Source organism: Methylobacterium hispanicum, assembly GCF_022179285.1.
GTDB lineage: Bacteria > Pseudomonadota > Alphaproteobacteria > Rhizobiales > Beijerinckiaceae > Methylobacterium > Methylobacterium hispanicum.
Map to the genome: position 1 here is coordinate 1 of NZ_BPQO01000043.1, position 42,547 is coordinate 42,547.

At 69.4% G+C, this 42,547-nt stretch carries 40 protein-coding genes; 12 read left to right on the forward strand and 28 right to left on the reverse strand.

Annotation, left to right across the window (positions count from 1 at the left end; translation table 11 throughout):
• Positions 1-592 (forward strand): response regulator (locus MFF56_RS29460; protein ID WP_238231976.1); only part of this gene is annotated, 592 nt, incomplete at its 5' end.
• A 57-nt stretch (positions 593-649) separates the two neighbouring features.
• Here the strand turns inward: MFF56_RS29460 and MFF56_RS29465 are convergent.
• Complete coding sequence (locus tag MFF56_RS29465; protein WP_238231978.1) at positions 650-3,109, reverse strand: PAS domain-containing protein; 2,460 nt, start codon at positions 3,107-3,109, stop codon at positions 650-652.
• A 333-nt stretch (positions 3,110-3,442) separates the two neighbouring features.
• Between MFF56_RS29465 and MFF56_RS29470 the strand changes: the two genes are divergently transcribed.
• The 4 genes from MFF56_RS29470 (at position 3,443) to MFF56_RS29485 (ending at position 8,506) form a co-directional block, all read left to right on the forward strand.
• Complete coding sequence (locus tag MFF56_RS29470; protein WP_066921345.1) at positions 3,443-6,454, forward strand: PAS domain S-box protein; 3,012 nt, start codon at positions 3,443-3,445, stop codon at positions 6,452-6,454.
• 88 nt (positions 6,455-6,542) lie between these two features.
• A complete protein-coding gene (locus tag MFF56_RS29475) occupies positions 6,543-6,806 on the forward strand; it encodes a hypothetical protein (protein WP_066921344.1) in 264 nt (87 codons plus the stop codon).
• A gap of 217 nt (positions 6,807-7,023) precedes the next feature.
• Positions 7,024-8,034 carry an HWE histidine kinase domain-containing protein gene (locus MFF56_RS29480; RefSeq protein WP_066921342.1) on the forward strand — a complete coding sequence of 337 codons (1,011 nt, stop codon included), beginning with the start codon at positions 7,024-7,026 and terminating at the stop codon, positions 8,032-8,034.
• A 235-nt stretch (positions 8,035-8,269) separates the two neighbouring features.
• Positions 8,270-8,506 (forward strand): hypothetical protein, encoded by a 237-nt coding sequence (locus tag MFF56_RS29485; RefSeq protein WP_066921340.1) that lies wholly within the window; start codon positions 8,270-8,272, stop codon positions 8,504-8,506.
• 5 nt (positions 8,507-8,511) lie between these two features.
• Here the strand turns inward: MFF56_RS29485 and MFF56_RS29490 are convergent, their stop codons facing one another.
• The 4 genes from MFF56_RS29490 to MFF56_RS29505 form a co-directional block, all read right to left on the reverse strand.
• On the reverse strand, positions 8,512-8,874 hold the full coding sequence (locus tag MFF56_RS29490) for a response regulator (RefSeq protein WP_197430540.1): 363 nt from the start codon (positions 8,872-8,874) through the stop codon (positions 8,512-8,514).
• 32 nt (positions 8,875-8,906) lie between these two features.
• Complete coding sequence (locus MFF56_RS29495) at positions 8,907-9,098, reverse strand: hypothetical protein (protein WP_066921336.1); 192 nt, start codon at positions 9,096-9,098, stop codon at positions 8,907-8,909.
• A 336-nt stretch (positions 9,099-9,434) separates the two neighbouring features.
• Positions 9,435-11,660 carry a CHASE3 domain-containing protein gene (locus MFF56_RS29500; protein WP_238231979.1) on the reverse strand — a complete coding sequence of 742 codons (2,226 nt, stop codon included), beginning with the start codon at positions 11,658-11,660 and terminating at the stop codon, positions 9,435-9,437.
• A 135-nt stretch (positions 11,661-11,795) separates the two neighbouring features.
• Complete coding sequence (locus MFF56_RS29505; RefSeq protein WP_066921332.1) at positions 11,796-13,319, reverse strand: sensor domain-containing diguanylate cyclase; 1,524 nt, start codon at positions 13,317-13,319, stop codon at positions 11,796-11,798.
• 238 nt (positions 13,320-13,557) lie between these two features.
• Between MFF56_RS29505 and MFF56_RS29510 the strand changes: the two genes are divergently transcribed.
• A complete protein-coding gene (locus MFF56_RS29510; protein ID WP_066921330.1) occupies positions 13,558-13,803 on the forward strand; it encodes a hypothetical protein in 246 nt (81 codons plus the stop codon).
• Between the two features lie 55 nt (positions 13,804-13,858).
• On the opposite strand, the gene MFF56_RS29515 is transcribed toward MFF56_RS29510, so the two are convergent.
• On the reverse strand, positions 13,859-14,830 hold the full coding sequence (locus MFF56_RS29515; RefSeq protein WP_066921328.1) for a LysR family transcriptional regulator: 972 nt from the start codon (positions 14,828-14,830) through the stop codon (positions 13,859-13,861).
• A gap of 107 nt (positions 14,831-14,937) precedes the next feature.
• On the opposite strand from MFF56_RS29515, the gene MFF56_RS29520 reads away from it, so the two are divergent.
• The 4 genes from MFF56_RS29520 (at position 14,938) to MFF56_RS29535 (ending at position 17,451) form a co-directional block, all read left to right on the forward strand.
• Complete coding sequence (locus MFF56_RS29520) at positions 14,938-15,660, forward strand: SDR family oxidoreductase (RefSeq protein ID WP_066921326.1); 723 nt, start codon at positions 14,938-14,940, stop codon at positions 15,658-15,660.
• A gap of 55 nt (positions 15,661-15,715) precedes the next feature.
• On the forward strand, positions 15,716-16,450 hold the full coding sequence (locus MFF56_RS29525) for a 3-oxoacyl-ACP reductase family protein (RefSeq protein ID WP_066921324.1): 735 nt from the start codon (positions 15,716-15,718) through the stop codon (positions 16,448-16,450).
• 63 nt (positions 16,451-16,513) lie between these two features.
• Positions 16,514-16,915 (forward strand): nuclear transport factor 2 family protein, encoded by a 402-nt coding sequence (locus tag MFF56_RS29530; RefSeq protein WP_066921322.1) that lies wholly within the window; start codon positions 16,514-16,516, stop codon positions 16,913-16,915.
• 68 nt (positions 16,916-16,983) lie between these two features.
• Positions 16,984-17,451: a VOC family protein gene (locus MFF56_RS29535; RefSeq protein ID WP_066921320.1), complete on the forward strand. Its 468-nt coding sequence runs from the start codon at positions 16,984-16,986 to the stop codon at positions 17,449-17,451.
• Positions 17,452-18,077: 626 nt separating this feature from the next.
• On the opposite strand, the gene MFF56_RS29540 is transcribed toward MFF56_RS29535, so the two are convergent.
• Positions 18,078-18,728 carry a hypothetical protein gene (locus MFF56_RS29540; RefSeq protein ID WP_156453661.1) on the reverse strand — a complete coding sequence of 217 codons (651 nt, stop codon included), beginning with the start codon at positions 18,726-18,728 and terminating at the stop codon, positions 18,078-18,080.
• Between the two features lie 167 nt (positions 18,729-18,895).
• On the opposite strand from MFF56_RS29540, the gene MFF56_RS29545 reads away from it, so the two are divergent.
• Together MFF56_RS29545 and MFF56_RS29550 are read left to right on the forward strand one after the other, a co-directional pair.
• Positions 18,896-19,285: a hypothetical protein gene (locus MFF56_RS29545; RefSeq protein ID WP_066921317.1), complete on the forward strand. Its 390-nt coding sequence runs from the start codon at positions 18,896-18,898 to the stop codon at positions 19,283-19,285.
• A 297-nt stretch (positions 19,286-19,582) separates the two neighbouring features.
• Entirely contained in the window at positions 19,583-20,569 is a 987-nt protein-coding gene (locus MFF56_RS29550) for a hypothetical protein (protein ID WP_238231980.1), read from the forward strand.
• A 38-nt stretch (positions 20,570-20,607) separates the two neighbouring features.
• Here the strand turns inward: MFF56_RS29550 and MFF56_RS29555 are convergent, their stop codons facing one another.
• From MFF56_RS29555 to MFF56_RS29655, 21 genes are all read right to left on the reverse strand, one after another.
• The gene (locus tag MFF56_RS29555; RefSeq protein WP_066921313.1) at positions 20,608-21,258 is read right to left on the reverse strand and encodes a hypothetical protein; all 651 of its coding nucleotides are present in this window, start codon (positions 21,256-21,258) and stop codon (positions 20,608-20,610) included.
• A gap of 373 nt (positions 21,259-21,631) precedes the next feature.
• Positions 21,632-22,399 carry an anti-sigma factor gene (locus tag MFF56_RS29560; protein WP_066921311.1) on the reverse strand — a complete coding sequence of 256 codons (768 nt, stop codon included), beginning with the start codon at positions 22,397-22,399 and terminating at the stop codon, positions 21,632-21,634.
• A complete protein-coding gene (locus tag MFF56_RS29565; protein WP_066921309.1) occupies positions 22,396-22,935 on the reverse strand; it encodes a sigma-70 family RNA polymerase sigma factor in 540 nt (179 codons plus the stop codon). Before MFF56_RS29565 ends, MFF56_RS29560 begins: the two co-directional genes overlap by 4 nt.
• A 59-nt stretch (positions 22,936-22,994) precedes the next feature.
• Entirely contained in the window at positions 22,995-23,786 is a 792-nt protein-coding gene (locus MFF56_RS29570) for a DUF4394 domain-containing protein (protein ID WP_238231981.1), read from the reverse strand.
• 449 nt (positions 23,787-24,235) lie between these two features.
• A complete protein-coding gene (locus tag MFF56_RS29575; protein ID WP_238231982.1) occupies positions 24,236-27,391 on the reverse strand; it encodes a multidrug efflux RND transporter permease subunit in 3,156 nt (1,051 codons plus the stop codon).
• A gap of 21 nt (positions 27,392-27,412) precedes the next feature.
• Positions 27,413-28,585, reverse strand: a complete 1,173-nt coding sequence (locus tag MFF56_RS29580) for an efflux RND transporter periplasmic adaptor subunit (protein WP_066920365.1) — start codon at positions 28,583-28,585, stop codon at positions 27,413-27,415.
• A 34-nt stretch (positions 28,586-28,619) separates the two neighbouring features.
• Positions 28,620-29,060 (reverse strand): hypothetical protein, encoded by a 441-nt coding sequence (locus MFF56_RS29585; protein WP_156453579.1) that lies wholly within the window; start codon positions 29,058-29,060, stop codon positions 28,620-28,622.
• A 121-nt stretch (positions 29,061-29,181) separates the two neighbouring features.
• Positions 29,182-29,466 carry a hypothetical protein gene (locus MFF56_RS29590; RefSeq protein ID WP_066920361.1) on the reverse strand — a complete coding sequence of 95 codons (285 nt, stop codon included), beginning with the start codon at positions 29,464-29,466 and terminating at the stop codon, positions 29,182-29,184.
• Positions 29,467-29,563: 97 nt separating this feature from the next.
• The gene (locus tag MFF56_RS29595) at positions 29,564-30,889 is read right to left on the reverse strand and encodes a sensor histidine kinase (protein ID WP_082772941.1); all 1,326 of its coding nucleotides are present in this window, start codon (positions 30,887-30,889) and stop codon (positions 29,564-29,566) included.
• Positions 30,889-31,560, reverse strand: a complete 672-nt coding sequence (locus tag MFF56_RS29600) for a response regulator transcription factor (protein ID WP_066920360.1) — start codon at positions 31,558-31,560, stop codon at positions 30,889-30,891. The genes MFF56_RS29595 and MFF56_RS29600 overlap by 1 nt, the downstream gene beginning before the upstream one ends.
• A gap of 57 nt (positions 31,561-31,617) precedes the next feature.
• Positions 31,618-33,426, reverse strand: a complete 1,809-nt coding sequence (locus MFF56_RS29605) for an ABC transporter ATP-binding protein (RefSeq protein WP_066920358.1) — start codon at positions 33,424-33,426, stop codon at positions 31,618-31,620.
• 3 nt (positions 33,427-33,429) lie between these two features.
• Positions 33,430-34,032 carry a TetR/AcrR family transcriptional regulator gene (locus MFF56_RS29610; protein WP_066920356.1) on the reverse strand — a complete coding sequence of 201 codons (603 nt, stop codon included), beginning with the start codon at positions 34,030-34,032 and terminating at the stop codon, positions 33,430-33,432.
• A gap of 294 nt (positions 34,033-34,326) precedes the next feature.
• On the reverse strand, positions 34,327-34,542 hold the full coding sequence (locus tag MFF56_RS29615) for a hypothetical protein (RefSeq protein ID WP_066920354.1): 216 nt from the start codon (positions 34,540-34,542) through the stop codon (positions 34,327-34,329).
• 641 nt (positions 34,543-35,183) lie between these two features.
• On the reverse strand, positions 35,184-35,513 hold the full coding sequence (locus tag MFF56_RS29620; RefSeq protein WP_066920352.1) for a hypothetical protein: 330 nt from the start codon (positions 35,511-35,513) through the stop codon (positions 35,184-35,186).
• Entirely contained in the window at positions 35,510-36,532 is a 1,023-nt protein-coding gene (locus MFF56_RS29625; RefSeq protein WP_238231983.1) for a hypothetical protein, read from the reverse strand. Before MFF56_RS29625 ends, MFF56_RS29620 begins: the two co-directional genes overlap by 4 nt.
• A gap of 129 nt (positions 36,533-36,661) precedes the next feature.
• Positions 36,662-37,561, reverse strand: a complete 900-nt coding sequence (locus tag MFF56_RS29630; protein ID WP_066927201.1) for a hypothetical protein — start codon at positions 37,559-37,561, stop codon at positions 36,662-36,664.
• A 270-nt stretch (positions 37,562-37,831) separates the two neighbouring features.
• Positions 37,832-38,128 (reverse strand): hypothetical protein, encoded by a 297-nt coding sequence (locus tag MFF56_RS29635; protein WP_156454006.1) that lies wholly within the window; start codon positions 38,126-38,128, stop codon positions 37,832-37,834.
• A gap of 86 nt (positions 38,129-38,214) precedes the next feature.
• The gene (locus MFF56_RS29640; protein ID WP_066927199.1) at positions 38,215-38,550 is read right to left on the reverse strand and encodes a DUF3768 domain-containing protein; all 336 of its coding nucleotides are present in this window, start codon (positions 38,548-38,550) and stop codon (positions 38,215-38,217) included.
• A gap of 110 nt (positions 38,551-38,660) precedes the next feature.
• Positions 38,661-39,428 carry an SH3 domain-containing protein gene (locus tag MFF56_RS29645; RefSeq protein WP_238231984.1) on the reverse strand — a complete coding sequence of 256 codons (768 nt, stop codon included), beginning with the start codon at positions 39,426-39,428 and terminating at the stop codon, positions 38,661-38,663.
• 414 nt (positions 39,429-39,842) lie between these two features.
• Positions 39,843-42,092 (reverse strand): anti-phage 6A-MBL system cap2_3 protein, encoded by a 2,250-nt coding sequence (gene cap2-3 / locus MFF56_RS29650; RefSeq protein ID WP_066925975.1) that lies wholly within the window; start codon positions 42,090-42,092, stop codon positions 39,843-39,845.
• A 5-nt stretch (positions 42,093-42,097) separates the two neighbouring features.
• Entirely contained in the window at positions 42,098-42,424 is a 327-nt protein-coding gene (locus MFF56_RS29655; protein WP_238231985.1) for a hypothetical protein, read from the reverse strand.
• Between the last annotated feature and the right edge of the window lie 123 nt (positions 42,425-42,547).

Below are 42,547 nucleotides of genomic sequence, written 5' to 3' on the forward strand. Positions count from 1 at the left end.
CACCAAGGCCGTCGGCAAGGGGACGGGGCTCGGCCTTTCCCAGGTCATTGGCTTCGCCAAGCAGTCGGGCGGGGACATCGACGTGGCCAGCGTCGTCGGGCGCGGGACGACCTTCACGCTCTACCTCCCGCAGGCCGAGCGGCCGGTCGTTGAGACCGAGGATGCGGCGGTCCGGGACGACGAGGATTCCGACCCTGCCGGCCTGTGCGTCCTGGTCGTCGAGGACAACGTCGAGGTCGGTCGCTTCTGCACGCAGGTCTTGCGCGACCTCGGGCACGGCTCGCTCCTCGTCCCCTCGGCGGAGGCCGCCCTGGCCGAGATCGAGGCCGTCCCCTTCCGCTTCGACGCCGTGTTCTCGGATGTGGTGATGCCGGGCATGGGCGGGCTCGAACTCGCCAGGCGCCTACGGGCCCTGCATCCCGAGTTGCCAGTCATCCTCACGTCCGGTTACAGCCACGTGCCGGCGCCGGACGACGCCGAGAGCTTCGACCTGGTGCGGAAGCCCTACTCGGCCCATCAGTTGGACGCCGCCCTGCGGTCGGCGGCGCGTCGCCGGCAACAGCCGCATCGCGCCGAGGCCGCTCCGTCCTGACCGGCAGGCACCGGTTCCCCGGACGCTGCCGGGCTTCGGCGCGACCGGTACCGCCTTTCAGGCCGAGGCGTGGCGATGCCGGGCGACGACGCCGCGCAGGGCGCGGGCGACCTGCTCCGCCGAGTAGGGCTTGCGCACCAGCTCGAAGCCGTGGGCGTCGTCCCGGGCCAGGGCATCGCTGTAGCCCGTGGTCAAGATCACCGGCAGCCCGGGATGGTTGGTCCGCAGGCGCTGCGCCAGCGCGACCCCGCCGATGCCCGGCATGACCACGTCCGAGAAGACCGCGTCGAAGCGGGACGGCGTCCGTTCCACCTCGGCGAGGGCCGCCTCGGCGTTGTGTGCCCAGACGGTGCCGTGGCCGAGATCCTCCAGGAGCTGCGTGCAGAAGCGCCCGACGTCGAGGTTATCCTCCACCACCAGCACGCACAGGCCGCGCTCGTCGTCCTCGGCCTCCGCCCCGGGCGATCCGGCGTCGTTGGCCCCGGCGGGAGGGTCCACGTGCGGCAGGTACATTGTGAACGTCGTGCCGCGCCCGACCTCGCTCGCCACCTCGACGTCGCCGCCGGACTGCTTGGCGAAGCCGATGACCTGGGAGAGGCCGAGCCCGGTGCCCTTGCCGGTCTCCTTCGTCGTAAAGAAGGGCTCGAAGATCCGGTCGAGCACGCCGGGCGGGATACCCGCGCCCTCGTCGCTGACCGAGACCGCGGTGAACGGGCCGGGCGCGCCGGCGTGGCCGCGGATGCTCGGCAGCGGTCCGCCGCAGACGAGACGTAAGGTCAGCCGACCCTCGCCGTCCATCGCGTCGCGGGCGTTGACAGCGAGGTTGATCAGCGCCGTCTCGAACTGGCCGGGGTCCGCCCGCACGTGGCAGGACCCGTCCGGTACCTCGACGGCGAGGCGGATGCGTACGCCGGTCACCGCGTTCAGCATGTCGGCCACGCCGCGCAGGCGCTCGCGAAGGTCGAACACCTCCGGCTTGAGCGGCTGGCGCCGGGCGAAGGCGAGGAGCTGGCTCGTCAGCCGGGCGGCGCGGTCGACGGTGTCCGAGACCGCCTCCAGGTAACGGGTGCGCCGCTCCTCGGCGAGGTTGGGCCGGCGCAGGAACTCGACCGACGAGCGGATGATGGTCAGCAGGTTGTTGAAGTCATGGGCCACGCCGCCCGTGAGCTGGCCGACCGCCTCCATCTTCTGGGCGTGCCGCAGCGCCTCCTCGGCGCGGGCGAGCCGCTCCTGGTCTCGAAGCCTGCCGGTGATGTTCTGGGCGTACTGGAAGGCGCCGACCCGCTCGCCCGAGGGGCCCCTCAAGGCCGTGAACTTCAACTCGTAAGAAGGCCGACGCCGCGTCGGGTCGCCGAACTCGCCGATGGCCGTGAACTCCTCGCCGGCCAACGCCCGGGACCACACGGCCCTCGCGGCATCCCGGTGCTCCGGATTGCTCGCCAAGAGGTCGAGAAGACCATCACCGACCTCCGGACGGACGCCGTAGATGTCCTCGAACTCGTCCGCGTAGGCGCGGTTGACGGCAAGCAGCCGGTAATCGGGGTCGAGGGCGGCGACGAGCGCGTCGGTCGTCTCGAACACGTCGGCCCAGAGCTTGCGCTGGGCCAGCGCCGCCTCGACGCGCCGCTCCAGAGTCTCGTTGACCTCGCGCAGCCGCGCCTCGGCCAGCTTGCGGTCGTGCACGTCCTCGACGACGCCGTACCAGCGGAGGATGGCCCCGGTCCCGTCCCGCCGCGGACGCGCCCGGGCCCGCATCCAACGGTACTCGCCGGTGGCGGCCACGCGGATACGGTAGTCGACGTCGACGGGCTCGCCGGACGAGAGTGAGGCCGCGAAGACCGTCATCGTCCACGGCACGTCTTCGGGGTGCAGGGCCTTGGCCCAACCAGCCCCGTCCGGTTCGCCCGAGGCCTGGCCGGTCAGTTCGAGCCATCGCTTCGAGTAGGAGGTGATGTTGCCGCTCGGGTCGCAGGTCCAGGGCACCTGCGGGTTGAGCTCGACCGTATGCCGGAAGTGGTCCTCGCTCTCGCGCAAACGCGCCTCGCCGAGCACCCGGTCGGTGGTCTCGGCGGTGACGCAGAACAGGCCGGCGACCGAGCCGGCATCGTCGCGGACCGGCGAGTAGGTGAAGGACCACCAGCTCCGCTCGGGCTGGCCCGTGCGGGAGAGGTCGAGCATCACGTCGGTGAGTGTCTGGCTCTCGCCCACGAGCGTGGCGTCGACCAGGGGACCGATGTCGCCCCAGATGCTCGCCCAGACCTCGCGGAACGGGCGCCCGAGGGCCGTGTCGAGACGGTACCCCAGGATCGGCCGGTAGGCGTCGTTGTAGAAGCAGAGCAGGTCCGGCCCCCAGGCCAGGAACATCGCCGTGGGGTAGGCTAGCATCAGGGAGAGCGCGTTGCGCAACGCCTGCGGCCAGTGTTCGGACGGCCCGAGGGAGGTGGCCGACCAGTCGCGCGCGCGGATCTCCGCGCTGGTCTCGCCGCCGGGCGGCAGGAACGGGAACAGGTCAGCCACGACGTCCGCTGCCCCGCTCGCCGGCGTGTGCGCACCTCGGGCGGCCGACCGGCCCGGCCTTGGCCGCAGGCCGGCCGAACGCCTCCGGCAGACGCTTCGGGAAACGGGGCTTCCGTCCGGACATGGCGGCGGCGTCAACTCCATGAGGTACTCGGTAACTGGCGCGGCGCGATCCGGTTGCCGCCTCGTGCAGCGTCGCGGTCCAGGTTCCGGGGCGTGCGCGCCGTCCCGGTGTGCCGTTGGCCCATCTGCAAAGGGGCCGCCAAGCCTTGCCTACGCCGTTGGAATCCACTTCCAGTGGAACCGGACCCCTCTCCCGCGCCTACCTTTGCCATGGATCGCGCCTGCACCAGCGACACCGAGGCCGCCCGGCTTCGTGCCCTCGACGGCTACCGCCTGCTCGATACGCCGCGCGAGCGCGACTTCGACGAGATCGCGGAGGCCGCCGCCGAGCTGTGCGAGACCCCCATCGCGGTGGTCAACCTCGTCGGCGACGGGCGCCAGTTCTTCAAGGCCGAGGTCGGGCTGGGCGTGCGCGAGACCCCGCTCGACACCTCCTTCTGCGGGCACGCCATCCTGCAGGAGGACTTCCTCTACATCCCAGACGCCACGCGCGACCCGCGCTTCGAGGGCAATCCGCTCGTGACCGGCGAGCCTGGCCTGCGCTTCTACGCCGGAGCCCTGCTGAAGACGGCCGAGGGCCGGCCGGTCGGCACCGTCTGTGTGCTCGACACGAAGCCGCGCGAGCTCAGCGACCGGCAGCGTCGGGGCCTCGCGCGGCTCGCCCGCCAGGCAATGGGCCAGATGGAGCTGCGCCGCGCGCTGCGCGAGCAGGCCGAGCAGCGGCTGCTGCACGAGCGCATCCTCGACAGCGCCGCCGACTACGCCATCGTCGCGACCGACCCCCAGGGCCGCGTCACCCGCTGGAACGCCGGCGCCGAGTTCATCCTGGGCTGGTCCGAGGCCGAGATGCTGGGCGAGCCGGTACATGCCTTCTTCACGCCCGAGGACCGCGCGGCGGAACGGCCGGAGGTCGAGATGCGCCTCGCCATTGAACGCGGCCGGGCGGACGACGAGCGCTGGCACTTGCGCAAGGACGGCGGCCGCTTCTGGGCATCGGGCGAGATGATGCCGCTGCGGACGGAGGGCGGCGAACTCGTCGGCTTCCTCAAGATCCTGCGCGACCGCACCGAGCGGCGCGCCCAGGAGGCGGCGCTGGAGGCGAGCGAGCTGCGCTACCGCTCGCTCGTCGAGGTCAGCCCCCAGGTCGTCTGGTTCGGCGACAAGGCGGGCAACGTCACCTACTGCAACGCCTACTGGTACGACTACACCGGCCTGCCGCGCGGCGAGACCGGCGAGGCGAGCTGGATGGGCGTCATCCATCCCGACCACCGCGAGGCGACCCGCGCGGCCTGGCTCGCCGCGGCCGCGAGCGAGCGGCCCTACGAGGTCGAGTTCCCCCTGCGCCGGGCCGACGGCGCGTACCGCTGGTTCCTGTCCCGCGCGCACCCGGTCCGGGACGAGGCGGGGGTTCTGACGAGCTGGATCGGCACGACCATCGACATCCACGAGCGCAAGGTGGCGGAGGCACGCTTCGAGACGCTGACCGAGCTCGCCCCGTCCATCGTCTGGTTCGGCAACCCGGACGGCGGGCTCAGCTACCTGAACGACCGCTGGTACGCCTACACGGGCCAGACGCCCGACCAGGCGCTGCCGCTCGGCTGGGCCGACGTCATCCACCCCGACGACCTGCCCGGCCTCCAGGTCGCGTGGGAGCGGGCCCGCACCGACGAGACCGTCTACGACACGGAGGCGCGCCTGCGCCGCCACGACGGCGCGTACCGCTGGTTCCTGATCCGGGCAGAGCCGATGCGCGACGCCGGCGGCACCGTGGTCGGCTGGCTGGGGAGCGACAGCGACATCCACGACCGCCGCCAGGCCGAGGAAGACCTGAGGAAGGCGCGCGAGCAACTGCGCCTCGCGGTCGAGGCGACCGGGACCGGCGTGTTCGACTACGATCTCGTCTCGGACGAACTGAGGTGGGACGCCCGCGTCCGTTCCCTCTACGGCCTCACCCCGGATGCCCCCGTCGACCTCGCCGTGCACCTGACCCGCGTGCACCCGGACGACCGCGAACGGGCGGACCAGGCCGTGGCCGCCGCCGTCGACCCGGCCGGGACGGGCATCTACGACATCACCTACCGCACGGTGGCGCCGGAGGACGGCGTCGAACGCTGGGTTTACGCCATGGGCCGGACCCTGTTCGAGGGTGGGCGGCCGGTGCGCCTCATCGGCTTCGCGCGCGACGTCACCGAGGGCGTGCTTGCCGAGCAGGCCCTGCGCGAGACCGAGGAGCGCTACCGCCTGGCCTCGCGCGCGACCAACGACGCGATCTGGGACTGGAACCTGGCCACGAACCACGTCCTCTGGAACGAGGCGCTGCAGGTCGCCCACGGTCACGCGCCGGACGCGGTCGAGCCGACCGGCGACTGGTGGATCACCCACATCCACCCGGACGACCGCGCCCGTATCGACCGATCCATCCACGCTGTCATCGACGGGACCGGGACGGCTTGGACGGACGAGTACCGATTCCTGCGGGCGGACGGCTCCTACGCCGACATCCTCGACCGCGGCTACGTCATCCGCGACGCGCGGGGCCAGGCGGTTCGGATGATCGGCGCGATGCTGGACATCAGCGAGCGCAGGCGGGCCGAGGAGCACCAGCGCCTGCTCACGGGCGAGTTACAGCACCGGGTCAAGAACACGCTCGCGCTCGTCCAGGCCATCGCGGGCCAGACGTTCCGCGACCTCGCGGACCCGGCGGCGGCGCGCGAGGCGTTCTCCGCGCGCCTGATCTCGCTCGGGCGGGCGCACGACATCCTGACCCGGTCGAGCTGGACGCAGGCGCCCATCGCGGAGGTGGTCGAGGGCGCGCTCGCCGTCCATCGCGGCACCGCGGCGAGCCGCATCCGTGCCAGCGGGCCGAACGTGCTGCTCTCGGCCAAGGCCGCCCTCTCCCTCGCGCTGGCGCTGCACGAGCTCGCCACCAACGCGGCCAAGTACGGGGCGCTCTCGAACGAGGGCGGGGTCGTCGACCTGCGCTGGCACGTGGTGCACGAGGGTGAGGCGCCGCGCTTCTGCCTGACCTGGTCCGAGCAGGGCGGGCCGCCGATCCTGACCCAGCCCGCGCGCCGCGGCTTTGGCTCGCGGTTGATCGAGCGCAGCTTCACCGCCGAGGTCGGCGGCGAGGTCAGGCTGACCTACGCGCCGACCGGCCTCACCTGCCGCCTGGAGGCGCCGCTCGCCTCGATGCAGGAGGCCGGGGCCGAGGCGGCGGCTTGAGCACCTGGCCGTCTTCGGTCCCGATGCAAGCCTCGGGGTACGGCGCGGGGAGCGGAACCCTGCCGAGCGGCCGGGCGCTTCCTCCGTCATGGACCAACTCGACGAAACGGTGCGCTCGATCCTGGCGCTCGCGGCCACCTACAAGCCCGGCACCATCATCCGGGCGGAGCGCGTCGTGGACGCCTACCTAGCCGACTTCGACGGCTATCGGGCGCGCCGGGCCGCGATGGATGCCTTGCTCCGCGAGCTCGACCTGCCGGAGCGCCGCACCCGCAACCGAGGCGGCCTGTTCGAACTGATCGAACTGCACCTGAAGCGCCGGCACGGCGAGATCGCGCGCCTGTTCCAGTAGGTCCCCCGAACCTCGCCAGGCGACCCGGAAACGTCCGGCTTCCGGGCCGTGGACCATCGGGGTGAACGATGCTGCTCTTGGAGGCGCTGTGGCGCAGCCTGGGCCGCGAGACGCGGCAACCCGCGAGACGGTTGCCGGTTAAGCAGCATGCGCTCGGATGCGGGCGTGCAACGACCTATCGGGCCGGTTGAGTACGGATGGTCCTGGAGGAAGCGGGTTGGCCGAACCAGAGGAGACGTGTGCGGGAAAGGCCGACCTCAGGCTGCTGCGCGCCGCGGTCGAGGCTTCCGGCGAGGGCATCCTGATCACCTCTGCCGAGCTCGACGAGCCCGGGCCGCGCATCGAGTACGCCAATCCGGCCTTCACCATCATGACAGGCTACGCGGCGCACGAGGTCGTCGGCCGGACGCCGCGCCTGCTGCAGGGGCCCGGCACCGAGCGCGCCGTGCTCGACCGCATGCGCGCCGCCTTGGAGGCCGGCGAGCGCTTCCAGGGTGAGGCGGTGAACTATCGCAAGGACGGCTCGACTTACGTCGTTGAGTGGCTGATCACCCCGGTGCACGAGGCCGACGGGCGCATCTCGCATTGGGTGTCGGCCCAGCGCGACATCACCGAGCGCCGCGCCGGCGAGGACCGGCAGGCCATGATGGTGCGCGAGCTGCACCACCGGGTGAAGAATACCTTGGCGACCGTCCAGGCCGTGTTCAACGCCACCGCCCGCTCCGGTCTCCCGCTTGCCGAGCTCACCCGCGCCTTCTCGGGCCGGATCGCGTCGCTCGCCCGCACGCACGCGCTGATCACCGAGGACCTCGCCCAGGTCGCGTCCTTCGAGGGACTCTTGCGGGCCGAGCTCGACCCTTACGACGAGCGCGGGCGCCTGGCGCTGGAGGGCCCGAGGGTCGTGCTGCCCTCCGAACTCGCGGTGCCGGTCGGCATGGCCCTGCACGAACTCACCACCAACGCCCTGCGGCACGGGTCGCTGGCGGACCCGAACGGACGGCTCCATGTGGCATGGTGGGTGGAGGAAGGCGCGGCAGGTCGCGGCCTGCGCTGGGACTGGCATGAGCACGACGGCCCGCCCGCCGCGCACCCGACGCGCGAGGGCTTCGGCCACCGGCTCCTGAACAAGGTCCTGGCCGCCCAGACCGGAGCGGAGGTTGACGTCGCCTTTGCCCCGGACGGGTTGCGGGTCTCCGTTCGGATGCCGTTGCCCGCGTCACGCCCATGAGTACGAGGCGTCGCGCGACATTGAAGGGAGCCGGGCCGGCTTAGCTTTGCGCCGCGGTTGGTTGCGGACGCATTTCCGCCGACCGCGAGGGTCGCGTGCAACCGGCATCGACGCATGTTCCGGGGTGGAGCTGCGACCGCCGGGCGGACCGCGTTCATCGCGGGTTGCGGTGTGCCCCGGCAGTGACGGTCCCGTCGCCGCCCGGTGGGCGGCGCCCCCGAACCGGTGAAGGCTGATGACAGAGAAGCTCGACGACGCGACGGCAGGGCTGGTCCAGGCCCTTGCCGAGGACGCGGACGCTCCCAATGCGGCGGTGGATCGGATGGTAGAGCGCCTGCGCCGCATGGAGGAGGCCGCCAAGCTGGGCGGCAGCGACCGGCAGACGCTCCAGAAGCTCGCCTCCGCGCGCCGGGTGCTCGGCGACCCGGTAGAGGTCGGGCCCGCCCTGCGGGTGCCGCTCGTCCCGGACTAACCCGTTCAGGCGACCGGCCCGCGCGGCTCCCGCATGGCGGCATGGGCCTGGACGAGAACGTCGAGCGGTAGCCAGGGGCTGCGCGTGCAGACGGCCGCGTCCGGCATCCGGGCCCGGCACGTCTCAGGCGTGCCGGTGCTCATCACCACCCGGATGCCCGGCCTGAACTCACCGGCTTGCCGCGCGAGGCGGTGCCCACCGATCTCACCCGCCAGCGTCGCAGTCGTCAACAGCAACACGAAATCCTTGCCGCCCTCTCGCAGTGCATCAACGGCCGCCGCCCCGTTGGCGCAGACGACCACGTCAAAATCGGTTTCCCCAAGGAGCGTCTCGGCCCGGTCTCGAACTGCCGCGTCCCCGTCGACCACGAGGGCCGCCCGCTTCGATACTGCATTATGCATCAATCCTCCGTTTCCCGCTCAGCGGCGTCGACACGCTCGGCGAGTTGAGCGATCAAACCTTTCCAATCCTCGGGCATACTGTCCCGGAGAAAGTCGTCGTAAGCTTCTTCCAGCCCGTGCCCGACACCGAGCAGGCAGGGATCCTGGGTAGCCGAGGACCAGAAGGGATGCCGCATCTGGCACTGGCGCATGGATGTCCGCTCCGGGCGACGCGTCTCCCGCCGACCCTGGCCTCGTTCGCGTGTGACGGTTTGTCTCCACCAATTGCCGTGGGCAAGATTGGTTTCAGCGCGGCTGGCACGGAGGGGCGCCGATCTCGGCGACGCGACGCAAAGCACATCGCGGCGTTACGACCCCTTTGTCAGGACGGCATCATGTAAATGGAGGCAGTCGCGAGGCCTCTGGTGACGGCCGGTTCGACCGCAGAGGCGGAACCGGCCAGCGGGCGCGAAGGCCGACTCGCCTTCGCCCGGGCGGGCTACGGACCTTTGGTTCGAATGCCTCCGTCCGTATCCTCCGTCCGCGGATCAGGCATCGCGCTTGGAACGCAGGGCGACGACGTTTCCGTCGTGGGCGGCAGGTGCCGCCGGGATCCCGAGCGCGTCGGCGACTTTGAGGGCGAGCTGCTCGCGCTTGAACGGCTTGCCGATGAGCCGAACCCCGTCGTCGAGCCGACCGTGATGCACGATTGAGTTCTCGGTGTAGCCCGACATGTAGACGACCTTCACTTCGGGTCGCAGCGCCCGGATGCGCTCGGAGAGTTCGCGACCGCGGACCTTGCCTGGAAGCACCACGTCGGTGAGCAGCAGGTCGACGGCGGCCGCGTTCGCGCCGAAGACCCGTAGCGCCTCCTCGCCATCCGCGGCCTCCAGCACCCGGTAGCCCAGGTCGGCCAGGATCGCGCAGGCGATCTCGCGCACCGCCGCCTCGTCCTCGACCACCAGCACGGTCGCCGAGCCGCGCGGAAGATCGACCGGCGCACCGGTGCGAACCTGCGCCGCCACCGCGCCGACAGCGCGCGGCAGGTAGAGCTTCACCGTCGTGCCCTCGCCGGGCTCCGAGTAGATCTTCACGTGCCCGCCCGACTGCTTGACGAAGCCGAACACCATCGCGAGACCCAGGCCCGTTCCCTTGCCGTCCGGTTTGGTCGTGAAGAACGGCTCGAAGACGCGCGCCAGCACCTCCGGCGTCATGCCGTGCCCGGTATCGGAGACCGCCACCATGGCGTAGTCGCCCGGCGTCACCTCGGCATGGTGGCGCGCGTACTCGTGGTCCAGCACCGTGTTGCCGAGCTCGATGGTCAGGCGCCCGCCGCCCGGCATGGCGTCGCGGGCGTTCAGCGCGAGGTTCAGGACCGCGCTCTCCAGTTGCGCCGGGTCGGCCATCGCCGGCCACAGCCCCGCGGTCTCGACGTAGCGGACCTCGATGTGCTCGCCGAGCGTCCGCCGCAGCAGCGGGATGAGGTCCGGCATGGTGGCGGCGAGGTCGATAGCGGCGGGCGCCAGCGGCTGCTTGCGGGCGAAGGCGAGGAGCTGGCCGGTGAGCGTGGCGCCGCGCTGCGCCGCCCAGGCCGCGCGCTCGATGCGCTGCTGCAGCCGGGCGTCGTCGGTCAGCTTGGCGCGCACGAACTCCAGGTTCCCGAGGATGACCTGGAGCAGGTTGTTGAAGTCGTGCGCGATGCCCCCGGTCAACTGGCCGATGGCCTGCATCTTCTGCGCCTCGCGCAGCACGCCCTCGGCCTGGGCGCGCTTGGTCATATCGGAGACGGTCAGGACGAAGCCGCCGTCCGGCATCGGGGTGCGGCGGATCTCCAGGTGATGCCCGTCCGTACCGCGGCGCTCGTAGGTGATGGCCTCGCGGGGATTCCGGCTGCCGTGCCGGATCTGGTCCTCGGTCTCAAGGGCGGGCCGGCCAGGTTCCGCCGTGTGCTCGACGAAGGCGCCGTAGGTCGTGGCCGGCCGCAGCATGGCCTTGGGCAGGTCGAGCAGCACCTGGAAGCACTCGTTCCAATTCGCGAGCCTGCGGTCGGGTCCGAACACCGCCACGCCCTGGCTGAGGCTGTCGAGCGTGGTGCGCAGGCGGAGCGCCAGGGCGCGCTGCTCGGCCTCGGTCCGGTAGGAGCGCGACCACGCCTGGTTCAGGAGGCGCGCCGCCCAGAGCAAGGTGAGAACCGCCAGCGCCGAGCCGCCGATGACGAGCCAGCGCACCAAATAGGCGCGGGTGTCGTTCTGGGCGAGGCGCTCGTCGAGCAGGCGCTGCTCGTCGGCCAGGACCGACGCGACCACGGCCTCGGCCTCGCGCATGTCGTTGCGGCCTGTATCGGTGTTGACGATGCGCAAGGCCGCCTCAAGCCCGCCGTCGCGGCGCGCCTGGACCGACTGGGCGAGTTCCTCCAGCTTGTGCTGGACGACGGGTGCCAGGGCCCGAATGCGGTCTTGCTGGACGGCGTTGTCGGCGGTGAGCTTCTGCAACTCGCCTTGCAGGACGCCGATGCGGTCGCGGGCGGCATCGTAGGGGCCCAGGTACTCGTCCCGCCCGGTCAGCACGTAGCCCCGCTGGCCGCGCTCGGCGTCGCGCAGGGCGATGGCGAGGTCCTTGGTCGTGCCGAGCACGCGGTAGCTGTGCTGCGACCACTCGCGGGCGACGCGGGAGGCGTTCAGGCGCTCCCAGGTCACCGCCCCGACCAGCGCCAGGATGGCCACGAGCACGCCGAAGACCAGCAGGTTGGCGCGCGAGACGAGGTAGCGGGTCATCGAGGTTTGGTCTGCGGGTCGCGGTGGTCGGTAGCTCGGCCGCCAGGGGGCGAGGCCCCTCGCGCGTTCGCATCCAATTCAGAATGTGCTGGCATGCGATTGCGGGATTGTTGAGGCCGCGCGTCGACGGAGACGTCAGGCGGCGACTTTGCCACGTCCGCCGCTCGCATCGACCGGGACCGCGGCCCTCGTCTGGTTGCGGCCGCCGGCCTTGGCCTCGTAGAGGGCCGCATCAGCCCGGCGGTAGAGATCCTGCGCGGCGCCCGTCCGGTTGCCAGAAGCGGCCGCCACGCCGATGCTCACGGTCACCGCTCCCGCGCCGATGCCGGCGGAGGGCACAGCGAGCCGCGAGACCTGGTCATGCACCTCCCGCGCGACGCTCACGGCGCCGTGCTCGTCGGTGCCGGGCAGCAGCAACGCGAACTCCTCGCCGCCGACGCGGCAGGCGAGGTCGCCGGGCCGGTGCACGCTCGCGGAGAGGCAGCGGGCCAGCCCCCGCAGCACCTCGTCGCCGACGTCGTGGCCGTAGCTGTCGTTGTAGCGCTTGAAATGGTCGGCATCGACGACGAGCAGCGCGAGCGGCTTGCCCGTCCGCCGTGCGTCCTCGCTCGCCCGGGAGAGGGCATGCTCGAAGCGACGGCGGTTCGCCAGGCCGGTCAGCGCGTCGGTTCGCGAAAGCCGCGCCATCTCGGCGTGCATCTCCGCGCGGCGGCGCAGCTCCCGACCGAACAGCAGCGACAGCGCGATGGTCAGGCCGCACAGGACCAGGACCACCGCGGCGATGCCGAGGGCCTTCACGCGCCACGCAGCCTCGATCTCGCGGGTTGCGAGGGCGACGTTGAGGACGAGTGGAAACGTGCCAACCTGGGTGAAGGCGTAGTGCCGCTCGACCCCGTCGCGGACCGAGGTGCCGACGAAGACGCCGTTCCCCTCGCGCACGAACCGGTCGAAGTTGGGCGTGCCGGCGATGTTCACGCCGATGTCGGCGGCGACGTAGGGGTGGCGCACGATGCGGGTACCCTCGCGCAGGTAGAGGTTGATCGCGCCGTCCCGCCCGAGGCCGATCCGGTCGAAGAGCCGGCTGAAATAGCTGAGCTTGAGGCTGCCGAGCACCACGCCGCCGAAGGAGCCGTCCGGCTTGTCGATGCGACGGCTGAGCACGACGATGGGCGCGCCGGTCAGGCGAGAGACCACGGGCTTGCTGATGTGCAGACCCAGGTCCGGATGGGTCTTGTGCGCCTGGAAGTAGTCGCGGTCGGCGTTGTTGACCTTGCGCGCTGGCAGCGCGGAGGCGTCGAGGACGCTGTCGCCGTTCTCGTCGAGGACGAGCATGACGCCCAGGTCCCTCGCGGTCGCGGCACGGTCGAACAGGATCATCTGGCGCGCCCGCGCGCTCGCCGCCAAGGTCTCGGGCGCGCGCAGGTTGTCGGCCACCGCCTGCAGCGACAGGTCGATGATCTCGATGTTGCGGGCGATGTCGCGCTCGACGACCTGCAGGAGGTTGCGTGAGGTCTGCTCGGCCTTGTCCCAGGCGTCGTGGCGCAGGTCGAGCAGCATCAGCCCGCACATGGCCAGCATGCCCAGGGGCGCCAGGACGCTGAGCGCGACCCAGTTGCGGCCGGAGCGGAAGACGCGCGGCAGGCGGCGCGGCAGGACCATCGGCGGGTTCCCCCAAGCGTTGTCGCTGCTTGGTTTCTGGGGCCCGAGGCCTAACCGGTCATTTCGAACACGCCTCCTGACGGGCCCTCGACGTCGTCGTGCCTAACGCCGCGTTGAGGTCATAGGTTGGATCCTCGTCGATGGGAGCGCCCGGGCGGGCGGACCTGCGTAGCCGTCCGCCGGGACCTGGGCCGCGCCGGTGGCGTTATACGTCCCGCTGTCCCGACCGGAGACCCCGATGCTCAACCCGTTCTACGCCGCGTTCCTGCTCGCCGTTGAGGCGCAAAGGGTCATCGAGTTGCGGCTGGTGCGGATCGCGTGGGGCGGGGCGGAGGCGCAGGCCGAGATGGTGTCGATGGTCTCCGAGAAGGTCGTGGCCGCGATGGAGGCGGCCAACACCTTGATGGCCGGGGGCACCCACGGCCAGGTCATCACCCGCTACCGTGAGCTGGTGGCCGACAACACGCGCCGCCTCTCGGCCTGAACGGCCCCCGGGCGCTGCACAGGCAGGTCGTCCCGCACCGTCGGCGCGGCGAAACTCACGCCTTCGCGGGGTCGTCATACGCGGAGAGACCGGCGCCCGCGATCAGTGCGTCCCATGGGGCGGGCGACGGGAACACCTCGCCGAGGAAGGCCAGGAACGCCTTCACGTTCGGATTGCCGCGCCGGCTCTCCGGCCACAGCGCCGTCACGACCGAGCGCTCGACCGCGAACTCGCGCAGGACCGGCACCAGCGCGCCGCGGGCGACGTACGGGGCGGCGATGTAGGTCGGCGAGATGCCGATGCCGCCGCCGGCCACCAGGATGGCCGCCACCGCGTCGCTGAAGTCCGTCACGATCCCGGCGTCCGGTGTGATCTCCACGACCCGACCGCCGATCCGGAATGGCCAGCGCAGGGCCTGGCCCGTGCTCTGGAAGCGGAAGTTCACGCAGTCGTGGCGGACGAGCTCGTCCGGATGCTCCGGCGTGCCCCGACGTGCGAGATAGTCCGGCGCGGCGAAGGCGCAGAGCCGGTGCGGCGCGAGGCGACGCGAGACGAGGCGGGAATCCGCCAGGTCGCCCACGCGGATGGCGATGTCGATGCCCTCCTCGATCAGGTCGGCGAAGCGGTCGCCCAGGCGCAGGTCGACGGACAGGTTCGGGTAGCGCTCGCGGAAGCGCGGCAGGGCCGGAGCGAGCAGGTGCACGCCGACCGGGAACGGCGCCGTCACCTTCAGGGTGCCGGCCGGCTCGGAGCGGGCGGCCACGGCGGCCTGCTCGATCTCCTCGGCCTCGCGCAGGAGGCGGAGCGCCCGCTCGTGCAGGTCGCGGCCCTCCGGCGTCAGGGTCAACGAGCGCGTGGTGCGGGTGAACAGGCTGATGCCCAGCCGCGCTTCCAGCCGCTGGACGCTCTTGCTGACCGCCGAGGGCGAGATGCCGAGCGAGCGGGCCGCGGCGGTGTAGCTGCCGAGTGAGGCGGAGCGCGCGAAGGCGATGATGCCGGTGAGGCGGTCGAGGCCGATCTGTTCCATAGCGGCATTATTGAAGCGAAAGCCGGCCTGATTATCAAGGCGACGACAACGAGCCATTCTCCTTTTCACAGGCGCCGCAGCGACGCCGGATGAGAAGGCACAGCGTCATGATCAGCACCCTCCAGGACCGCACCGTCGTCGTCTTTGGCGGCACCTCCGGCATCGGCCTCGCCGCGGCCCGGCAGGCCAAGGCGGCGGGAGCCTCGGTCATCGTGGTCGGCTTCAACGCTGAGGGCGCCGAGCGTGTCGCGGCGGAGAACGGCTTCGCTGGCTGGCGCGCCGCCGACGTGACCCGGCCCGAGACCATAGCGGCGGCGCTTGCCGACATCCCCCACGTCGACCACCTCGTCCTGCTCGCCGGCACCTTTGTGGCCGGCAAGGTGCTGGAGGCCGAGGTCGACTACCTGAAGCGGGCGTTCGACGAGCGCATCTGGGCCGCCGTCCACACCCTGCGCGCCCTCGGCGACCGGTTGGCCCGGGATGGCTCCGTCACCTTCATCTCCGGCGCCCTGGCGGATCGCCCCTCGGCACAAGGTACCGCCGTGCTGGCCGCCGCCTCGGCCGCGATGGAGGCGCTCGCCCGCGGCCTCGCGCTCGAACTGGCACCGGTGCGGGTCAACACCCTGTCACCCGGCACCACCGATACGCCGCTCCTCGCCCGCACGCTCGGTGCCCATCGCGACGCCTACGTCGCCGCGCTGACCGAGAAGCTGCCGCAGCGGCGCCTCGGCACGGCCGAGGAGGCGGGTGCGGCGGTCGTCTTCCTGATGAGCAACGGCTTCATGAACGGCGAGACCCTGCACGTCGACGGCGGCGCACGCCTCGTCTGATCGCCCGGACCTGAACCCACCTCCCCCGCACACCGCGTCCCGAAGGACTACGTCCATGACACAACCTCTCACCGGCAAGGTCGCCCTGGTCACGGGCGGCTCCCGCGGCATCGGCGCGGCCATCGTGCGCCGCCTGAGCCAGGATGGCGCCGCCGTCGCCTTCACCTATGCAGCCTCGGCGAAGCGCGCCGAGGCACTGGTGGCGGATCTCGCTGCGTCCGGTGCCTCGGTTACCGCCCTAACCGCCGACAGCGCCGACCCGGACGCGGTTCGCGGGGCCGTCCAGGCCACCGTCGAGCAGTTCGGCCGCCTCGACATCCTCGTCAACAACGCCGGCATCCTCGTTCCCGGCGCCGTCGAGGACGTCTCGCTGGCCGATTTCGACCGGCAACTCGCGGTCAACGTCCGGGCCGTGTTCGTCGCCGCGCAGGAGGCCGCCCGCCACATGCGGGAGGGCGGGCGGATCATCTCCGTCGGCAGCGTCGGGGCCGACCGCAGCGGCTTCCCTGGCACAACGGTCTACAGCATGACCAAGGCCGCTGTGGCCTCCCTAACCCGCGGGCTCGCGCGAGACCTCGGACCGCGAGGCATCACCGTCAACACGATCCAGCCAGGTCCGGTGGCGAGCGAAATGTCGGCCGGCATGGAGGCGATGCTCACCCCTCTCATCGCGCTCGGGCGCATGGGGCGGGACACCGAGATCGCGGCGCTCGCGGCCTTCCTGAGCGGCCCGGAGGCCGGCTTCATCACGGGCGCCGCCCTGACCGCTGACGGCGGCTACCTGGCCTGAACGACGAGGCCGGGCAGGCTCGTCGCTAACCTCATCCAATCCAGCCTCGAAGGAGACGACCCGATGTCCGAGACCACGAACGCCGGTGGACCGGCGACCGAACCCAACTACGACCGCCTGCTGCGCGCCAATTTGGAGCGCGTCTTCAACGAACGCGACGCGGGCAAGCGCACGGCGGCCCTGGCCGAGCTCTTCGTGGACGAGCCGGTCATGTACGAACCGACCGGCATCGTGCAGGGGCGAGCCGCCATCTCGGCGGTCGCCGGCAACCTGCTGGAGCAGTTCGGGCCGACATTCCGGTTCACGCCCATCGGGACGGCGGTCGGGCATCACGGCCTGGGCGCGCTGCGGTGGCAGGCCGGCCCGGACGGCGGGCCGGTCGCGGTGACCGGAACGGATGTGGTCGAGGTCGTGGACGGCAGAATCGCGCGTCTCTGGGTGCTGCTCGACCAGCCGACTGCCTGAGACCGGTTGTTACGGGTGGAAGCCGCAGGTTCCGCGTTGTCGGCAGGGACAGCAGTGGAGGTATACCCATGATTCCTTCCAAGCCTCGCCTCGTCGGCCTGAACCACATCGCCCTTGAGGTCGGCGACATCGAGGAGGCCCTGAGCTTCTACGGCGCGGTGTTCTCCTTCGAGTTGCGTGGGCGGCACGATGGGAACGCGGACCACCCGGCGATGGCCTTCCTCGACATGGGCGACCAGTTCATCGCCCTGATCGCCGGGCGCGAGCAGCCGAAGGACACGTACCGGCATTTCGGGCTCGTCGTGGACGACCGCAGCCGGGTCATGGCCCTCGCCGGGGCGGCCGGGGCCGAGCTCTTGGAGCGTCCGTTCAACTTCATCGACCCCTGGGGCAACCACCTGGAGATCGTGGCCTACGCCGACGTCCAGTTCTCCAAGACGGGCGAGGTCCTCCGCGCCATGGGCCTCGCACTCGACAAGAGCGACGAGGCCCGGGAGGAGCTCCGGCGGAAGCTCGCCCGGGGCCCGACCGGTTGAACTCCCATCAAGCGGTGCCGTTACCGCCCATGGCGCCGTAGACCTCGCCGGTGACGTAGCTCGCCTCCTGACTCGCGAGGAACGATCAGGACGTTGTGGCCGCCCGAACCTGTCGTTCCACGTCGATGGTAGCTTTTGAAGGCAAAGCGGCCATTCTCGTGGCTCTGTTCGAAAGGCCGCTTATGGCGCGAAGCCGAACAAAATGGGGCGAACTCCTGACGCATAGCGGCCCCTTCACACCGCGACCTTCGTCGGCGGCTTCGACACGGGAGGCGGACGTCGTAGAAGTTCTCATGAGCTCGCTGATTGGGCGCATGCAGCGCATGCCGTGAACCCTGCGATCAAGATCACCAACAACCCGGCTTGCCGCTGCTGACAGTGCCGACGCGTAGCTATTTGATAGCCGCCCCAACTATCCGCATTCGGACCCCAAAGTTCTGCATCGGATAAACCTTGCTGGTGAAGGGGCGCCACCGAAATGGCGGCCCATCAAGCTAACATCTGTGGCTGGAGGACAGCCATTCTGGCGGAACGCAACCTCTGCGCTGCAGTTTTAGGCTAAGGTTCACAGCCCTCCAGGCCATCACCGACCCTGAACCAAACTCGCGGCTACTGAGCTCTCTCGGCTAACCTTGGACGCTGCTGAAGGCGTCCCCATGGCGCCCGACGACCTTCCGGACGTTCTCCGAAGTCCAAGCACCGCCTTTGAGGCTGCGAACGCCCTCAATGTTCAGGCGCTCGGCAACCGCCTGCCAGCGTCCGGCTCCCTCCGGTATGGCGGACAACGCGCGTGCGATGCCCGCATAGGCCTCCCGGCGCAACTCGCCCATCCGTTCGCGCTCCGCCACCCGTGACGCTTTGAAGTGGGCAACCGGGTCGAAACGCCGTCCATCGACGGTGATCGGGTCAGGCGACAGCGCGATCAATTCAAGGCCAAGCTCTTCGGCGTGATGGCGGAGATGTGGGTTGCTTCGCCACAGGTTACGTTCCTCGAAGGCGACGTAGGCGAGCACCGCGTGTTGGCGTGCGCACAGGCGGCGGGCTTCCACTAAAGCTTCCCGCACCTCTTCGGTTGCCCGGTCGGTGCGTACGTCCATGAAGGCGATCTCGCCGACGAGGCTGAGTGCCTCCGCCCGGACCCACTGCTTCACGCGCTCGCGCTGGTAGCGGATCGTCCGGCTGGCCCGGGCAGCGCCATTGATGTCGCTGGGCAGGCGTCGGAAGTCGGCCCAGGTGACCGGCAGAGTCCAGTAGAATCCGACACACGCTGACTTCAAGCGCTGCGCTCCCGTCCGCCGGTCCGACCCGGACAAATCCGGCGGCACCATCCCTCGCAGGCTACGGCGAGTTACGGTCGTTCATCAACAGCGGGACACGAGACCTGGAACCAACAACACCGCTGAAGTCGTGGGGCCGTAACAATAACAATGTGAGGACAAAACGAATGTCGAATATCAAGCATGATAGCGCGGATTCCGAGCAGGTGCATCAGGATTACATTGCTGTCACCGTCGAGGCTTCTCGCGCCGAGGACGATTCGGAGCACGGGGCGGAGGAGCCACAGTCGTTCGGAAGCGCGAAGGGGCACAACCTGTACGCCGGGCTCAGCCTCCGCGATCAGATCGCTCTCGGCGTGGTGCCGGTGATCGAGCGCGGCTGTGATCCGGCGGGACGTCCGACCATTGAGCTCGAGGTGACGCTGGATCGCCAGACGCGCTTCTTCGACATGGCGGCCGGGGAGGAGGCGGTCCTCCACGTGACCTGCCTCGGCACCGAGGGGGTGTGGCAGCGGCTGCGGGTTCGCAAGGTGATCTGGAATTCCCGCCGCGCCTGAAGCGACGGGCCGGGGTGGGCATCTGCCCCGGCCCTCATGGACCCGGATGACCGGTAGCATCCAACGGAACCAAACGCCCGTCTGTCTCGCGCGGCGCTTCGGCCGACCACGCTGCTCCAGCCGACGCCCGGACAATTCCGACCCGCTGATCTCCCGCGGGCTGCGGCACGGTAGCGTCTCTCATCAGCAACGAGAGGCCAAGCCAAACACCCCCAAAAAGACGACAGTCACAACCGGCGCTCGAAACTCTCGTAACGAGATTTCCAAGCCGCAACCGAAATCGAAGGATAGGCGACGATGGGCAAGAATCAGACAGCAGAACAGGCCGAAACGGATAAGTGGGAGACGATCAGCAACCTCGAAAACCCCTACAGTTGGACGGGGGCGTTCCCGCCCGATGAGTCGAAGCTGCAGCGTCGCATCGCGAAGAACCCAATCGGGGCTGCACTTGAGTGTGCCGCGCAGGTCCAGCAGACTCATGATAGCTTTCGAGAGGAACTCTACGGCGGCCTGCAGTTCGCCTACGCTATCGCCCGACACCTCAGCACGGACTTCAATGCGTTCAAGGAGTTTTATAGTCTGAGTTTCTTCCAAAACGGCAAGCGGAAATTCAAGGTATCCAAGCAGCACAAGAACGCCTTGCGGCACGTCATGAATTTTGTCTTCAATGCGACGAGCGAAGTGGCGCGCAAGCGGACCGGGAAGTACGCGGCGGCGCTCGGTGGGTACATGCGCCAGGGGATGCCGGCCCACATCGTGGCGGAGCAGATCAAGGCGGATGGCGGCATCGAAAAGTTGTACGAGATCAGCGTCGAGTTGGAGCTCGCTCGGGCGAAGCGCGTCCGCGGTTCTTCGAAGGGGCCGAACCCGGACTTCCTGATCGACGACGAACCGGTGCACCTGGGAGGCAAGGCGCGGAAGACGCCGGACCAGGACTGGAGCCTGGATGGCCTTGAGGATGACCCGGGCGAGTGCACAAACGACCCGTCGGAGGGCGACCTTAAGGACGATTTGGTCGACTACCTACACCTCGGCAGCGAGTCCGAAACCGAGCCGCTGCTGAAGCAGGGCCAGGATCCGAGCGGGCGAGAGACGATTATGCTCGAGGTGACGCCGGAGATGAAGAAGCGGCTGCTATCGGTGAAGGCGGGACAGCTTGTGATGATTCGCCTCGTTGGCATGGGGATGGAGGAGAGTGCCGATCCGGATGAGGGTTGGGTGCGATTGCGGGCGCGGCGAGCGTTCCGCTGGCCGGCCGGTCGCGTCAAGCCGTCAGTGCACTGATCGACAGGAGCTGGGGCGGCGAGGCTGTCCCGGCTCTCTCAGTCTCGAACCAGAACCGGATGACGCCACGGTTCCGTAGCCGGCCTGGGCTTGCTGTCGAGCTCAGCCGAGGACGGCGGAAGCGTCAAGATGTCGTCGAAGTCGGTCCGCCCACGCGCCAGCGCCTTGAAGTTGTAGGCGTGTACGTAGTCAAGATCGCTCACTATGGGGGTGGCGGTGAGCGAGACGAGGGGTCCGCCGCGCGGGCAGTAACGTGCGCCCGATGGTCCGAGGTGCGAGTCGAGCGGTTCGCGAAGGCGGCCCCCCGGGGGCATCACGGCAACGCCTTGGTAGTGCAACCCATCGTTGGGCAGCAGATCGCGCCAAGCGGAGCGGGCACTGACCTTGGCCCGCTTCGCGACCGGGAAGTCCGGGGCGAGGATCCACACCGGGCACCAATCCCGGCGGCTCGGGGCGCGCCAGTTGCGCCACACCCGCTCGCAGAGCCAGCGATGCGCCCGCTCGGCCTCACGCTTCATCTGGGCAAGGACGGCGTCGCGACGGCCCCCAAGATGCCGATACTTGAGGACGAGGAGGTAGGGGGACCAGCCCTCGGCCACCAGCTCGATAGCGATCTGGCCGTAGCCGCCGGTCAGTTGATTGATCTGATTACTGCGAGAGAGACCATCCGGGAAAGGGGGCTGGGGCATACCTGGATCTCCTGTGGGTGAGGCTGCCTATTGGGATGGGGATGGGGATGCGGGGGCTCTGCCATGAGCCATGCTCGAGGAGGCAGTGCTCTACCGAGCCGGTGTGCTCAATCAGCTCTCTTTCGACACACCTAAACATTTGCACGCCCGAAGACGTACACTCTAGCGCCGAGTACCGCGCGCCGTCTTGTGGCAGCTTCCAAAGCAAGCCGGCAGTGTGCAAGCACGAAATTAGTTTTACTGGTTTGCCGGATCGCTCACAGCGCACATAGCCGCCCGGCCGGAGGCGAGCTACGACCGCGAATCTTAAGAGTATCGATTGATTCCGTGGCGGAGGTTGGTTCCGCAACGCCGTCGATGCTGGGGATGGTTGTTACAGAGCCTGCGACGCAGCCCCTTTCGCACGGCCGATGAATAGGATCCGGCCCGTCGGGCGACCGATGGGCGAACCAGCCTCGGGTTCCAGCGTGATCTCGAACAGTTGCCCGTCACCGATGGCTTCCAGTCGCTCCGGCGGCAGGCGGATCGCTCCACCCGGAGGCAGCACGCCGAGGGAGACCGGACCGCGAGCCTGATCCCACAAGGTCCAGAGTTGCAACGCGCGCCCGCTTCCGGGCTGCACATCAGCCAGCGGTAGCGACCGAACCGCGCCATTCTGTGCAACTTGTATAAGCCATCCCGGGCCGCTCTCCTGCCCAAGGGCGTCGCGGCTCTGTAGGATCGCGAAGTACCGCGTCGGGCTCTCGACAGGCGCTGACATGCGGCTCAGCAGGATCGCTAGAATGAGCGCGGCGGCCGTGGCGAGGCCCGTGGTGGCCCGCCACAGAGAGGGGCTGTGCCACGCCGCCCGCATTATTCCGTGCTTCGACCGCGTGAGCGCGGAAGGCGTGGTCCGACCGAGTGCATGTCGGCGCGTCACGAGATCCTGCTCGATCCGCGCCCATTGTGCAGGATCGACTTCGGCCATTCCAAGAGCGGAGGAGGCCGGCAGCAGGCATTCTTCCCAGAACGCGACGCGGCGGGCCATATCTGCATCCGAAAGCAGAGCCCGCTCGATCTCCGCCGTCGCTGCCCCGTCGAGCAGGCCTAGGACGTATTCACCCGCCAGAACATCGCGGCCTTCCGGATCGCTCGGGATCATGACAGGCAATCCTTCAGGGCGATAAGGCTACGGCGGACCCACGCCTTCACGGTCCCGAGCGGCGTTGCCAGCCGCTCGGCGATCTCAGACTGCGACAGTCCTTCGACATAGGCGAGCAGGATCACCCGCCGCCTGTCGGCGTCGAGCTTCGCAAGGCATGCGTGCAGGCGCGCTCCGTCCTGCGCCGCCGCCAGCGCGGCGAAAGGATCGGGCGCAGTGTCGACGATCTCCGCCGTCTTTGCCTCGTCGATATCCGTCTCTCGACCGGCGGCACGGATGTACTTCAGCGCGCGGTGTCGCACGATGCTGGCGATCCAGGCGCGACCTGCACCGCGGCTACTGTCGAAGCTGCCGGCGCGCTCCCAGATATCGAGAAACGAGTCGTGGACGACTTCGACGGCAACGTCCCGCCGCCGGACGATCCTAAGCGCGACGGCGAGCAGGAACCCGGCCTCGCGGTCATAAAGTCGACGCAGCGACGCAGGGTCCTGGCGGGCGCAGCCCTCTAGGGCGGACGCATGATCGAACGGCTCCATGATCCTCCCGGCACTCGGCAGGACCGGCTAGGTGGCCGGTCCTGCATCTGCGGAGCGAACTACGACTTGGGCAGGATGGCGATGTCGCGGACCTTGCCAGACACGCCGTCGATCTTGGCGACCATCTCGCCCTTCCCCGTGGCGAGATTCACCTTGTAGAGCGTATCGCCCACGATGGCCCAGGCTTGGTTGCCGCCCTGTCCGTCTGAGAGGATGTCGAAAGCCACCGCCTCGCCGGACATGCCGAGCATGCCGACGGTGTTGAGGATGCCGTCGTTCGGCGGAGCCTGCTTCAGCAAAGCGCCGGAAGCGTCAATGTCGAACAAGGCCGTCTCCTTCGTGCCCTTAAAGGCATTGGTGTAGGCACCAGCCATCACCTTCGGCGTCTTGTCCTTCATGGTGTCGGTTTCGGCGAACTTGAGCTGTCCGTCCTTCGTGACCTTGCCGTCGTCGACGTTGGCGCGGAGATTGGTCCCGTCCGAACCGATGATGCGCAGGCGGTCGGCGACAGGATTGAAATCGACCATGGCCGCGGTGCCGGCAGCCAGCGTCGTATCGAGCTTCGATTTCGCCGTGGCCTTACCCGACATCGGATCGACCGTGACGACGCTGCCGTCCGAGATCACCGCGTAAAGCATGCCATCTGCCGGCCGGACGTCGATGCCAAGGACGCTGCCGCTAATGCCGGTGATCGTCACCGTTTTCGTGACTTTCTTCGCGGCTGTGTCGACATGCGCCAAGCTGGCGTCGCCGATGAGTGCCGCAACGGTCTCAGCACGCGCAGCGGTTCCAAAGCAGGTGCCGGCCAGCAGGCTTGCAGCGATCAGACTCAGTCGCATGGTGTTCTCCATCTGCCGCGGATCGGCATCGATGGCGCTAGCCGTGGGCTGGGTAATCGGATGCAGCCAGGGTCAGATATTTCTGCGCTCGCGTTCAGCGTGCGCGCGTGAGAGCCAGTCAGGTAGTCAGCTTTGGCGGTGTTGGGTCGTGATCGGAATGGCGGCTCGGTGCATAACAGCTGGTCCGCTATTGAAAACCTGCATCAAAAAACCGGACGTTAGCATGAATTGCGACGCGTGACGGCTTTGCGCCATTAGCGGACTTCCGACCGAAGACACTGGGATGTTCGTTTGGAGTCCAACAGCTGCCGTTGAGATGGAATGGTTGGTCCTACGGCCACAACGTCCTGTCGGCAGGGCCACGAAAGGGCGGTGAGGCGAGCCGACAATCCCCCCAGACTTGCGGGATGGAGGGGTCGGGGATCTGTGCCGGGCGACGCTCGAAGGCCTTCACGCAGTGCTCAGCCCGCCGGGATGCCATGGGCTGCCGAAGCGTCGGCTTGACCGTCTCTCGTCCCCCTTGCCCGACGCGACGGGAAGGCCCGCGCGACCAGCACGTAGAGGAGCGGCGTGACGAACACGGCGAGCACGGTCGCGGTGACCATGCCGCCGAGCACGCCGGTGCCGATGGCCCGCTGGCTGTTCATGCTGGCGCCCGTCGCGACGGCGAGCGGCATCACGCCGAGGATGAAGGCGAGCGAGGTCATCACGATGGGCCGGAAACGCAGTTCGCACGCCTCCAAAGCCGCCTCGTGCAGGGACCGTCCCTGTGCCACGAGGTCCTTAGCCACCTCGATGATCAGGATGGCGTTCTTCGCCGTCAGGCCGATCACCGTGATCAGGCCGACCTTGAAGTAGACGTCGTTCGGCATGTCCCGCAGCAGCATGGCGAAGACCGCGCCGACGACGCCGGTCGGCACCACCAGGAGGACGGCGAGCGGGATCGACCAGCTCTCGTAGAGCGCCGCGAGGCAGAGGAAGACGCAGAACAGCGCCAGCGCGAGCAGAAAGATGGCCTGGGAGCCGGAGAGCTTCTCCTGCAGCGACTGCCCGGTCCAAGCGAAGTCGAAGCCCGGCGGCAGTTGCTTGGCGAGCCGCTCCATCTCGGCCATGGCATCGCCGCTGGCGTAGCCCGGCGCGGCGGTCCCCGAGATCTTGATGCTCGGGTAGCCATCGAAGCCAACGACCTGCGAGGGACCCATCGTCCATTCGACCCGCGCGAAGGATTGCAGCGGCACCATCTGGCCCTTGGCGTTGCGGACGTGCAAGTCGAGGAGATCCTCGGCCGTCATGCGCCGGGACGCCTCGGCCTGGACGATGACCCGCTGCATCCGTGCCTGGTTGGGGAAGTCGTTGACGTAGGTCGAACCGAGGCTGGTCGATAGGACGTCGTTGATGTCGGCGAAGGTGACGCCAAGCGCGTTCGCCTTCTGCCGGTCGAGGACGAGCTCGACCTGCGGCGCGGTCGGCAGGCCCTCGACGTAGACGCCCTGCAGCACCGGGCTCTGGCTCGCCGCCTTGAGCAGCTGGTTGCGCGCGGCCGCCAGCGCCGCATGGCCCTGCTGGCCCTTGTCCTGGAGGCGGAAGGCGAAGCCGCTGGAGTTGCCCAGCGAGTCGATGGCCGGCGGGGCGAGCGACATGACGATGGCGTCGGTCAGGCCGCCGAGGGCGGCGTTGGCGCGGGCGGTGATGGCATCGGCGCCGTCATTCGGCCCGCGTTCGCCCCAGGGCTTCAACCCGACGAAGTTGAGCGCCGCGTTCTGGCCCTGGCCGGAGAAGCCGAAGCCGAGCAGCAGGGTCTGGCTGTCGATGCCGGGCTCGCGGGCGAAGTGCTCCTCAATGCGCTTCGCCACGTCGAGCGTGCGCCCGGTGGCCGATTCCGGAGGTGTTTGCGCGTCGACGATGACGTAGCCCTGGTCCTCGACCGGCAGGAAGCTCGTCGGCAGGCGCAGGTAGCCCCAGCCGAGAGCGGCGACGATGACCGCATAGACGAGGAGCGCCCGCACCGGCCGGCGCAGCAGGCCCGCGACACCGGACCGATAGGCCAGCGTGCCGGCCCGGAAGCGGTGGTTGAACCAGCCGAAGAAGCCGCCCTTGTCGTGGCCGTGGCCGGCCGCGACGGGCTTCAGGAGGGTCGCGCACAGCGCCGGCGTCAGCGACAGCGCCAGGAAGGCCGAGAAGGCGATGGAGGTCGCCATGCTGGCCGCGAATTGCCGGTAGATGACGCCGACCGAGCCGGGGAAGAAGGCGAGCGGCACGAACACCGCCACCAGCACCGAGGTGATGCCGACGATGGCCCCGGTGATCTGGCCCATCGCCTTGCGGGTCGCCTCCCGCGGCGGCAGTCCCTCCTCGGCCATGATGCGCTCGACGTTCTCCACCACGACGATGGCGTCGTCGACGAGAATGCCGATGGCCAGCACCATGCCGAACATGGTGAGCACGTTGATCGAGAAGCCGGCGACGAGCAGCGCGCCGCAGGTGCCGAGCAGCGCGACCGGCACGACGATGGTCGGGATCAGGGTGTAGCGGACGTTCTGCAGGAACAGGAACATCACCGCGAAGACCAGGGCCATCGCCTCGGCGAGGGTCATCAGCACCTTACTGATCGAGACCTCGACGAAGGGCGTGGTGTCGTAAGGCACCGTCACGCTGACGTTGGCCGGCAGCGTGCGCTGGAGCTGGGTGATCTTGGTCCGCACACCTTGCGCGGCCGAGAGCGCATTGGCGCCCGGCGCGAGCTGGATGCCGATGCCGGCGGCGGGGCGCCCGTCGAGCCGCGTCTGCATCGCGTAGGACTGGGCGCCGAGCTCGACCTCGGCGACATCGCGCAGCCGCACCAGCGAGCCGTCCGGGTTGGCGCGCAGCACGGTCTCACCGAACTCGGCGACCGTGGCGAACTGGCCCCTCACCAAGACGTTGCCGGCGATGCGCTGGTCCGGCGTGGCCGGCTGGGCGCCGACGATGCCCGAGGTGACCTGGGCGTTCTGCGCGCCCACCGCGGCCGTGACGTCGCCCGGCGTCATCCCGAACCCCACGAGCTTGACCGGGTCGATCCAGATGCGCAGCGCCTTCTCGGAGGAGAACAGGGTGGCGCGGCCCACGCCCGGCACCCGCCGCAGCTCGCCCAGCAGGCGGCGGGCGGCGAGGTCGCCGAGATCGACCTCGCCCAGCGAGCCGTCCTTCGACGACACGGTGACGAACTGGAGGAAGCTGGTGCTCGCCTCCTCGACGACGACGCCCTGCTGGGTCACCGCCCGGGGCAGCCGCGCCTCGACGCGCTTGATCCGGTTCTGCACCGCGACCGTCGCCTTCGACGGATCCGAGCCCGGCGCGAACGAGGCCATGATCGACGCCATGCCCGATGTGTCGCTGGTCGACTCGAAGTACATCAGCCCCGGGATGCCGTTGAGCTCCTCCTCGATGATGCGGGTGACGCCGTCGTAGAGCCGCTCCGGTGGCGCGCCCGGATATGTCGCGCTCACCTGGACCGTGACGGGGGCCACGTCCGGGTATTGCGAGACCGGCAGAAAGGCGATGGAGATCGCGCCCACCAGCATGACGAAGATGGAGATCGCCCAGGCGAAGATCGGGCGGTCGATGAAGAAGCGGGTCATGGAGGTCCGGTCCCGGCGCGGTCAGGGTTCTGCGGAGGCCGCGGCCGTCCGGGCGCCGTGCCAGGGCGTCGGGTTGACCGCCATGCCGGGCTGGATCTTCTGGAAGCCCTCAACGACGACCCTCTCGCCAGGCTTCAGCCCCTCCTCGACGATCCAGCCGGCATCCGTCAGCGCCCCCGCCTGCACGGGGCGCAGCGCGACGGTCCTGTCGTCGCCGACCACGAACACCTGCGCGACCCCGGCGCTGGAGCGCTGGATGGCCTGGGCCGGCACGATGACCGCGCCAGGCACCGTCCCTTGCGCGACGCGGACGCGGACGTAGGTGCCCGGCAGCAGCGCCACCTTCGGGTTCGGGAACGTCGCCCGCAGGGACACCTGCCCGGTGCCGGGGTCGACGCTCACGTCCGAGAACAGCAGCCGCCCGGCGTCGGCGTGGAGCGAGCCGTCCGGCTGGACGAGGCGCACCTCCGTTTCCTCCTTGCCCGACGCGCGCGCGGCGAGGCGGCTCGGGTCCGAGGCGGGCGCGTTGAAGTCGGCGAAGATCGGGTCGATCTGCTGGATCAGCGCGAGCTTTGTCGCCTCGCCCTGGCCCACGAGGGCGCCCTCGGTGACGAGGGCCCGGCCGATGCGGCCGGCGATGGGCGCGCGCACGGTGGCGTAGTCGAGGTCGATCCGGGCCCGGGCGAGATGCGCCTTGGCGCTGGCGACGTCCGCCTCCGCTTGGCGCAGGGCGGCCGTCGCGACGTCGTGCTGGGCGGTGCTGGCCGCCTGGCGCTCCAGCAGTGTCTCGGTGCGCTCCGATTGCCTCAGCGCCTGCACCCGCGCGGCCTCGGCCCGGTCGAAGGCGGCGGCCTTGGCGTCGACCTCGGCCCGGTAGACGGCGGAATCGATGCGGAAGAGGACGTCGCCCTTCCTGACGAGGCTGCCTTCCTCGAAGGCGCGCTCCCGGACGATGCCGGAGACCTGGGCCCGGACCTCGGCGACCCGCGTCGAGGCGAGGCGACCCGGCAGGTCGAGGGTGCGCGGCACCGTCGCCGCCTCGACGGTCACCGTGGTGACCGGCGTCGGCCCCGCGTCCGCTCCCGGAGCGGCCTTCCCGTCGGCGGCCCGTTCGCAGCCGGCCATGGTCAGGGCGACCAAGCCGACCGCGGCCGTCGCCGCGAGGAGGAACGAGCCAGGGGGCCGCCCGGGCATGGGGGATGGGGTCAGGCGTCGCATCGCAGGCGCATCACCAGCATAGGGCATGGCTTATCCAGGCCGACGGCTTGCAGGTGATGGACAGCCCGCCGCTTTGCGACGCGACGCCGCCGCGGCATGTCCGTCCCGTCGTCTGATCGAAGGAAATGCCCGTCGTGCGCCCGGCCCCCCGGCAAATCCGGTCGGCGGCCAGTCCGCAGTCCAGGGCCGTGCCGTTGTCCACGCTCGGGCAGCGGGCCTCCGAGAAGACGAGGACCGGTCCGAACGACGGCGCTCCGGCCATAGCTTCGCCGAGCGACGCGACGACGTCAGACCAGGAGCGCTCAAGCGCCGCCAGCGGACCGTCGTCGGCACGCGTCTCCGGGACCCCTGGGATCACGGGTGTTGCCGCCGCCTCGGCGACGGAGGTCCCCAGCACTGCGGCAAGGCAGCATGTCATGGCCGAGCGGGCGCTCGATCTCGGAAACCGCATCTCGAAATCCCATCGGGCCGGGCGAGGCCTCGGACGCCCGTTTCTTTGGGCGGCCGTCTGCGACGGCGGCCCCGCATCTTCGTGAACCCGTGCCATGGGGACGGGCGCAGGACCGGAGCCCTCAGTCATCCCAGTCGGCGTGGAAGCCGAGCGGCTCGAACGGTGGCTCGTATTCGCGCATGACGAACCGGCGGCGGTAGACGCGGTCGCATTCCGGCGGACCGTACTCGTAGCCGTCGTCGTAGACCGGCTCCGCCCGTGCCGCGGAGGCGGCGAGCGTGCCCGCGGCGAGCCCGCCGACGAAGCCAGCCGCGAATGCCCCCGACCGCCCCCGCGCCTGGGCTTCCGGGACGGCGGACGAGAACGCGACGAGCGCGGTCGCGAGGACTAAGGCTTTGTTGCGCATGGGGTTCACCTCGACTCCCGGGAGGGGAGGACGTCCCGATCCTAGCGGCCGAGGTTGCCGCAACATTACGTTCGTCGGGATCGACGGGCGGCGAGGTTCAGGCCTCCGCGCCTCGGAACGTGAGGGAAACCGTCAACCCGCCTCCGGGGGTCTCGTCCATCGCGACGCCTCCCCCGTGCATGGCCATGACCTGCGCGACGAGGGCGAGCCCGAGCCCCGTGCCGTCGCTCGACCGTCCTCGCGCGAACGGCTGGAGCACCTCCGACCGGATGCCGGTCTCGACCCCGTCGCCGTGGTCGATCACGCGAACGGTCCCGGGGGGACGGACCTCGACCAGGACGGACCTTCCGGAGCGGGCGTGCTGCAGGGCGTTCCCCACGAGGTTACCGACGGCGATGCGGGCGGCGGTCTCCGATCCGGTGACGTGGACGGCGTCGCCCTCCCCGGAGAAAGCGATGTCCACGCCGGCGGCGAGCGCCGCCGGGACATGCTCGGCGGTCGTGGCGCGCGCAGCCGCCACGAGGTCGAACCGGCGCATCTCCGGACTGTCAGAGGACAGGCGTGCGATTTGCAGCAGCATCGTGACAGTGGAGGACAGCGACTGCACGTCGGCCACGAGCACCCGACGCAGGTCCGAGTCCTCCACCCGCTCCAGGCCGGTCCGCACACGGGTCAGCGGTGTCCGGAGCTCGTGCGCCGCGTTCGACAGGAACCGGCGCTGCGCGGCCGAGGCCACGTCGATGCGCTCCAGGGCGCGGTTGAAGGCGGCCACCATCGGGACGAGTTCCCGCGGGGCCTCGCCCAACGGCAGGCGGATGCCGTGGGACCCGCCGTCGATGCGTTCCGCGGAACGCGAGACCTGGCGCACGGGTCGGGCGATCAGGGCGGGAACGGTGAGGAGGGCGACCAGGATGGTTGCGGCGGTCACGACCAGGAGCGGGATGGCCGTGTAGTTGACGTCGCGCAGGCTGCTCAACGCGGCTTGCGCGGGACTGTAGACGGCGCCCCCTACCTGGATCTGTACGGTTTTCGCGCCGAGCCGAGCCGCGATGGTCCAGTGGGTGAGACGCAGGCCATCGCCCCCGTCGAACGCCGGGCTTGGTGCCGCCGCGCCTCCGTCGCGGACCGATGCGGGCACGGGTCCGTAATGCACCCTCCCGCCCTCCGTCGTGACCACGTACCAGAGGTCAGGAAAGGCTCGCTTGATCCCGTCGAGTTCGCTCGTCGACGAGACGACCGGCGCGCCGTCCTCGCCACGCGAGATGGAAGCCTGGATGACCTTCGCCACGTCGTACTGGGCGAAGAGGCCGTCATCGCCCTGCAGGGCACTGACCAGCGTCCAGGTGCACAGGATGGTGGCGGCGACGACGAGGCTGAGCAAGGCGGCGGCGAGCCGGGCGATGGAGGGCTGCCCGCGCGGCATCAGCCGGCCTCCAACATATAGCCCAGGCCTCGCAGCGGCTTGATCGCCACGGAGCAGTCGGCGGCCCGCAACCGCTTCCGGAGACGGGAGATATGCGCGTCGAGGGCGTTGGACTGGATCTCGTCGTCGAAGCCGTAGGCCGCGGCTTCGAGCACCTCCCGCAAGGCGACTTGCCCGGCCCGACGGACGAGGGCTTCGAGCAGCGCGAGTTCCCTGCGCGGGACCGGGATCGGGTTGTTGGCGACGCGGACCGACCGTGCGGCGGTGTCGAAGGACAGGTTGCCGACCGTCAGCACGCCCTTTCGGTCGACCTGGAGCCGGCGGATCACGGCCCTCGCCCGGGCGACGAGTTCGACCGGCTCGAACGGCTTCGGCACGTAGTCGTCGGCCCCGGCGTCGAGGGCCCGCGCGATCTCGACCGGGTCGTCGAACGCGGTCAGCATCAGCACCCCCGGCCGGGGCCTGAGTTGCGCCAGGCGCGAGATCAGGGTGATCCCGTCGCCGTCCGGCAGCCTGCGGTCCAGCACGACGAGGTCGAACGGCTGGACGCCGACGGCGGCCAGCGCCTCGTCGAGGTTGTCGACGACGTCGGCGTGCCCGAGGGCGTCCGAGAGCGTGGTCTTGAGCCATGCGCTCAGTTGCGGGTCATCCTCTACGACCAGGACGCGCAAGACGGTTGAACCTCCAAGGAACGATGGCGGCAGGACGGAGCCGGCCGAAGCGGATCGTCACGCCGCCTTGCGAACGAGACGGGCATAGGCGCCGCTGCGGCCCAGCAGCTCGTCGTGCGTTCCGTGCTCGACTACCACCCCCCGGTCGAGCACGACGATCTGGTCGGCCCGGCGCACGGTGGACAGCCGGTGCGCGATGGTGATGGTCGTGCGGGCCCTGCCGGGACGTTCGAGGGCACGGATCATCGCCAGCTCCGTCGCGGTGTCGAGCGCGCTCGTCGCCTCGTCGAGCAGCAGCACGCGCGGGTCGCGCAGGATGGTGCGGGCGAGCGACAGGCGCTGCTTCTCGCCGCCGGAGAAGCGGTGTCCGCGCTCGCCCACCACGGTGTCGTACCCGTCCGGCAGGGCCGCGAGCACGTCGTGCAGCTGCGCCGTCCGGGCGGCGGCGTGCAAGTCCGCATCGGTGGCGTCGGGCTGGGCGAAGCGCAGGTTCTCCGCGACGCTGGCATGGAGCAGGTAGGGGTCCTGCGTGACCACGCCCAGGATGTCCGTGAGCGAGCGCAGGCTCAGGTCGCGCACGTCGACGCCGTCGTAGAGCACCGCGCCAGCATCCACGTCGTAGAGGCGGGCGAGCAGATAGCCGAGGGTGGACTTACCCGAGCCCGTGGCGCCGACGATGGCGGTGTGCGAGCCCGCCGGGATGTCGATGGTGACGCCCCGGATGGTTGCGGGTCCCGCTCGGTCGTAGGAGAACACCACGCGATCCAGCCTGATGTGGCCCGCGACCGTGGCGGGATCGAGCGTGACGGGATCGGGCCGTTCGGTGATCCCCACGGGCTTGTCGAGGTACTCGAAGATGCGCGCGAACAGGGCCCGCGTCTTCCGGACCTCGACGCCCGAGCGCAGCACCTCCTCCAGCGGGAACAGGAGCTGCTCCTGCAGGGCGATCATGGCCACCAGCGTACCGATGGTCATGGCGGTGCCCGAGGCCATCATCCAGCCGCCGAGGAGCAGGGTCAGGGCGGGCATCGCCTGGAGTACCAGATCGATGACCGACCATTGCCACTGGCCCGCGGTGTGGGACCGGACCTCCAGGGCCGCCACCTCGCGCGACGCCCGGTCGAAGCGTTGCGTGAGGTCGAGGGTGCGTCCCATCGTGCGGGCGAGGACGATGCCGGACACGGACAGGGATTCCTGCACCGTCGACGACATCTCCGCGATCCGTCCCTGCTGCTCGTAGGTGAACGCCTCGCGCTTCCGGCCGACCCGGTCGCTGATCCAGGTCGCGAGCGGCAGGACGAGGAACGAGAGCAGGGCGAGCCGCCAGTCCAGGAGCAGCATCGCGGCACCCGTCATGACGACCGTGCTGGCGTTCCGGGTCGCCTCGCCGGCGGTGTGGGTCACCAGCGCCTGCAAGGCGCCGATGTCGTTGGCGATGCGGGACTGGATGTCGCCGGCGCGGGTCCCCGTGAAGAACCCGAGCGAGAGCGACTGGAGGTGGGTGTACACCGCGACCCGGAGGTCGTGCATGATCGCCTGCCCGACCCTCGCGGTGACGAGGACCTGCAGCACGCCGATGCCGGACCCGACCACGGCGAGAGCGACCAAGCTGCCGGAGAGGGTGGCCAGCAACGGCAGGTCGCCCTTCGGCAGGGCCTCGTCGATGATCGCCCGGAGTAGGAACGGGGCGGCGAGCCCGGCGGCCGATGCCAAGGCGATCAGGAAGAGGACCAGCGCGATCCGCCCCCGGTAGGGCCGGAACAGGCCGAGGATGCGCGCCACCGACACGTGCGCCGTGGCGACGTCGTCGTAGTTGGGGTCGTCCGCCCCTTCCGGTGCGAACTCGTTCGGTGAACTGTGTCTCATGGCTCAGGGATTGCCGTCGTTCGGGGTCGTCGTCCGTCCGGCCAGGGTCATGGCGACGAGGCGTTCGCGGAGCTCGCCGAGAACGGGCACGGGGTCGCTCGGCTTCTCGCGGACGAGGTAGGCGAGCCACGCGCCGTCGGCGGCGAGCCGGACGAGTTCCAGGTCGGGTCCGGCGTCCGTCCCGTGATGGCGACGCAGGCGCTCCGCGAACCAGTCCGAGACCAGCCGGCGCAGCTTCGGCTCGGCGAGGATGGAGACGTGAAGGGCGGCCCATTGGCCTCCCTCGGTCATCATCGGGTCGTGCAGGGTCACGTCGATGTAGGCCCGCGTGAACCGGCCGTGCGGATGGGCATCTCTGGCCATCGCCGCCTCGATGTCGGCATCGAGCTGCGTGATGAGGTCGGAGACGACGCCCTCGACCAGGGACTGCTTGCTCGCGAAGTGATGGAACAGGGCGCCCTTGGTCACGCCAGCGGCGTCGCAGACCCCCTGCACCGTGACCGCGGCGAGACCCTGCTCCAGGGCGAGCTTGGCGGCGCAGTCGAGCAGCGTCCGCCGGACGAGCTCGGGCTGCTTCTTCCGACGGTATGCGCCTTCGGTCGCCATGGTCATGGTTCCCGCGACCGGGATGGCTCGCCTCCGGCGGGAGGGGTCGTCCCTGTCGCCGGCGCCGCAACTGGCCGATTGGTGTGTGCCGCCCTCGACCGCAGGTGGCCGATGGTTACCTCGTGGTTCGCTGCCACGTGCATGGTTTCGGGATTGGGCAACGGTTCCGGTCCTGGTGGCCGCCATCATACATACCGGACGGTATCTTACGCGTCGGGGGCCGGCTTCGGACCCGCGAATTGCGCTTGGCTGGCATGCCCTCTCCGGCGCGCGGTCCGCAGCGGCCGCTTTCCGTCACTCGCCGAGCAGGCGTCTCCCCGACATTATAACCTGCAGGGTCTGGGAACTGAGACGTTCCTGGCGCGCCCGCTGCTCGTAGTCCATCAAACGAGCGATGATATCGTCGTTCCGATGGACGTTGCTATTCAAGCCGGAAGTCACTGCATTCGTGACCGTCCGCCTCAACAACAACTCGAATGCATCGTCCGCATTTTCCGGCTCCGTGTCCATGGAACACCTCTCTCCGTGACGGGGAGGTTCGGTAGACATAGCGGGTTACGCCAGCATTACGGGATGTGCGGGGCATTGGGCGTCGAGGTGGGCGTCGCTCGGACGATCCGATGGACCGTGACGGCGACCCGACGGCATCGTTCGAGGATGGGCTGCGTCCGAGCCAAGCGTCGCCGTCGTGCGGCGCGTTTACCCGCCGGAGCGTTCCCCGTTCGGCCGTCGCCAATGACCCGTACCTGCTGATGTTGTGGCTGCCCTGGGGAGGTCCGCTTCTCCGTTCCGAGCAGACGTCTCATCCAGCCAGTCGCTAGGTCTGCAAAGGGTCAACAACATGGATTGCAGGCACACCGGTGGCATGTCTAAGACGGGGCGTGACCAGACCGAGGGTGTGGGTTAGATTCAGCAAATTCTGACCAATAGCATCCGCATGTTGCTCGTATTGCGAGTATCCCACGCTCGGATCTCCCCGGCGCCGTGGGCCGCAATCATGCCTTGCGCTTCCTACCCGCCAGCACCCATTCCTGGATGATCTTTAGCCCGTCCGTGAACAGGTAGTCAGCGCCGGCCATGAAGGCACGCGCGGCCGATTCAGCCAAGTGCGCGTCGAAGGCTGCGTCGTCGGCGAAGGTATCGAGACTGGCCTAGCAGCCCTCGCTGAGTGCAAGCATGAAGAACGTCGTCGTGCCGGGCTCGTCACCGATGCCGGCATCGCAGTCTCGCAGGAACGCCTCAACCTCCGCCTCGCAGCCCGGATTGGCCGCGAAGGTCAACCACACCGCTTGCCTAGCCCGGCGTTTGTGCCCCGTGAACCAGTCGAGAACCGCGCGGCAGCCATCGACGTCGATGCCGCGGTTGCGCCATGCGATGTTTCTGTCCGGCCGGATCACGTACGTCGCCTGCTCGTCGCGTCCGGGTACACCGTAGGCGTCGAAGACGTCCGAAGGCCCTAACTGGCTCGCCGGCATGATCATCTGTGTGCCACCACCTCATACTGCTCCATGAGGTCCCGCATCGCCTGTGGCGGTCGCCCGTAGCTCACCACCGCCACGTCGAGGTCGCGGTCGCCAGCCAACCGAAGCGCCCGCAGCATGGCGGCATTGATCCAGGCGTCGTTATTTCCGAAGTCACCCCCGCCGAGCCGCGTTAGAAGGACACGCTTCGAGGCCCCCCGCGCCGCGTTCAGCACCCCAGCCAGCAGCGTGCCCTCGTAAGCCGCCTCCAGCACGAGCTGGGCGAAAGGCGCCCAAGCCTCGGTTAGCAGCCTCGCGTAGGCCACCGGCAGCGCCGAGCAGAAGATCTGGCTGACGAGCGGCCTCGGTGCCGGCCCCTCGGTGACGTCGACGTCCTGGTGCAGGCCGAGCCGCAGCCGGCCCCGCAGATCGTTGAGGGTACCCTCATCCGCCGCGTTCAGGTGCCCGGCAATAGCATCCAGGGCCGCCCGCGTCGGCAGCGCGTAGCCGTTGCGCATCGTCCATAAGGCAGCCCGATCCGTGCCGAGGCGCCCCGCGAGGGCATCCCCGAGGTCGGCGAGCCCGTCGAGTTGCCGCTCCGCCGTCTGCCCGATCTCGCCCGCGACCGGCACGAGGTAGTTGCGATAGATCGTGGCGGCACCCGCGGCCATGGCGCAGGCCGGCCCCTGCGTGCGGTCGTAGGCGTAGCCCGCGACACCGTCCTCCGGGGTCACGTCCGGCCCAACCATCTCCAGCATGTTGAACTGCGAGGCGACCTGGAACAGCGCACCGCGATTCTCCGGCGCCCGGTGCAGGGCGCGCGCATCACCCTCAACGATGGAGAGTCGCAGCCGGCCAGGACGATGAACACCGGCTGCCGCTGTGCGAAGCTCTGCCAGGGAGGGTAGCGTCAGCGTCCCCACCGCGTAGCTCTCGGCGGAACCCTCACGGACAAGCCGGCCGTCGACAATGCGTAGCCGAGCCTGCGTCTCCTGGTAGCCCGCTTCCCGGAATCCGGTCAGTCGCTCGAACCAGTCCATCTCGCACGTCCTCATCCGCCCTATGCCGCCCTCGCCGAAACGCTCCCGCACGGTTCCGCTTCGACCACGCATCCGGTTCTGCGTCGGACGACGCCGCATCCAGCGGTCATGGCTCGGCGCCGATCAGCCTCAGAACACAAATTTCCAGTCGATCCGCTTCGCCGGCGCCCGGCCGTCGGACGGCACCGCCGAGCACATCACGACGATGTCCTGCTGCACGGCGCGGGCGCCCCCTTTGACCGGGTTAGGCTTGACCATCTGGCACAGCCCAGTCGCTGCCCAGACCGTTCGTGTCTCCGGGGCGTCGAAGGTCATCAGCCGCAGCGTACTCACCCGGAACGCGTAGCCGTAGGCGTTTTCGAGCTCCGCGGACTGGCGCACCTCGAAATCGACCACCGTCCTGGCCGCGCCCCGCTCGTCAGCGTAGCCAGTGATAAAATCCACCGTGCCCCGGCCATCATCCTTGAGCCGCATGTCGCCGTTGCACGGCCGATCCCGGCCGTCGACCTTCAGCTCCAGGCATCGCCCGGCGTGGATCTTGTCCGCGGCGGGGCGCGCGACTGATCCCTCAGGCCGCTCCGGCGCAGGGGCGCCGGCCGGCGGCACGACAGGCGCAGGTGCCAGTGGCAGGCTCAATGACGGGGCACCGACCGACTGGCTGGCGAGGCAGGTCTGCAGGAGATCCCGCACCAGCGCAGAGGCTCCCGCGCCGCGCACCGGCAGGCGTGCCCCGGGGAACGAGACCTCGAAATCCTGGTCAAGCAGCAGGGCGGTGAGCGCGAGGCTGCCGCCATCAAGGAACATCGTGATCACCAGCCGGTCGATGGGAGCGAGGTCGATCTCCTCCGCCTGCACGGCGCCGAGCCCGACGAGCTGCACCTGCTTGACCCGGTTGCGCTCACTCTTGCCGGTCGGGTCGAACACCCGCAGCTCGATCTTGCGGTCGGACAGGCACAGCAGCTCGACGTCCGGCTCGTCGCCGGGCTCGCCATAGCGTACGTTTGACCCCCGGCCGGTCGGTCCCCACACGGCCCGTGTCGGCGGCGGGGCAGCGTCGCCTGCAATGGACGGTACCGAACGACGTGCTGGCGCGGTCGCCGCCGAGTCGGCCCCCCCGACCGTCAAGAACGGCATCACTGCGATGACGAGCCTCGTCCAGCGTCTCGCCATGCGACACCCCTGCTTCGAGTGCTTCTGGTCAAGGTGACGCCCGGGTTGGGACGATGCGTCCGCCTCACGGCCGTTCCGCGCCGATATCCGGCTGCGGCGTGTGCAGGGCAGGCTCATGGTCGCCACCCTTCAGCGGTCCTGATCGCACTGGATCAGCCGGTCGCCTTGTTGGAAGTCCGCGTAGCCTTGCGTGGCGGTGCAAAAATCGAAGGCTTCGCCCGGCCGCGTCGCTCGCCATCCAAACTTGGCGCAGTCTTCCTGGACGGTTATCGCGTAGGTCTTGTTACGCCACCGCAAGGTTTTTCGCGCGTCATCGATACGCACGGCGAGCGATTTTCCATCGACCCGGCATGTGTATCTGTAAACATCGGCTTGAACTGGCATAGCCGAAATCATCATGATCGCAGCAACAAAGTGTTTCATCATCTTTGTCCCTCCATCTTGCTGCACCAAGTCGCCTCCGGCTGACGACGCACTGAGAGGCGGCTCGGCAGCCGCCGAAGATGTTCAAGTCAGTATTCACAAGGGAGCATGACCGTCATTACGCGTTGCGTGACGCTACTATCGGCCGGATCCGGTGAGGCGTTGCGTCCGGCGCGGTCGAAGTAGTCGATCTTCCAGAATACCCGCTCGCCCGCGGCCTCGACCGCGCCGAAGTCGTGCTCGCCGTATGGGTCGTTGTCGACGTCGAAGCGGTCGAAGGTGGCGATGGCGTCGAGCACGATCTGCTGGCGCTCGCGGCCGAGCGCGATGATCCCGGCGGTGAGCACGAGGGTGCCGCCGCTGAGCGAGCGACGGAGGATGTCGTTGAGCGCGCGCACGCGCTCCGCGTCGAGGACGGCGGTCATGGCAACCTTGGGATGTGGCTGGGGGCGTGGTCCGGACGGCGTCGCATGGGCCGCGGCGCCGATAGCGCGTCCGGGCGGCAAGGAGCGGCCCGGGCGCAGTTCACGGGCGGCTAGGGTGCCCCGGGGGGCAGGAGGGCAAGCTCGTCGGCGGTGCGCAGGATGGTCGGAAAGACCATCGGGTCGTAGTCCCGCCAGCGCAGCGAGAAGGTTCGGCCGTTGGCCCCGATGACCTCCGCCTCCCACCAGCCGTCGTCAGGTCCTTCGTGAGCGAGCACGATGCTGCCCAGGCCGATCTCGCCGCGGTCCCCTGGGCGGGGCTGGCCGACGAAGAGATGGGCGCCCGGGCGTGACGCCGACGGCGCGCCCGCCGGCTCATCGGCGGGGGGCGACGGGGCTTCCTCCTCGTCCGATGGGCGTTCCTCGCCCGACGAGGGTGCCGTACTGACTTCCTCAGCCGCGGGGGGATCGGCTTCCCCCGGCGGATCCGAGGATGGGGCGTTGTTGGCGCCGGGCGGATCGGCCCGACCGCCCACAGCGACGGCGAGCCCAGCTTCCTCGCCGGCGAGCGCGATCAGCCGGGCGTAGACGTCGCGCTTGGCGGATGGCACGAACGCCCGGCCGCTCGGCAGGACCCGCCCGCGAGCAAGCCGCGCGGCGAGGGCGCGTCCGGCGTCGTCCGTGAGAGGCAGGGCGCGCAGCCGCATAATCGCGGCCGCGGCGGTGGCGGCTTCGGCGTCGGCGGCGTCGAACCACGCGGCGCGGGGTCGGCCGCCGCCGTCTCGGCCGAACAGTACGAGCGCGGGCGGCCGGAGTGCGAGCGGGGTCTCGGCGACGCGGGCCGGCAGGCTGGCGCGGTCGGACTTGGCGCGGGCGCTCATCGCAGGTCCCCTGAAACGACGAAGGCCCCCGGGAGGGGGCCTTGCAAGATGCGGGTGGGGTGGCCGGAGCGGGTCCGGTACGGGGGCGGTGCCGCCGGTCGCGGTATGCTCGGTTCGTGTCGTCGGGTCATCAAGCTCTCCTGGCTGCGGACGGGGCGAGCGGCGCGGTCGTGCCAACTCACCGGCCAACACCGTCAGCATGACCGAACCGGCCATGGTTGTCAAGAATATAATCCTAATATATTGGCGCGAACGAGCGTCGTCCTGTGGCCCATACAACCCTGAATGCCGCCGCCGAACGGGGGACAACATCGCCAACGGCTCGTCTCGGGGAGGTCGCGGGCATGGTCCGCGCGGGTACCCGAGCGCGACCAGGCGGATCGTGTTGAAACCGCATCGTGTCTAACAGGCGCTCTACAGTCGCCCGGTCTCGCCGATGAGGACATTGAGCCCGTCGTCGCCGACGATGAAGGACAGAGCCGGCAGGCTCTCCAGCGAAGCGTTCATCGCCGACCGGCAGAGTTGGACGACGTCCGTGGGGCTCGGCGTCAAAGGGTGCTGCGGTGGGTGGGAATGCCATTCGCCGATGTACTGGGTCTGGTCCATGGTCCTGGCCAGCCTGCCGGTCACGTCATCCGAAAGCCCGGCGATGCCGCGCTCGAACCCGGTCGGCGACCCCTTGCTGTCCGGAGGCGCCGGCAGGGGCTCGACGAGGTGCACCTTGCGAGCGAGGCTGTCGACGATGCCGACGGCGGACCCGCCCGTCTCGCTTGGCAAGACCCCGACCCGCATCGCGACCATTTGGGCGTGCGCATCCGCGTCTACGGTGATCTCCCAATCCAGCAGGGGATACCGCGTCACCGGCGCCGTCCTCGGGTTGCTGACGCAGACCCGGCCGTCGAGGTCCACGGACCATACTCGGATCGACGCCCCAGCTTGCCCGAGCGCCTGCGCCAGACCTGTGGCCGCAAGGGAGGATAACAGGGCGATCCGGCTCTCCGGAACGCGGTTGGTGACGGCGCGGCACGCACCGGTGTACGCGAAGCGCTCCCCGACCGCCGTGAGGTGGCGCTCCAGTTCCGGACGCTGGAGCACAGCGCGGTAGTATTGCGCTTCAAGGTCGCGAAGCGTCAGGGATCGATCCTCCGGCTCGACCAACGCCACCACGGCCTCGGCAGACGGATTGAAGAAGACGCTGGCCCGCCTTCCCGGCGCGTCTAGGTCGGCCAGATGGCGGCTGGCCGCAACGGAGGCGGACGCGTCGATAATCACCGACGCCGCCGCGAGCGCCTCCTTGAGCTCGCCATTCCTTTCACCGGGCCGGAGGACGTTGACGTCGATGGATCGCGCCACCGGCGCTTCCGTGGTCGGCCTGAAGATGTAGTTCAGCCGGTTTGCTAGCGCGGAAGCCTTGATATGCCCATTCTCCATCGCGCGAAGCGTGTGGCGCGCTAGGTTGTGGGGAAGCAGCCGGTCGTCATCGACCACGGTCCAATCGAACCGGCCCTCCCGGACAAGGTACTCGGCTACGTGTGACCCGATGGCGCCGGCGCCGACCAACACGACTTTCCGAGCGTCCCGGCCGGTCCCGCCGGCCAGCGTCGCCGCCCAATCGGGATCGAACGCCCGATGCACCTGCGCCATTTGCACCTGGCACGCGACGAGTGCGGCCTCGTCGATGACGCCGGCGGGGATCGCGCGTGCGAAGCCGGACGCGGCCGCGTTTGCATGGGCATGCAGTTGTCCGAGGGCCACCCCGATCTCGCCTAACGACTTCAGCGTGATGAATACGCGTAGGTCGAGGAGCCCCGGCCTATGGCTGCCATCCGGAGCGACGACGGGAAAGGCGACGATGATGGCAAGGACCCCATGGAGCCGTGCTCGGTCCCGTTCCTCCGAACCGGCCCAGGCGCGCATCCGCTTCTTCAAGTCCCCAAGCAGGTCGACCCCTCGTTCGGCGAGAAGCGCACCAAGGGCCGCCACGTTGCGCGGTGCCTTCCTCATGCGGGACATCCGCTCGGGCGGCACGCAGTAGGTGACAGGGATCAGCCGGTTAGCGTCCGCGGTATACGGCATGGAGCCGGCCGGCATGACGGTGAAGAGTTCCGGGTCGTCCGGCGTGGTGCGGAAGCCAACGAGTTCCACGCTCTCGGCGCGCGACAGTACGGAGGCTGGAACAACGATCTTTAGCGGCGAGAGCCCGAAGAAGGGATCGACCGGCTGGTGCGGGTCGTGGAGCTCCCCGCGCGCAGCACGCCGGAACCAGAGTTGGATACGCTGGAGCATCTCGGCCGGCGTCCAGGTGAGGCGCGCTTCGTCCCAGGGCCTGTCGTCGATGCACATCGCGGCCGGAAAGCCGTCCGGCACCAGCTGCTGGTGCTCGGTATCCGGAAAACCATCCCGCAGCATCATGACCATCGGCATGGCCGCCGCTGATCCGAATACGATGCCGATGCGCTCGATGCGCTCGATCTCAACAACGGGTCGCTGTGGCGCGCCCGTCTGGACGTCTGCGACGATCATCTCGTCCCCGCCCGGGTGACGACGGGCCTCGATGACACGGGCGACCTGGACGGCCGAGTCCAGATAGGCCAGCACCGCCTTGGCTTGCGGCGAGGAAAGCCCCCGATCCGGAACGAGGGACCAATCGTCGATCCAGGCCATCGTGCTCAGCCCTGGCGCGCCGTCGACGTGGTCGATGCCGCCGCCACGCTCGGCGCGGCGAGCGCGAGGCCCACGCCATAGCGGCTGATCTCGTAGCGGACGGGCTTGGGCTTACCGACCGCAGGCTCCATCGTGACGATGAAATCGCCCTGCTTTTCGCGAACGACGCGGCGATGGTGGTTGGCGGCCTGGCGATGCGGTGGCTGCTTGTCGGCGTCCTCGACGGTGCCAGGGGTGGGAATGGGCCAACTCGGCGACACGATGGTGCAGCGCTTCCGACCCTGGGTCTCGAACAGCCACTTCACGTTCGGGACAGCCTCCGTCTCGGTCACACCCCGCTCCGGACCTAAGAGCCTGTTTGAGGTCCTCCGCCGGCCGTCCCCATCTGTCTCGTGTCACCAATACACGATCCGTCTGGCAGGACGGAGGAGAGAGCAGATGTGGACGGACCGGCA

Bases quoted from the DNA above. Each gene is read 5' to 3' on its own strand.
- MFF56_RS29470 (WP_066921345.1), top strand. From the start codon at position 3,443: ATGGATCGCGCCTGCACCAGCGACACCGAGGCCGCCCGGCTTCGTGCC.
- MFF56_RS29475 (WP_066921344.1), top strand. From the start codon at position 6,543: ATGGACCAACTCGACGAAACGGTGCGCTCGATCCTGGCGCTCGCGGCC.
- MFF56_RS29485 (WP_066921340.1), top strand. From the start codon at position 8,270: ATGACAGAGAAGCTCGACGACGCGACGGCAGGGCTGGTCCAGGCCCTT.
- MFF56_RS29495 (WP_066921336.1), bottom strand. From the start codon at position 9,098: ATGCGCCAGTGCCAGATGCGGCATCCCTTCTGGTCCTCGGCTACCCAG.
- MFF56_RS29500 (WP_238231979.1), bottom strand. From the start codon at position 11,660: ATGACCCGCTACCTCGTCTCGCGCGCCAACCTGCTGGTCTTCGGCGTG.
- MFF56_RS29505 (WP_066921332.1), bottom strand. From the start codon at position 13,319: ATGGTCCTGCCGCGCCGCCTGCCGCGCGTCTTCCGCTCCGGCCGCAAC.
- MFF56_RS29510 (WP_066921330.1), top strand. From the start codon at position 13,558: ATGCTCAACCCGTTCTACGCCGCGTTCCTGCTCGCCGTTGAGGCGCAA.
- MFF56_RS29515 (WP_066921328.1), bottom strand. From the start codon at position 14,830: ATGGAACAGATCGGCCTCGACCGCCTCACCGGCATCATCGCCTTCGCG.
- MFF56_RS29520 (WP_066921326.1), top strand. From the start codon at position 14,938: ATGATCAGCACCCTCCAGGACCGCACCGTCGTCGTCTTTGGCGGCACC.
- MFF56_RS29525 (WP_066921324.1), top strand. From the start codon at position 15,716: ATGACACAACCTCTCACCGGCAAGGTCGCCCTGGTCACGGGCGGCTCC.
- MFF56_RS29530 (WP_066921322.1), top strand. From the start codon at position 16,514: ATGTCCGAGACCACGAACGCCGGTGGACCGGCGACCGAACCCAACTAC.
- MFF56_RS29535 (WP_066921320.1), top strand. From the start codon at position 16,984: ATGATTCCTTCCAAGCCTCGCCTCGTCGGCCTGAACCACATCGCCCTT.
- MFF56_RS29545 (WP_066921317.1), top strand. From the start codon at position 18,896: ATGTCGAATATCAAGCATGATAGCGCGGATTCCGAGCAGGTGCATCAG.
- MFF56_RS29550 (WP_238231980.1), top strand. From the start codon at position 19,583: ATGGGCAAGAATCAGACAGCAGAACAGGCCGAAACGGATAAGTGGGAG.
- MFF56_RS29555 (WP_066921313.1), bottom strand. From the start codon at position 21,258: ATGCCCCAGCCCCCTTTCCCGGATGGTCTCTCTCGCAGTAATCAGATC.
- MFF56_RS29560 (WP_066921311.1), bottom strand. From the start codon at position 22,399: ATGATCCCGAGCGATCCGGAAGGCCGCGATGTTCTGGCGGGTGAATAC.
- MFF56_RS29565 (WP_066921309.1), bottom strand. From the start codon at position 22,935: ATGGAGCCGTTCGATCATGCGTCCGCCCTAGAGGGCTGCGCCCGCCAG.
- MFF56_RS29570 (WP_238231981.1), bottom strand. From the start codon at position 23,786: ATGGAGAACACCATGCGACTGAGTCTGATCGCTGCAAGCCTGCTGGCC.
- MFF56_RS29575 (WP_238231982.1), bottom strand. From the start codon at position 27,391: ATGACCCGCTTCTTCATCGACCGCCCGATCTTCGCCTGGGCGATCTCC.
- MFF56_RS29580 (WP_066920365.1), bottom strand. From the start codon at position 28,585: ATGCCCGGGCGGCCCCCTGGCTCGTTCCTCCTCGCGGCGACGGCCGCG.
- MFF56_RS29585 (WP_156453579.1), bottom strand. From the start codon at position 29,060: ATGCGGTTTCCGAGATCGAGCGCCCGCTCGGCCATGACATGCTGCCTT.
- MFF56_RS29590 (WP_066920361.1), bottom strand. From the start codon at position 29,466: ATGCGCAACAAAGCCTTAGTCCTCGCGACCGCGCTCGTCGCGTTCTCG.
- MFF56_RS29595 (WP_082772941.1), bottom strand. From the start codon at position 30,889: ATGCCGCGCGGGCAGCCCTCCATCGCCCGGCTCGCCGCCGCCTTGCTC.
- MFF56_RS29605 (WP_066920358.1), bottom strand. From the start codon at position 33,426: ATGAGACACAGTTCACCGAACGAGTTCGCACCGGAAGGGGCGGACGAC.
- MFF56_RS29610 (WP_066920356.1), bottom strand. From the start codon at position 34,032: ATGGCGACCGAAGGCGCATACCGTCGGAAGAAGCAGCCCGAGCTCGTC.
- MFF56_RS29615 (WP_066920354.1), bottom strand. From the start codon at position 34,542: ATGGACACGGAGCCGGAAAATGCGGACGATGCATTCGAGTTGTTGTTG.
- MFF56_RS29620 (WP_066920352.1), bottom strand. From the start codon at position 35,513: ATGATCATGCCGGCGAGCCAGTTAGGGCCTTCGGACGTCTTCGACGCC.
- MFF56_RS29625 (WP_238231983.1), bottom strand. From the start codon at position 36,532: ATGGACTGGTTCGAGCGACTGACCGGATTCCGGGAAGCGGGCTACCAG.
- MFF56_RS29635 (WP_156454006.1), bottom strand. From the start codon at position 38,128: ATGATGAAACACTTTGTTGCTGCGATCATGATGATTTCGGCTATGCCA.
- MFF56_RS29640 (WP_066927199.1), bottom strand. From the start codon at position 38,550: ATGACCGCCGTCCTCGACGCGGAGCGCGTGCGCGCGCTCAACGACATC.
- MFF56_RS29645 (WP_238231984.1), bottom strand. From the start codon at position 39,428: ATGAGCGCCCGCGCCAAGTCCGACCGCGCCAGCCTGCCGGCCCGCGTC.
- cap2-3 (WP_066925975.1), bottom strand. From the start codon at position 42,092: ATGGCCTGGATCGACGATTGGTCCCTCGTTCCGGATCGGGGGCTTTCC.